We start from the raw sequence: 57,671 nt of genomic DNA on the forward strand, positions 1-57,671 counted from the left end.
CAAGATGGGGTATTTTGGGATTACAAAAGGGTGCGATCTGACGGATGCCCCTTCTGATCTGACGGATGGGCGTTTTGATCTGACGGATTTTTTGGGAAGGATAGAATTTAGACGTGAGAAGTGAGATTTTAGAAGTCGGAAGTCGGAAGTCGGAAGTCGGAAGTCGGAAGTCGGAATTCGGAAGTGACCTGTTTTGGGTTGCGAGTTCAGCGTGAGGATGTCAGTTAGAGTGTTTTTTGGCGGTTTTTGAAAAAAAGAGACAAAAAATGTATCGAGAACCTATTTCGGTGAGGAACCAAGAACCAAGAGTCAAGACTCAGTAGAGAAAAGACCATAGAAAATAGACGGGAATTGGAGGGTAGTTGGAAGACCGAAGACCGAAGACCGAAGACGAAAGACAGGAGTTAAGATGTCATTTCGAACCGAAGTGAGAAATCTATTGGGAGTCCGAAGACCGAAGTTGGGAGTTATGAGTTATGGGTTACGTGTTTGGTGTTGCAAGTTGCGAGTTGGGAGTCAATGGGGCAGTTGACACGAATTTCATGAATGAGCACGAATAGGGTTCTTTGTCATTTCGAGCGCAGTCGAGAAATCTTTGATGGACGTCGGAAGTCCGAAGTCTAGCGTTGCGTGTTTCGTGTTGCGAGTTGTGAGTGGGCAGTTTCCAGTTGAGCCATCAAAAAATAGCCATGCCGATTCGGCTAGCCGAAAGTTTCCAAAAAATTACTTTTCAACCTTCAACCTTCAACCTTTAACCTTTAACCTTTAACCTTTAACCTTTAACCTTTAACCCTTAACCCTTAACCCTTAACCCTTGGATCTTGAACTTGCCCATTGAGTTTGAACTTGAATTTGAACTTGAGTTTTTCAAAGAGATTTCTCAATCGATGCATTGCATCTCATATCGAAATGACTTATTGCCTTCATGCTGAACTGGTTTCAGCATCCCACAAAAATGGATTCCGCATCAGGTATAGAATGCAAAAACCACCGGAAACCCGAAAGTCGCCGGTGGCTCTTTATGTCCTTAATCAGAAATGTACAAAATCGTTATTAGATAGGTTTTAAGGACATTCAATCGATGATTCAACATTAATGATCCATCCATTAAAATTCTCCAAAACAACTTTTGAAAGGTAACCTTCACCACATGCTTCAAGGGATGCCATTCCTAACATAATATCTTTAGGACCATCGTTATTGCTAACAAACTCTTCCCATCCAACTAAAGTGGCATTTACATTTTCTGTACTTAAATTAGTGTTATCCAACATATTTTCCATTTTAGTGACACTACCTATTTCCCACGTACCTAAATTTTGGTCAAAAGCAGCTGCATCCGTGAACATATTTGACATATCGGTGACCATACTAGTACCCCAATTGCTAATGTCTTGATTAAAAGAACTGGCCCCATAAAACATTGCTTGCATATTGGTCACCTTATTGGTAATCCACCCTCCAATATCTTGGTTGAATGAAGTTGCATTGCGGAACATGCTAAACATACTTGTCACGTTACTAGTGACCCATTCGCTAATATCCTGATTAAAGGAAGTAGCACTGTTAAACATACCTCCCATATCCGTTACATTTCCGGTATCCCACCTTCCAATGTCTTGGTTAAAGGAAGCAGCACCTATGAACACTCCGAACATATTTGTTACATTACTAGTATCCCAGTTGCTCACATCTCCATTGAATTTGGCAGCATCTCTAAACATATTTGCCATTGAGGTTGTTTCAGAAAGATTCGGAGGCGTGGTAGCAGAAAAAGCAATCAAATTTGAACAACCAAAGAACGCCATTTCCATACTCTGCCATTTTTGTGCACCCCACTGTACCACATCAACCAAGGCATCTCTGCTGTCTTGAAGGCCATCTTGAGCATCTTGATACATCTTTAATGCTGGAAAGTCACCCTTGATAGCCACCAAATAAATATCTCCATTAAGATATTCGTGCGTTGGATTTTGGAGCGTAAGCGTTTCTTCATCAGAACCATCGCCCCAATCTATGGTGTAGTCGTATTCAAACTCAGGATTTGTTCCAATAGTCAAAGCTTGTCCAGCGGTAACCTCAAACTTTAGAATAAATGATTCAGGATCCTCAAAAAGGTCCTCTATCACGTTTACCACCTTAATATTAACCGTGAATTCAACAGGTTCGTTGACACCGTCGCTTACATGGAGTGTGAGACTATAACCAACAGTGGTCTCAAAGTCTAGACTTTTGCCTTCGGCCAAGGTAATCTCACCATTTTCTGCGACCTGGAAAAGTTCGCTGGCATCTTCTACCAAGCTGTAGGTAAGGGGATTTTCCTCAAGATCTTCAGCTTCTACTACACCAATTACGTCGCCTGCGACCGCATCTTCGGCCACCTCAAACTTTTGTGCTTGGGCTGTAGGGGGTTGATTGGAATTGCCACTATCCGTATTGTCTGGATTTTTAACAGGATTTTCGTTGTTTAGTGGTGAAGGGGTCGGCTCGTCATCTTTGCTACATGATGTCGTATATATCAACGCAAATGTCGCGAGCATTAAGACTGAAATTTTTGAAATTCTTTTCATTGTAAAACTGTTTAAAAATTTAATAGGCGGCCAAATTACATTGTATAAGCTCACGCCAAGGCTACGATCTGACGGATGCAGGCTACGATCTGACGGATGCCCTGTTTGATCTGACGGATTTTTTTGAGAAGATGGATTTTAGGGGTGGAAAATGGGATTTTGGACAGTCGAGAGCTATGAGTTCGGAGTTAAGATTTCATTTCGAACTGTCACCCTGAGCGAAGGTCATTGAGCGAAGTCGAAATGAGTCGAGGAGCAGTCGAGAAATCTTTGATGGAAACAAGAGTCAAGAATCAAGACTCAGGAGAGAAAAAACCATAGAAAATAGACTTAGTTTGATGGGCTGTCGGAAGACCGAAGTTTAGGGTTACGTGTTTCGAGTTAGGATGTCATTTCGAGCGCAGTCGAGAAATCTTTACTGGAACCAAGAGCCAAGAATCAAGAATCAAGAGAGAAAAGAAGATGGAAAATAGACTTGATTTGATGGACAGTGAGCAGTTTGCATTAGGCAGTGGGCAGCATGTACAGGGTCGCTGAGCGGAGTCGAAGCGACAGTAAGGACTAATATAGGGAAACAGTTGGTAGTCGAGCCCTCCAAAAATGGCCATGCCGATTCGGCTTGCCGAAAATCACCAAAAAATCACTTTTTTACCTTAACCCTTAACCCCTGAACTTGCCCATTGAGTTTGAACTTGAGTTTTTTAAACAGATTTCTCCATCGATGCTCCGCATCTCATGTCGAAATGACGTTAGAAAATGGACCAGTATTGGTCGGCAGTGGGAAGAGCAGTAAACATCAAACCCCAAAACACCAAACTCTAAACCTTAAAACCACATAACCATACAAAATCCAATCACCCGTCAATCCAACATCCATTGTCACAAATCCCAAAAAAATCACTTCTTTTGTGGATATGGATTTCAACGACCTGTTCCACTTTCTGGAAGAACTGCAACAAAACAATAACAAGGAATGGATGGATGCCAACCGAAAATGGTACAGATCCCTCCGGAATGATTTCATTACTTGGTTGGATGATCTGGACATGACCGTGGGGCAGCTCCATGATGACTACTACCCAACTCCTGGCAAAAAAGGCATCAACAGAATCAACAATAATTTGATGTTCCATCCAAACAAGCCCATTTATAAAGACCATTTTGGGGCTGGACTGGACAAAGCGCCCAATTCTGCCGACTTTTATATCGAAATCGGCCTAAAACAATGTTTGTTGGCTGGCGGTCGTTGGCGACCGGACTCCAAAACCCTTCGGAGTATCCGTGATGCCATCGATTACAATGGAGAGGAATTGCAAAAGATTTTGGACAAACCTTCTTTTAAAAAAATGTTCCGTGGACTTTACGAAGATGAAAAATTAGTGTCGTCGCCCAAGGGATTTTCCAATGATCACCCACATATTGAATTGTTGCGCAACAAAACCTTCGCTGTGGAGTACAAACTAACCAAGGACCAGGTACTTAGCCTTGATTTTAAGGAAAGAATCATAGCTGTTTACAAAGAAATGCTTCCGTTCCGTCAATATTTGAACCAAGCGGTTACCGTTTAATCCAACTCGTCGGAAGCTTCTATCAAACGAGCGGATAAGTCTGGCCGTTCCATATCCTCATCATAAGGAAACATGGGCCTAATGATTCTTTTGTGACCCAATCGTTGAAGGTCTTGGTCCACGCCACCCGGGGTTAGGGCCATAACCCAATCTCCCCTCATATCATAAAGTTCGGGCACCAAATACCCGATTTTGACCACGACGATGTCAGTTTCACTTGGATTCAGTCCCAAGTTGGTAAAGTCAGACTTTCTATGATAGGGTTTCCTTTTTTTGGTGACGATAATATGGGCATTGTCCACTTTTACCACCACCTCGGTTTCGGCATGCACATCTCCCTGGCGAATAGCGGTTACTTCACCAGTTAATAACAGTGGTGGGGCATATCGGTCATCGATTTCGGCACCGATCGGTGAACTTACTTTTCTGCCGATTCCCACTTTAAGGGCCTCATCCACAAGTTTTGGGCCGGGAATGGAAGCGTAGATCAAAGATTTGCCATTGGGTGCATGGAATTCCTCCCGTTTTAAGAGTTCCGTCAAGGTCCAAGTGACATCACCAGCACCGCCTGCAGTGGGGTTGTCACCCATATCGCTTAGGATAAACGGTTTTTTGTCGCTGGCCATGGCCTGCTCCAACGCCTCTTCGTAGGGCTTTGTAGGAGCAACGAATTCAAACTCCTTGCGGACATCCCAAAAACTATTGGCCAGTTTTTCCGCTCCTTGGGTTACTTGCTCCTTGTCGTCTCCAGTTACCATCACTACAGCATGGTTTCGCGGTTCATCCGCCCATGCGTAGCCAATCCAAATGGCAGCATCTATAACACCTTCTTTTTCTTCCACTTCGGGCACTTGGGCATACAGGCTTTTTCCGGGTTCCACTCGGGTACTTGTTTTTTCACCGGGCAATAAAATAGGAACTGGAACCCACGCCTTGTATTTAGGTTTGCCTTTTCCATTTTCCAGTCGGGACACCAAATTTTCCACAGCACGTTTCTTGGATTCGATGGCGTCCTCGTGTGGGGCCATCCGATAACATGTAATTAAATCGGTATGCTGTGCCAACCGTTTGGACACATTTCCATGCAAATCCATGGAGGTGGAAATCAATACATCAGTCCCGACCACTTCACGAATTCGTTGGATGAGGTCGCCCTCCGGGTCGTCCAGTCCAACAACGCTCATGGCACCATGAATATCAAAGAAAAGCCCATCGTATGGCATGTTTTGTTCCAATAGGGTCAGGGTTTTACCTACCAAGGATTCATAAGCTTCTCGGGTCACCGTACCTCCGGGCAGTGATTTTCCCACTAAAGTGGGAACCCATTCGGCCTGTTGCCTCAAGGTGGAATCGGCATCCATGAATGGATAGCGACCAAAAATGGAGTCCCCTATTTTGGCATGGAAGGCTTCCTCGTGGGTGAGCGCGGGTGAAAAGGTGCTGGACTCAATGCCCAGTCCGGCAATGGCTATTCGGGGCAATTGTGGTTCCGTTTTCTTCTCACAGCCCATCAGTAAGGCAAAAAATAACAATAAAAGTAAAGGGTTGCGCATTTTATTAGGTTTGGTTGGTTTTTGAATCATTGAAGCATAAATATCGGTATAACCTTTATATTTAGAAAAACTTATTCATTTTGGCTAGCGACAGAATTAGAAACATAGAACGGGAACTGCTTTCGGACAACTGGTACTCCCTTGAAAAAATCACTTTTGAATATTTACGCGACGATGGCGTGTGGGAAAAGCAAATCCGGGAGGCGTATGATCGTGGCAACGGAGCGGTCATATTACTGTACAACGTGGAAAAAGGAACGGTGGTTCTCACCAAGCAGTTTCGGATGCCTACCTATGTGAACGGCAACTCTGATGGAATGATGATTGAAGCCTGCGCTGGAATATTGGAAAAGGGCAATGCCGAAGAAACCATTAAAATGGAAGTGGAGGAGGAGACGGGCTATAAGATCGAGAAAGTTAAAAAGGTCTTTGAGTCCTATATGTCGCCTGGCTCGGTTACCGAAATCCTGTATTTTTTTATTGGTGCCTATAAAGATGAAATGAAAATCAGCGAAGGTGGCGGAGCAGATGATGAAACGGAAAATATTGAAGTCTTGGAGCTCGATTTCAAAAAAGCACTTGCTATGATGAAATCTGGGGAAATAAAGGATGCGAAAACCATTATGTTGTTGCAATACGCCCAAATTGAGGGCATTTTCAATCAATAATGTAAGTAGATATACTTTAGGGTAGTATACATTTGTTCCCTGATGACTTGTGAAGGTACCCTAAAATGATTGTTCATAAAACTGAAGATGAGCAATTTACCGGATTTTGTTTTGATGTAGCCGCTCAAATTATAATTATTGCCTACGGAACCGGATTTTGCAAAAAGAAATGGTTCCGTCGTAGGGTCTTCCCATTTTTCCACCGTATGATCGGGTCCCCACATGGGGAAAATAGCGAATAGGCGCTCCTCTGGAAGTTCATTGTGCAATTTTTGAAGGATGTGGACAAACGACCGTGGGGTAAACAGGTTGTAACGCGAAAGCCCTGAACCGTCCACCCAACGTGGCCGCTGCACCAAATCTTTCAAATGGTTATCCAACATGTAATTAATCGCTTTTTGGGTGCTTAGCGTGTCGGAAACCATAGCGGAAGCAGCCAATAGCAATTGTTCGGCCAAAAAGTTATCACTGGCAAACAACATTCGTTTGTAAATAGAGTCGGTTTCTGTTCCATAAATAACCTGTTTCTTCCCTTCGGGAAAATGATCCGATAGGATGATTTTCCTGCCCAAATCTGATTCCAACAATTCCTTGGTTAAGGTATCGCTGGTCATGAAGGGAATCTCCAATGTATCCTGTTCGGTTGGGGATATGTAAAATCGATTATGAAACTCTTCGCGATGTATCGTCGTATCCTTCAGGATGATCTGACTTTTGAAATTTGCTGGGGAAACCTCCAACCCCTCGTTGTGGAAAACCGTGACCACGTTCCCATAAAGCGGCAAAGTCGATTTTTCCGGGGAAAAGTAGGTGTCGTAGTCCTCCCAGGCCCAACCTGGACCATATCGATCCTCTTGATGGTTTTTCGTAAATAGGGCCAGATTTCCTTGTTTTTGGAGCCAATGGATGGCTGTGCTGTCCTTAAAAAAGGGATGCAACCAAGTAGGGTCGCCCGACCCCTCGAAAAAAACGGTGTCGTTCGCTACCACATATCGTAAGGAAGGGATGTTTTTGGGCAATAATTGCAGCCCAGTGTAAAAGGTCGCAATCTTGGTATTGCTGGCGGGAGTGAAGTAGATATCACCGTTCACCGCATAAATTTCCTCACCAGTGTTGGCATCGACGACCACAAGTCCGTGCAGGGAATGCTGAAAGGAGGCGTGGTCCATTTGTTGGTTCAAAGTTCTTTTTAGGGAAGAACAGCCCGTAACCAAGAAAGCTAAGGTCAACGCTTTGAAAATCAAAAAAATGAGTGATTTTTGGTTGGGTTTACGCATAGGAGGCCTTCATCGATTTTAACAACAAGATATTTATTTTTTAACTGGAAGTTAAGTTTTTTAAACGGCTTTTTTGCTAATTTAGAACACAACCTATTGACCCAATTTAATCAAATTATTATGCCTAGAGCTATGTTGGAATACACCAAAACTGTCCTGCAAAAGGTGAGTTTTGATGCTAAACTTTTTGCTAGGGAACTTCAAAAGGCAATTACGAGACTATTGCCCAATGAAGTGGAAGAGCTAAAAATCTGGTTGCAATTTTATATTGTGGACAAACCAGAATTGCGATCAACGTTATTACTATTGAAAACTTAAACACGAACTGAAGAGCCGCTGAAAAGCGGCTCTTTTAATTTTTGGCCAAAGGGCTGATGATCTTCACATCCTGAAAGGCAATGGCGCCCCGAACAATGCTCGAAATGACTTCCCGGAGTGCATCCGTAATCTGTATTTTAAGCTCGCTCTTGTGGTAGATCATACTTATTTCCCTAGCGGGTACCGGATTTTTGAAGGTTTTTAAGTTCACCCTTTTTTCCTTGTCCAAATGCAGCGTGTTCAGATAGGGAAGCAGGGTCATGCCCATGCCCTCATCGGCTAAGCTTACCAAAGTTTCAAAACTGCCGCTTTCTATCTTAAAATGTTCGCCACGTAGGTTCTGGGATGCCTTACAAAGGTTAATCACCCCTTCACGAAAACAATGGCCATCTTGAAGTAAAAGCACATCGCTTACGTCCAAGTGCTCGGTGGTCAACAACTCTTCGGAAGCCAAACGGTGGTTTTTGGGCACATAGCCCACAAAAGGCTCATAATAAAGGGGACGTTCCTTAATAAATTCAATTTCTAGGGGGGTAGCCGCAATCCCTGCATCCAAATGGCCGTCCAAGATGTTTTTGATCATGGTTTGGGTAGATTGCTCCTTGATAATAAGGTTGACCTTTGGATATTTTTTGATGAAAGCGTTCAAAAACATGGGGAGCAGGGTGGGCATTACCGTTGGAATGATGCCCAGGGTGTAGTCCCCACCGATGTAACCTTTGTCTTGATCTACGATGTCTTTGATGCGTTCTGCTTCTGCAACAATATTTTTGGCCTGTGCCACGATTTTTTTTCCGACTTCCGTAATGGTGATGGGCTTTTTGCTTCGGTCAAAAATGAGAACATCGAGTTCGTCCTCCAACTTTTGAACCTGCATGCTCAAGGTAGGCTGCGTCACAAAACTTTTCTCTGCGGCCAAGGTGAAATTCTTGTGCTCCGCTACGGCCAAGACATATTGTAGCTGGGTAATGGTCATCCAATAATAAGTTTAGGACATAAAAGTATGAAAAACCATCAGTCTAATCTATAGAAAATCTGGAATCGTGAATGACAGTGGCCCTAAAACAAAAGCCTGCACTATGGCAGGCCTTCGATTAATGTTTGGTTACTTTTATTAGAACCGGATATTGAGATCCAAATTCTCATTAGCGACCTGGAATTGGGCGCTGTTGAAGTTCGGCGGACCCATCGTCATGTCGTTACCGGACATTCCATAGCTTTCTTTGGGCATTCCGTTTGGCTCATAATCCATGCGCTTGTTTCCGTTGGCATCGTGTAGAGCCATTATGGCATATGTACCAGGAGCAACATTGGTAAAGGTCATGGTCACTTTTCCATCTTCAATGTCGCTTTGCAGATTTTGTATTCCCGGACCTTTCATAAAAGTTTCGGCGGTGTGCAGTCCCAAAAGTACTTGACCTTCATTGCTCTGTACATTGTCGATGGTTACGGTAATATCCACACCATTGTTGTCTTGCGCAATGGCGATCATACTTACCAAGAAAAAACTTAAAGCTAGTGTTACAGTTTTCATACGATTTGTTTTTGATGATTTGTATGCCCCAAAATTGCTACATGTGCTTGCCACATCAAATTCAAGTTGACTGAAATGTGGAATTTTTGGAGTGAACTGCAACGGAAAAATGGCATGTCAATTCAGTTGTAAAAAACGACAACTGGGTATTTGGTTTTGGTTTGGCTGAAAACACCGAGGCATTTTTGTCCCATCAAACAAAACGAACAGTCATGAAAAATACCATTTATATCATCCTTATCCTATTTAGTTCTGGAACGGTGCTCGCGCAGCATACTATTTCAGGAAGGGTAACGGATACCAAGAACAATCCTATCGAGGGAGCCAACATTTATTTGGAGGGTACCTATGATGGTGCCTCCTCCGACGCCCAAGGGAAATTCACCTTTGAAACCGCCGAAGAAGGAATGCAAACCTTGGTGGTTTCCATGTTATCCTACGAAACGCATTATGAGGCTGGAGATATCTCCTTTTTCACCGATATGGAAGTTAAGTTGTTGGAGTCCTTTAATTCGTTGGATGGGGTCACCTTGACCGCTGGAACCTTTGAAGCTGGGGACAATTCCAAGGCGTCGGTATTGAAGCCTTTGGACATTGTGACCACGGCCGGTGCTGCTGGGGACTTTGTGGCAGCATTGCAGACCTTGCCAGGAACCACAACGGTGAACGAGGACGGCCGCTTGTTCGTTCGAGGAGGTACCGCCGATGAAACCCAAGTCTTTATCGATGGGCTCCGTGTTTTTCAACCCTTTAATGCCACTGCCAACAACACCCCGACCCGGGGTAGGTTTTCACCTTTTTTGTTCAAGGGTATCTCTTTTAGTACAGGGGGGTATTCCGCTGAGTATGGTCAGGCCCTGTCCAGTGTACTATTATTGAATACCACGGATGTTCCGGTTCAGGAGCAGACGGATATTTCCATTATGAGCGTAGGAGGTGGTATCGGACATACCAAAATATGGAACGAAGAACAATCGCTGAGCCTTAACATTAATTATATAAACCTTTCTCCTTATGAAGAATTGATTCCCTCCACCCAAGGTGTGCGCTGGATAAGTCCGTATGAATCCATTTCCGGTGAGACTGTGTTTAGGAGCAAGGGCGAAAAAAGTATGTTCAAGCTTTATACTGGTTTTAACCATGCCAACTTGGATATAGAGCAAGAGGACATCAATTTTGATGACTTTGTGCGGTTCCAGTTAAAGAACAACAATTTGTACTTCAATGCGTCGTACAAGTACTATTTTGAGAATGATTGGAGCCTTATCTCCGGAGCTTCCATTGCTTGGGACACCAACGATATCGGCATTATGGAAAATCAGGTCGATACCAAGGAAGCCTCCTCTCACCTGAAGTTGAAAGCTAGAAAAAACTTTAGCAATCGGTTCGATTTGAGTTTTGGGGCGGAGTATTTCCATACCGATTACGACGAAACCTTCGAGGATGCATCCAACAATCGGTTTGAAAATGGTTTTGTGGACGGTCTTTGGGCCGCTTTTGCGGAGTCCGACATCTTTTTGTCCCATCAATTTGCGATGAAGTTGGGTGTTCGGGCCGAGCAGACGAGCCTATTGGATGAGTTTCAGTTATCCCCGAGGGCATCATTGGCCTACAAACCATGGGAAAATGGGCAGTTTTCCTTGGCTTACGGTGATTTCTACCAGCGACCGCTCACCGAGGTGGTGAAGTTTGATGCGGAAGTGGGCATGGAGAGGGCGACCCATTATATCTTGAACTATCAATATATCAACAATGGTAAAACTTTTAGGGCCGAAGCTTATTATAAGGATTATGATGGGTTGGTTCAATTCAATACTGAAATGCCACAGTTCAATTCCGTCTATACCAATGCAGGGGGTGGCTATGCGCAAGGAATCGATGTGTTTTGGAGAGATAGTAAGAGCATCAAAAACTTGGATTATTGGGCATCGTATTCCTATTTGGATACGGAAAGACAGTATAGGAACTTTCCGGAACAGGCCACTCCCAATTTTGCCCCCAAACACAACTTTTCGTTGGTTACCAAATATTGGGTAAACGATTTGAGGTCACAAATTGGTTTTTCATACGCCTATGCTACCGGTAGGCCTTATGACAACCCCAATACCGCTGATTTTATGGGGGAACGTACAAGGCCATTCAACAATTTGAGCTTCAACTGGGCCTATTTGATCGACCAACAAAAAATACTCTACTTTTCGGTGAACAATGTATTGGGTACCAATAATATCAGTAACTATCAGTACGCGAATACACCTAATTCTGATGGGGTTTTTGATAGGAGGGCCATTACTCCGCCAGCGGACAGTTTTTTCTTCGTTGGGTTTTTCTGGACCATCAGTACCGATGGAAAAAGCAATCAACTGGATAATTTATAGGTCACTGCTGCATTTTCAAGTAATAGTCTACCGAATGTTTTCCCGAACCGTACACCGCAAAAAAGAGCGTGGTCAGCAGTACAATAATGGCCAGCATAAGGTTATTGGTGTCCATCTGGCCCAAAAAATTGGTGAGGATGGCCCCCAATAGGATAGGCAATTGTGCAATGGCCGCCCAACGCGTAAGCAATCCCACAACAATCAGTAATCCCCCTACAAAGTGGGCCGGAATTAAATAATGTAGAAAAATCATACCGCCCGGCCACTCCTGAAAAGGACTTGCGAGCCGTTCCATCTCTTGGTAATTGTTCATGAATTCGATGCCTTTTACGAAAAAGACAACGCCCAGCAAGACCCGAACAAGGTCGAGTAGGAGATAGGTATGGGCATTTGCCCATTTATTGAGCTTTTTAATGAGACCCATGGCGAAAAGTTTAAAGTGTCTTTATAAGGTACTCATTTTTAGTGATATATGACAGGAAAAACGATTAAACCTTTCTTTTGGCGGGGATTTGTACAACTTCCCCTGCTAAATGGGTAGGGTTCAGTTGATGTTAAGCTCCATTTGAATATCACTCCTACTATAAGGCGAAGCAATTTGGGCCATTTCGCGAAAGCCCAGCTTTTTGTAAAGGGATAGGGCAGGGCCCAGTTTTCGGTTGCTTTCCAAAAACAGTTTTTTAGCTCCCAATTCCTTTGCTTTGGCGATGATATGTTCCCCTAACAGCTTTCCAATGCCCTTTCCCTGTGCTTTTGGGGATACTCCCATTTTGGAGAGCTCAAAATCGTAACCTTCATGGGGGCAGGGAATCAGGGCACAGACGCCAACGGCCACGCCCTCCCATAGTGCTACGGCAATATAACCTCCTTTGTCCAGAATATATTCTTTGGGATGGTTCAGTGCTCGCTTATCCATCTCTTCCAACTCAAAATATTTTACGATCCATTCCTCGTTGAGTTGTCTAAATGCGTCTTGATAGGCATCCGAATAGGGGGTTATGCTGACAATTGTGTTCATTTTGGGAGATTTCCAGAGGTTTTGTGCTCAAAAATAGATCTAATTAAAATCGCATTGATCCATTGAAACCTTATTTCTATGGATCCAAACACCTTATCCGTCAATTAGGCATGCCGTTCAACGAAAAAATTACCGGTTGGTCGAGAAAATATTTAGTTTTACATTATAATTTAGTGGTAAATTTCTTACAGGGTCCCAAATCTTGCAAATGAAAAACTTAAAAATAGATGCGCCTGTTCCCATCAGGCACCTTAACCTACAAATTCCAATCGGCTATGGAGATAAAACTACCCCAGTTTCCCCAAACTGCATTCCCGTCCCAAGTTGAACGCTACCTTTATGCGTTCTTGATCGTTCTTTTTCTTGGCCTTCCCATTCAGGCACAGGAAGAAAACAACCCCTATGTAAGTTACGATGTCCCGTTTCAAAACCTGTTGAAGTTTAATAGGTTTTTGATCAATCCTACGTTTTCATCGATTCGGGAGGATAAATCGTACATCAATTTTTTTCATCGAAGCCAGGGTGCTGATTTCGATAACAACCGCCAGAATTACTTTTTGAGTTATAGCGGTAGATTGAGCGATAGGGTTGGCCTAGGCTTTAGCCTTTATAACCAGAGAGAAGGTGTCATTTCCAATCTAGGTTTGATGGCCAACTATTCCCACGGTATCCGATTGGGAGAAGAGAGTAGCCTAACGTTTGGAGTCAACATTCCCTATTATGTCAGTAGCTTTGACCCCAGCAGGGCCGTTGCCTTGGAGGACGACCCCGTACTCAATGAGGCAAGCGAAAGTTCCATTCTGTCCTTTCAGCCCGGACTAAATTTGAGCATAGGAAGTTTTGATTTTGGCGTCTTTGCCCAAAATCTGGTGGATTTCAATTTAAGGTCAGGTGAATCTTTGACCAACTTCAACCAGAAAACCTTTTCGGGTCATATTCAATACGTAAAGGAACTGGAAAATGGCAACGGGATTTTTGAAGATGCCCGTTTAATGCCTTTGGCACGTGTTCGGTTTGAGGGCGGTGAGGACGCGATTTTTGGAGGGGGTGTCATTTTTGACCTCCCCAAATTGGGTTGGATTCAGGGTGGATACGATCAATTCTATGGCGCTTCTGCCGGAACAGGCTTCAATTTGAACCAAAGATTGTCCTTTGGCTATAATTTTGAGAAGAGCCTAAACAACAGTATTGCCAATTTAGGGGTCACGCATGAAATTTCGATTGCCTATTCCTTTGTGCCCAATTTGTCCAAGAACACCTTTATGGTTTCCAACGAAGATGAGGAGAAAAAGTTGGAAAATACTACCGTGGCCGATGCTGGTGAAGAAACGAAGAAAACCGAAACGAACAGTAAGCTGGATGCAAAGACTACCTTGAGACCTACAAACCAAGAAGATAGAGCCTATTGGGAGGAGCGTATAGCCCAACTACAGCAAGAGCAAGAGGATAGCTATGCCGTAATCGACGACTTACTCTACAAAATGGATTCCATGAAGCAGAGTAGGGAACAGGATATGGAAAAACGCTTTGAAATGGTGATGCGATTGGTAAAACGCCACAACGGCGATGACATTCCCGATATCAAAGCCAAGGCACAAAAGTTATATACGGTGGATAGCCAGCAATTGGACTCGGTGTACAATTCCATTGAAAACTCCATGAATACCGCTTTGGCCCAGAACACCAAAAAGGCTGGTACTGCCACTACACCGAAAGAAGAAGGGACTTTCCATGGAGGTGCCTTTAAACCAATTGAAAAATACATCAGTTTGGAAGGTGTGGGACAAGGACACTACATTGTGGCCAATGTCTTCAAGAACGAGACCTACCTTAAAAACTTTATGGAAGAATTAAAGCGCCAAGGGTTGGAGGCGCAATATTTCAAGAACCCCGAAAACGGGCTCAACTACGTGTATTTGGCCAAATTTGAAGAGAATGAACTGGCTTATCAGGCCTATCAATCCAAAATGAAAGGAAAATACCAAGATGAAATATGGATCATGCACGTGGAAAATTCAAGGTATGCCAATTGGGCAGACGCCATTTTCCAAGATATTGAATGAACCTTTACTCTTTGTTGTTTTGCATCAAAGACGCAACGCCCTGGCTCCCCGAGTCGGGGCGTTCCTTTAGCTCCGATATGATGGTTGCATGGTCCGCTGCGCGGGTCTGTGAAAGTTTGTAAGTGGCCTGAATGTCGGATATGCGTATCTCGAAACCGACCACACCTTTTACTTGGCGAAGCGTTTGTGGAGACATATCATCCAAGGAGATGGGATTTTTGGAGTTTTTCTCGTATTTGTCCACCAATCGATACATCGAGGTCATGGTTTCTTCCTGGGTCAATACCCTTAGCGTACCATACACATGCACGGCAACGTAATTCCAAGTGGGCACCTCTTCTTCCTTGTACCACGAGGAGGACACATAGGCATGTGGACCGTTGAAAATACAAAGGACTTCACTTTCGTCCTTAAAATACTTCCATTGCGGGTTGGCTTTGGCTATATGCCCGACCAAAACATCGTTTCCATGCTCATCCTGCTCCAGTTCCAAGGGAATATGGGTGCCCCAAGGTTTGTTTTCCATGACATTGATGAGAATACCAAAACTATTTTGTTTGATAAATTCCTTGACTTCTTCGCTATTGTGATTTTGGTAATGTGGTGGAATGTACATAGGGATGGATTCAATAATTGATGATAAGGCTAAATTATACATTAAACATGGTATGGATTACGGTTCATCCTTGAATCTTTACAGTTCGGTAAAACTTCTTTTGGTAGGCACACGGGTGAATTCATCTTTGTAGCATCAAAAAAGAACAGTCATGAAAAAACTATTGTTGGCCACAGTATTTTTGGCCGTATCCTTCGCAAATGCCCAAGACCGATATTCCAAAGGCATGGAAAAGGCCTTTGCCTTGTGGGAAGACCAAAAAATGATGGAAGCCTCGCATCTTTTTGAGCGCATCGCAACCGCGGAGCCTGATAAATGGTTGCCCTATTATTATGTGTCGCAAATCAACACCTTGATTTCTTTTGGGGAAACGGACGAAGCCAAACTGAGCAGTCAATTGGAAAAGGCCAAGGAATTTTTAGATGTCGCCAAGGCCATATCGCCAAACAATCCGGAACTGTTGATTCAGGAAGCGCTTATTAATACCGCTTGGATCGCTTTTGATGGTGCAACCTATGGTATGACCCTTTCCCCAAAAAATGCCCAGTTGTACCAAAAAGCTTTGGAGATCGCCCCAAAAAACCCAAGGGTCATTCTTTCCAAAGCGGAATGGGACATGGGTTCGGCCCGTTATTTTGGCAAGGATACCGCTCCCTATTGCAAGGATGTGGAAAGGGCCTTGGAACTTTTTGCTACCTTTAATTCCGAAACACCGTTTTACCCTACATGGGGAGAGGAAAGGGCCAAAGAAGTCCTGGAGAACTGTGGTAAATAGAAACGTATGAAACTCTTTGTCAGAGAACTTTTAAAAGCATTTTTAGTGGGGATCGCTATTTTTATAGTGTTCCTCATTATTTTCTTTATCAAGGGTTGGGAGCTCACCTACCAAGAGCTATGGGTGGAGTTTTGGGAAAGCATGATCTTTTCCACGATCATTTACATGCTGAATGCGGCTTCTTTTATTCTTTTGATGCGCAAGTACGATAAGGAGCTGTTTACCAAAAAGTATATCGCCTACGGGATTTTGGGTAACATAGTTGCCTCCATTGTGGGTATTGTGCTATCGAGGTTTGTGCTCATCGTACTGATCAATCAACGATCTTTTGCACAGTTCTTGGCAGAGGAACGATCTGAGTTCTATGTGAGTTCCTTTATTATTTCTATGGCCGTGGCACTAATGTTCTATGCAGCCTATTATTACAAATATTACAAGGAACGACAGGTAAAGGAGCAGAAGATTATTGCCGGTTCGGCATCGGCCCGATTTGATGCCCTTAAAAATCAATTAGATCCCCATTTTTTGTTCAATAGCCTGAACGTACTGACCAGTTTAATTGACGAAGACCCGCATCAGGCCCAGAATTTCACTACTTCACTTTCCAAGGTGTATCGCTATGTACTGGAGCAGAAGAACAAGGATTTGGTTACGGTGGATGAAGAGCTCAAGTTTGCCCGTACTTATGTGCGCCTGCTGAAAATGCGATTTGAGGACAGTATCATTTTTGACATTCCCGACCAATGCTCTGTGCCCGAGGCCAAAATTGTGCCGCTCTCCTTGCAATTATTGTTGGAAAATGCGGTGAAGCACAATGTAGTGACCTCGTCCAGACCATTACATATCAAGGTGTATGAGGACAAGGGTATGTTGGTGGTCAGTAATAATCTTCAGGAAAAGCAGGTAGTCAAGAAAAGCAGTGGAGTGGGATTGCAGAACATCAAGCAGCGCTACCGTATTTTAACGGACCGTGAAATGGTCATCAACAAAACCACCAAGGATTTTAGCGTATCGCTGCCCATACTCACCCAAAAATACACGGTGATGGAAACGCAGGAGAACTATATTGAGGAAAAACGGTATGCAAAGGCCAGGGAGCGTGTTCAGGCCATTAAAGACTTTTATGGGAACCTTATGGCCTATTGCATTGTGATTCCTTTTCTGTGGTGGCTCAATTTGCGGACCACTGAGTTTCTTTGGGCCTTTTTCCCCACGATTGGATGGGGATTTGGGTTAACCGCCCATGGGATGGCCGCTTTTGGCTACAACCCTCTTTGGGGCAAGCGCTGGGAGGAGCGCAAGATCAAGGAATTAATGGATAAGGACGATTTCTAATATTGGAGACTGGAATCGAGCACCCCCTGATTTAGATTGAAATCCCGGTCTTCACCCTTCACCCTTGACCCTTGACCCTTGACCCTTGACCCTTGACCCTTGACCCTTGACCCTTAACCCTTAACCCTTAACCCTTAACCCTTCACCCTTCACCCTTCACCCTTCACCTTCTTACCTACAACTCATCCCTATAAAATAACAGTTCAGAAACTCGTTTTTCTTTTTGCGCTTGGGTATGCCGAATTTTGGGATGTAATCAAATAAAAACGAACAGTCATGGAAAATTCAACAGAACTTAGATATGCCAAAGCCAAAGAAAGGGTGGAGTGTATCAAATCCTTTTATTACAATCTGACCGCTTACCTAATCGTGATCCCGTTGTTGGGGTATCTCAATTACAGGACTACCACTTTCCCTTGGATCATTTTTCCTGCCGTAGGGTGGGGACTTGGACTGTTAGGTCACGGCATGTCCGCTTACGGATTCAATCCCCTTTTTGGCAAGGAATGGGAAGAGCTTAAGATTCAGGAGTTTATGAACGACAAAGAATTTTAAGAATGAGTACTTTTAACTATAACATCACCCCTAATAGCAACACCATGGATACAACGAATAAAGAGAACAAATATATCAGGGCCCGGGAGCGCGTGGACGAGCTAAAAAGTTTCTATGGGAACTTGACTTCCTATGTTCTGGTCATATCCGGTTTGGCACTTATCAATTATTTTACCAACGGATTTGGCTATATGTGGTTTTTATGGGCCGCTTTTGGCTGGGGGATAGGTGTTCTTTTTCACGCCATAAAAACATTCGACCTGAACCCATTTTTTGGAAAACAATGGGAGAAGCGCAAGATCGAGGAGATTATGCGCAATGAAGAACAGAACGATAAATGGAAATAATCATGGAAAACTTTAACACTGAAAAATACAATAGGGCCAAAAAAAGGGTCGACGAACTCAAGGGATTTTACATCCACTTGGCCATTTATATCGTGATAAACACATTTATCTTGATCAACATCTTTCTAAGAACGGATGATTTTTGGAGATGGGAACATTTTATCACCTTGTTTGCGTGGGGCATTGGGTTGTTCTTCCATGCTTCCAAAACCTTTGAATTCAATCCCCTTTTGGGAAAAAACTGGGAAGAACGACAGATCAAAAAGTATATGGAAGAGGACAAGGAAGAAATGAAGAAATTTAAGTAAGGCCATGACAGATAGGAATTTTGCTCGGGAAGCTGCGGAGAAACGTGTCAAGGAACTAAAGGGCTACTATCGCCATATCGCCATTTTTGTGGTCGTTAATGGTATATTGGTATTGCTTAAATGGGGAGTGCTCAACTCGTTTTTACCAGAAGCCTTCCCAAAAGAAGCCTACTTTTATGATTGGATCAATGCAAATATTTTGATTTGGGGAGCGATCTTGCTTGTACACACCATTATTGTGCTTCGTCACAAATTCTCATTTTTCAAAAAGTGGGAAGAGCGTCAGATACAAAAATATATCGATGAGGATAGGGACCATGTTGATAAGTACAAATAAGAATTTAACCATGGGAAGCTGACCTTTCCTATTTTTAGATGAACCTGATTAACCATAAAAGCAACTACAAATAACCACCATGAATGTCCTGATCATTGAAGACGAAAAACCAGCGGCACGACGATTGTCCAGATTGCTTTCGGAGCTCGAAATTGAGGTGTCCACCATGCTGCATTCGGTTGAGGAATCCATTGCTTGGTTCCAAGACAACCCACATCCCGATCTCATCTTTTTGGACATTCAATTATCGGATGGACTTTCCTTTGAAATTTTTGATGAAATAGAGGTGAAAAGTGCCATCATTTTTACCACGGCTTATGACGAATATGCACTGCAAGCATTCAAGCTGAACAGCATCGATTATTTGCTAAAACCGATTGATGAGGAAGAGCTGGAAAGTGCCGTAAAAAAGTACCGGAATTTTAAGCCCGAAAATCAAAAGATCCCCATCGATTTTAATGACATCAAAAACCTTTTGGTAAACCCCTTGGAACGGGAATACAAAAAACGATTTACAGCTCGGGTGGGGCAGCATTTAAAAATTATAAACGCCGATGATGTGGAATGTTTTTATAGTGAAAATAAGGGTACTTACGCCGCCACTTCGGACGGAAGAAATTATTTGCTCGACACTACATTGGAACAGTTGGAGGAGGAGTTGGAGCCCCAAACATTTTTCAGGGTGAGCCGTAAGTTTTATGTGAACATCAATCACATAGGCGACATCATTTCATACACCAATTCAAGGCTCCAGATTAAAATGAAACGCTTTGATGAACACGAAATCATCGTTAGTAGGGAACGGGTAAAGGATTTTAAGTTATGGTTGGAATAATCCAAATTAAGATTTTGGATTACAATTGTTTAATAAAAATTAAAAAGTCACTATAAATTTTTCTTATAGTGGCTTTTTTGGTTAAAAAGGGCTAGTTGTCCTCCACGCGGTTGTCATCAAATGCGGAAGGGAGCAGTTTCGGAATCAATTTAATAAAAATGGGCAAAAGAATGGCTCCCCCGGGCAACATAAAAATGGCCAATGAGGGTATGCTCTTAAAAATATCCAATAACTGGTTCTGTACTTTTTTCTTTTCTTCGGCATTCAAATCCTTTACGGTGGATTTGGATAAAAGGGACACAAGTTCACGACTTTGGGCCAATTCTTTTTTGAGTCTTTTACTGTTTCTCAAAATCAGTTTGCTCACATTTTTGGACATGCCATCATAGAATTGAACGGCCAAATTTTTGTTGCTCAAATACGCAACTTTTTCCTTGTTCTGTTCAAAGAAATTTTCCACAAACCGAAGCTCAAAATCGACCTCTTTTTTCGACTTGCCAAGGTCCCTTCCCAAACCAAAAATGTAATCCGTTTCGGTATAGTCCAAAGCCTTATCTTCCCATATGGTCAAACAGGCCATATCCAAAAAATAATCCTTCTCGTTTTTGCTGAAATTTTGGTTCAATAGATCAGCATATTCCCCCTCAAATTTTGCTTTGTCCAGGTCCACATAAGTTAATGACGAACCCAACACCTGGATCAATCGCGCATCCGATTCGTGGGTCTGTTTGGAATTGAGTGCGTGGTACACAATATTGATGGTGACGTACTCCAAAAGTTGGGCATGTTCCATCATATCCTTTTCGCCTTTCAGGTAGACAATAAAGATTAGGATATCGACATAGAGCAACGAATTGGTCAAACTATTTCCCAGGGCCCTGCTAAAAGTATTGTCGCTCAAATAGATCCGGGAGTCAATCAGTTTTTCCAATTGTGATTCGGTCTTGGAACCGGTCAAAATTTTGTTCAAAAAGGAAATCCGACTAACGTTCAGGGATTGGTAATATTCAAAAACCTTGTTTACAAAGGCTTCAAAATCCGTTTTTCCTACCTCAAAAGTGTAGGTGAAATACAAAGCGGTCAACAAGTTGATCTTGGCAATCTCATCCTCACTTAGGGTATGCTCCACAGGAATAAAGGACGGAATGTTTAAGTGTACGCCATAGATAAAACCATTTGCCTTGAGTTCCCGATACAGGCTTTCAAAGTCGTCAAAGTAGGAAGACTCTTGATCTACGAGGTGACCAAACTTGTTGATCCATCCTGAGGCAGAAGGGTTCATGTAACTGAATTAAGAGGTCAAAGTAAAACAATTTCTACGACTTTGGTTTATGGTAAAGGAATGTCATTGCTAAAATTCAGTTAAGACAATTTTAACATTTCAAAACCAAACCACCCTTTACAAGGTTCCGTAGGTAGGGGTGAACGAAACTTAAAAAAACAAGTAACATGAAAAAAACAACGAAATACCTATTAGGATTTGGTGTATTGGTCATCGCAGCAACCATTTTGGTGTCTGCAGACCATATTGACGCACCTTCATCGGCAGGAACCAGTGCGGATATTGCCGATTTTTATGCTTTTGAACCCAGCGAAGGTTCTGACAACACCGTGTTTGTGGTGGACTTGCAATCCAATGTATTACCCGACTTGGCTTACGGCACATTCGATGAGGATGTACTGACTGAAATCAATATTGATTTGGATGGGGACCTTGTGGAAGATCAGGTCATTCAGGCCATTGCACGTGATGGCAGAATGTATTTTTTCGGTCCCACGGCACCCTCTCAAACCGGATTGAACAGTGAAGTGTATACCGATGCCGCATTGGGAGACGTGGAAATTTCTTCGAACACTGCGATTGTAGAAACTACCTCAGATGGGGTTTCCCTTTTTGCAGGACCGAGACAAGACCCTTTCTTTTTCGACTTTTTCCAATTCAACGCAGTTATTTCTCCAGAATTGGATTCGGCTCCAGGTGGATTTTTACCCCCGGAAGAAGCCGCCGACACCTTCGACGGTGCCAATACCATGTCCATTGTAGTGGAAATCCCCAATAGTATGCTAGGGACGCCAACGGCAACCAATGCACTGGGACTTTCCGTGTACAAAACATGGGTGACCACAAATAGAAAACAATAAGAAACTTTAAAACTGTATTATGAAACTAAGACAATCTTTATATGTAACGGCACTTTTGCTGAGCTTTGGCCTAGTTATCGGCTGTAATAACGATGACAATGGAACCTACATGGACGACGACATGATGATGGATGATGATATGATGATGGACGATGATGATATGATGGGCGTTGATTTTACCGGAACATTTGCGCAGGTGGACCACATTGGCCGTCCAGGAATCAATACCACCTTAAGTTTTGATATGGAAGGCGAACCAAGCGTAAAGGATGCCCACAACACTACGGTCCCTTCTGAGATGACCGCAGCCTTCCAAGCTGGGTTTCAGGCGAGATTGGAGCAATACCACGATGTGTATGCCCTAAAATTAGGATTGGATCCCGCCGATGTGGACTACGAAAACAATATTTTGGGATTGGACGCGGCAACGTTGACCACCGTTTTATCAGCAGATGTTTTGGAGGTTGCTCCAGATTTGCCCACGACCTATTTTAATCCCGGAACAGACCTTGACAATGATGGCAACGTGTTGGTGCCGGACGGAGACGAGGTAGCCCTTACCGGTAGACATCCCAACGACGACATTATTGACGTTTCCTTGATCTTATTCTTTGGAGGAATGCAAGGCGACCGCTTTAGTGGACAAGATTTGGATGATGACGGTATGGCCGATTTGCCAAGACTGACATCGGACGGTGTTGGCCTAACAGCTAGTATATCGACTACATTCCCCTATTTGGGAGCACCTGAATAATTGCTATGAAAAGGAAGGGGAGGGGAAAGTTCTTTCCTCTCCCTTTTTTAATAAAACAACAACAAGATGAAAGCAACAAAATTTTATACCATTTTTATGTTGATGCTACTGTTCTTGGTATCGTGTCAGCAAAAGGAAACTGAATTTAAAACCGACAGCCAGGATTATAATCAATTTTTGGCCGCCCAACCGGTTAAAGCCACTTCAAAGTATTTTCAGCTTTGGGACAACAAAATCAAATCGGATAGCTTGCAATTGCTCAGTTTGGGGAATGTGGCAGGTGAATACAACCGATTTTTTAGTGGAACCGGTAATATTCAGTATTTAAAGGATGCTGAACAATCCTTAAAAAAGGCAGTGGAAATTGCCGCCATTGGCAAAGCTGGATATCTAAGGGCCTTGGCCAGAAACTATATCTCACAGCACCGGTTTAGGGAAGCTTTGGATTTAGCCGAGAAGGCCCGGAAGTTTGGCAGTGGGGTAAAGGAGACCCAGAGCTTGCTATTTGACCTTCATATGGAATTGGGAAATTATGACCTTGCCAACCAATATTTGGATAGCATCCAGAACATGTCCGATTTTGGTTACCTGATCAGAGTGGCCAAATGGAACGACCACAAAGGAGATCTGGATACCGCTATCAACTTTATGGAAAAGGCCATGGCTAAAGCAGAGTCTTCTAAAAACAAAGGATTACGGTTGTGGTCTTATACCAATTTGGCCGACTTCTACGGTCACGCTGGCAGAATTGAGGAGTCCTACAACCTTTATCTTCGCGCGTTGAATATCGATCCCCAAAATGCGTACGCAAAAAAAGGCATAGCATGGATTGTTTACTCACATGAAAGAAATGGTAAAGAAGCCCTTCGGATTTTAGATTCCATCATGCAAAAGAACCAATCCCCTGAATACTATTTACTGAAAGCTGAGATTGCCGACTTTATGGGGAACGACATGCTGCGGGTACAAGCGTTGGACGATTATTACAAGATAGTGGGAAACAATCCTCAATATGGCGATATGTACAATGCCTACAATGTAGATTTTTTGTTGGAGATGGATGTGGAGCAAAAAGCCTATAAACTTGCTCAGGAAGAGGTGAACAACAGGCCTACGCCAGAATCGTACGGATGGTTGGCCTACAGTTTGTTGCATCTTGGAGAAAACAAAAAAGCTCTGGAACTTATTGAAAAGCATGTAATGGGTGCCACTTTTGAGCCTGCTATCCTTCATCAAGCTGCTGAAATCTACAAAGCAAATGGTAAGATGGAAAAAGTAAGAGAACTAAAACAGGAATTGATGGAAGCGGCATACGAGCTCGGTCCCATAAAAGAAGCCCAGATAGCCAGTCTTTAGTTTTCCCCTGTTAAGAGCAAGGTTGCAGATCGATACGATCTCGGCTTGGTTGTTGTTTTTAGGTGCGCCACGGCATTTTGCCGTGGCGTTTTTTATTCTTCAGGAACTGGTTGCTTGGGTTCAGCCACATCTTCATGCAGGATTTCGATGCCTTTTTGAATGACCAAGTTGGTAGGAATAGTGATTTGTTTTCCATCATCCGTCCGCATAAAAAGGTAAAACCCGCTAATATCCTCCACCTTTCCAGTCCAATCAAAATCCTTGTCCATAACGCGGATTCGGTCCCCTAACCGAAGTGGATGGTTAAAGAAAAGGATCACACTTGCCGTTAAATTGGATAGGATGGACCACTGGGCCACAAAACCAACGCCCAAAATGGCCAATACAGAAGAGATAAACACCGAAAAATCTTTCATGTTGACACCCCAAATCAACGAAATACCGATGAAGGCAAGTAGGTAGAAGAGCAAATTGCTCAGGTAAAATATGATTTTCCTGCTGTTCATATCAATCGAACTAGATCTGCCAAACCTTCTAATGGCTCTTTTGCTCAAGGAATTGAGCAAAATCAGTATACTCAAAAGAATAATGGTGAACAAAATCTCCGTTTTGTAGGGCATCGCTTCAATCATGATGGTTCTTAGTAAATTTGGTTTAACTTATAGAGCTAAACTACAAATAAACCCATCATATCATAACTACCATGAACACAGATTTTGAAGAAAATTCATGGGTGATCAATTACTCACCGGACAATTACTATAACCGAAAGTTCTCCCTACTAGAGGATATGCAGCTTTCCAAGGGCGATAAATCCATTACTTGGGTGAACACCTATGGTTTGGAGTATATGGATGAATTCAGGCAGATGGTCAACGAAAATGGGCTGGATGATTTCCTGTTGCGCTTATTGCTGAACCAAAAGATGGGAAACAAGGTCATCGTTCTCGAAGACCAATTGTTTATTGCCGCCCGAATCCTGAAAACGGAACACGATAGCATGGAGTCCGAACAGATGTATTTTGTGGTTTCCAAAGACTTTAATTGGTGCATCCAAGAAATGTGGGGCGACCATTTTGATTGGATACGTCAGCGAATCTTTGAGAACAAGGGCATCATTCGAAAAAAGAAGGCCGATTACCTTTTGTTCTTTATTTTGGAAACCCTGATTACCAATTACAAGGAAAAATATGAAGATACGGTAGTTATGGAGAATGCCTTGGAAGCCCTTGTAAAGCGGGAGCCCACTCCGGAGTTTATGTTTGAAGTGGAACAGAAAAAAGCATTGATCCAAGAGTTTAAAAAAGCTTCCCATGGTCTGCGGGATATCATCATCCGATTGGAAAGAGTGGAAATTAAAGGATTCCAAACCAAATACTTTAGTGAATTGCGGGAGCAAATCAATGGTTTGATCACCGATATTGATTCCGACATTATGGAACTGGAAAGCCAGATCAACCTATTTTTTAGCGTTCAGGGCCATCGACTGAACGAGGTGATGAAAACCCTGACCATATTTTCCGTGGTGTTTATTCCCTTAACTTTTTTGGCGGGCATTTATGGGATGAACTTTGAGTATATGCCCGAACTGCAATGGAAAAATGGTTATTTTATTCTTTTGGGCCTCATGTTTGTGGTCACCATCATTTCCATCATCATTTTCAAAAGAAAAAAATGGTTTTAATGTGTTGATTTCCAATATGCTTATCGCATATTTCCATTAGGTTGTATATTTTCGGATGTTTTCCAATGATAAACATCATATTCTCCGAAAAGTCCGCACGGTAGTTTTGTTCCATCAATATAAAATAACACACGATGAGAAAAAAATTACTTGTAGCGGTAGTGGCCCTCTTGGGACTCTCCAATTTCGCAATGGCTCAAGATGCTCCAGCAGATAATGGTGGCACATGGCAGTTCAGGTTGAGGGGAATTGTAATTTCTCCAGATGAGAGTGCCGATATTGAAGCCATTGGTGGCGATGTTGATATTTCCACTGCCGTGGTTCCCGAGTTGGACATTACTTATTTTTTTAATGAAAACTGGTCCATGGAATTGATTTTGGGTACGGCCAAACACGATGTTAAAGCCGTGGAAACCGCTGCCGGGGAAATTGATTTGGGAAGTGTATGGTTATTGCCACCTACGCTAACCGGTCAATACCACTTTACCGGAGGCAATTTTGTCCCTTACGTTGGAGCAGGGGTCAACCTCACCCTTTTTTATGGAGTTGATGAAGGACCTGTTGTGGACGACATTGAATACGATACGGCTGTTGGCTTTGCATTACAAAGCGGGTTTGATTATATGCTCAACGATAAATGGTTTTTGAATTTTGATGTTAAAAAGCTGTTCTTGAATACCACAGCAACCGTAAACGCAACCACCGCTTTGGGTGCCACCGTAGACGCAGATGTGGACATCAACCCATGGATCTTCGGATTTGGCGTGGGTATTAAACTTTAATATTCGATTGTTTTTTTTAGGTAATCTAAGTTTTGAAGGTGGTTCAGGTAAAACTGGGCTGCCTTCTTTTTTTGTTTACGCACCAACGGCACCTAAGGTGTACAATTGTTCCAAGGTTGGTGTTTCGCTTCCTCCCTCTGGTTCCAAGGTGATACCAAAGGCTTCGGATTCGTTGGCATTTTCTAAGGTGAAGAGTTTATTGTCCTGTGATGCAAAATCATCCAACAACCCTAGACTGGTGGGGGTAAGTGGGTCCAATTTTAAGGACCAAACTTGGTAGGTGAATCCCTCAGGAGGTTCGGGAAGCCCTTGGGCATCGATAATAACTTTCTGTTCTTCCTTGTTCCAATAAGCTTTTGCATAGGAAGAAGGAGAGATGGTTTGCCCACCAAGGGCGATTACGGAAACATCTTTATCCCTGATTTCCTGCAGCAGCATTTCCTTTAAAGTGATTTCCGCTTGGGTATCGGATAAGATATCTTCCAAGCTTTGCTTTTCTTGGTTGGTAAGCTCTATTTGGTTCTTGAGCTTGTTGTTTTCCGTGTATAACCAGAACAGACCTATGGCCAATAATACCGATGCTGCCCAGCCCAAATAGCTGCCCCAAGGAGTTCCGCTACTTTCGGAAGCTTCTGGGGTAAATGGAATAACATCGTTTATTTCTGCTTTTATCTTGGCAAAACCGTTCTCGGGCATTTTGGGCGAAGCGGCTTCCGTTAGCTCTAGAATAGCATTTTCGATTGCCTCGATTTCTTTTTGTATTTCGGGATATTGAAGGGCATAGTGCTGCACCTCAAGATTCTCTTCAGGTGACAAGGCTCCAGCTACGTAGAGTTCCAAAATTCCAGATGCTATGTATTCTTTCACATCCATGCTCATGCCATATTTTTTCTAATGCTCGAAATACAGCTTCTTATTCTTGTTTTTATCGTGCCAATTGGCGTATTCAGCTCTTTGGCGGCTTCTTTTTGGGTGTAGCCCTTAAAATAAAGCATATCGATCAGCAAAATACACTTTTCCTTCAATCCTTTTAGGAGAGACTGAAGTCCGATAGTGTCCATTTTACTGTTCAGATCTTCGCTGTTTTCAAAAATACCTACGAGAGAATCAACAGGAAGGTTCTTTTTTTGGTTTTTATGGCTTTTTGAACGCACTTCGTCGATGGCGGCATTCCTTGCGATGTTCAATATCCAGGTAAAAAACCGTCCCTTGGAAGCATCGTACTGGTCCGATTTTTCCCAGACCTTCACAAAAACATCCTGGCAGAGCTCTTGGGAGCGCTCCGCATCCTTCACGATCACATTAATTACACCACAGATATTTTCCGCATACATATGGTACAAGGTTTCAAAGGCAGCACTATCCTTTTTTTGAAATTGTTGTATGAGGTTGTCCAAGTTCATTGAAGTGGCTAAATATATAAAAAAAGAGCTGCGATTGGCAGCTCTTTCCATAAATCTTTGTCCTATTGGAAATACTTATTGTTGGGTCAGCCATACCGAAGCATTAATGGCAACTTCGTCCCAGGTTTTGCTTACACCGTCGGCACCGGTATGCAATATTTTACAAGCTTCATTGAGTGAGGCCAATGCATTGAGCGCATCCCATTGTTTTAGGTCCATAACCCCAGTAAAATTGACATGGTTGTCTTCTGTGATTTCATATTCCATGGGTAGTTCGGCTGATACCCCGTTCATGCTCAGGGTAACCGAACAGTTGTTGGCATCATTTAGCGAGAATTTACCCGTTATGTTTTGGGTCTCCACCATTTTGTTAAAAAAAAACTCGATGATTTTGGGATCCCTTATGTTGGTAGGATCATTGGTGAAAAGGCTGCTCACCGGAATGGTGAATTCAAGTCCATCGATGGTTTCCTTTGGGGTTTCTCCTGCGGTATAGGTGACCTCCACTTGTTGGAAGGTACCGCCAACGGGAACCTTGTCGGTTGTCTTGTAGGCCGTAAAACGTACGTCGGTGGAATCCTGCACGAGGCTATAGGTTGCTGTAGACGCCTTGACTTCTGTTTTTTCCTCCTCTTTTTGGGCTTTTTTGCAGCTAAAGGCTGTTATGAGCAGTAGGGCCAAGGCTGCAAGTTGTAGTTTTTTCATTTTGAGTACATTTTTAATAAGCACTAAGTTAGCTCATAATTGAATTTGGGTCAATAAAAAAAGCCATCCAACGGACGGCTTTTTTCTTGTTTATGTATGCTCAGCTTACTGGATAATTCCTGTGCAAGCAATTCTTGCGCCAGCGGCACCAGAGGGCTGTGAAGTGTAGTCGTCCACGCCTTGGTGAACAATTACCGCTTTGCCTAAAATATCCTTGGTATCATCACCGCAACCAATGCACCATTCGTCGGTCATGAATTCAACGGTGCCATTACCATCGGCGTCGGCGGTAAAGTTGCCAATATCGCCTTTATGGTAACCATCTTCCGAGCCCCACTTGCCATGTTGCTCGTAGGTTGGGTTCCAATGTCCTCCAGTTGATGTTCCATCTGCGGATGAACAGTCTGCCTTTTCGTGCAAGTGGATGGCGTGCTCGCCTTCGTCCAACCCAAGAAAGGTGGCCCGCATAATCACTTGTCCTTCATCTTGCGTAAAAACCACTTCGCCACTTACGTTGCTGTCGCTTTTAGGCTCCATGGAGAAGGTGATGACCTCAGGATCCATTTTCTCCGCTACTTGTTCTACAGTTTCTTCTACTTCTTCGGTAGTCTCCTCCGCTTCTTTTTTTGCTTGTTTACAGCCAAATGCTGTTATTAATAGCAGCGCTAAGGCTGTTGTTTGTAATTTTTTCATTTAAAAATGATGTTTTTAAGATTAGCTAATAAGGTAGGCATTATTTACGCCTGTGTCAAGGATTACCTTCGGTATTTCTAAGGTTGCTTCTTTTTAAAAAGTCCTCTGAGGTCGGGATTGTAGAACACGGCAAACTGTAATCTGTCGAACACCGCATTGGCAAACTGATTTCTCAGGTATCCCAACTGTATGTTGCTATTTTCTGTGATATTCACTCCAAAAGCTGCGTATAGCCTGTTTTGGTCAAATAGATTATCCTGTAGGTTAATAAACAGTTCATCGTAAAAGTTGAGGAAAAACGTATCCGTTAGCGGAAGGGCAACCTGTATCCGATAGCGTGCCCTATGCTGGGTATCCGTAACATCCCCAAAGTCAAAAAAGCGCTGTTCCAAACGGTAACGATGTTCAAAGAGGAACTCCCACACTTTGTCCCTTAATATAAATTGCTGGAAAATCCGGTTTTCCCTGCTGTCCACTTCACCCATGATGTCCTCAAAAGAGGTGTCCGTTTGAATAAAGGCATAGCCGATGGTGGCCATGGCATCTGGATTGATGTGATAATTGAGACCAGTTCGTAACAGCATTTGATTAAAATTATCCGTGGTTTCATAGTACCGAAATTGTGCTTCGGAATGTATACTGAAACGTTCTGCAATTTGATTGGTCCCAAAATACATGAACCAAGCTCCCAGTTCTTCTTCACCGGGAGTTTGGGCATGTAGGTTTGCACTCAATGCTCCGGTCAGGAACACCAAGGTCAAAAGTCTTTTGATCATAAATTCTCTTCTTTAATAGGAGTACTCTTTTCTTCTTTTAAGTACTCATCCAAAAATTCCAAAATTTTGCTGTACGCTTTAATTTGGTTTTCTTTTTTCACAAATCCGTGTCCTTCATCCTCAAAGAGCACGTATTCCACAGGCACGCCGTTTTGGCGGACGCCAGCTACAATTTCATCCGATTCCGCTTGAAGCACCCTGGGATCCTGTGAACCTTGGAGTACGATTAGCGGTTTGGTGACCTTGCTGGTGTGGAATAGGGGAGAAATCTGCTTTAATCGCACGGAATCAGCACTGTAAGGATCTCCCAATTCCTTGTAAAGGGCATCCTTGAAAGATTCCCACCATGGTGGAATGCTTTTGAGGGTACGAATCCAGTTGGTAACACCGAATAAGTTTACTCCCACATCAAATTCCTCGGGAGTATAGGTAAGGGCCGCCATCGTCATGTAACCTCCGTAGGAACCTCCAATGATTCCGATTTTCTCACCGTCTATTTCTGGTTGTTGTGCCAACCAGTTCTTGCCTTCCACGCAATCTTTCAAATCCTTGTCACCATGATTCAGGTCATCCATTTGATAGAACGTTTTACCGTATCCCGAACTACCACGGTTGTTTACCGCCAAAATGGCGTATCCATGGTTGACCAAATATTGGATGAAAGCACTGAAGTTTTGACGGGATTGTCCGCCTGGACCCCCATGCACCCAAACCAAAGCGGGCACAGGCGTTTCAGCGCTGGCTTGGTGTGGTTTGTAGTAGATGGCTGGAATTTCCAGTCCGTCAAACGATTTATAGCGAACCACCTCTGCTTTGACCAAATCCTGTGCTTGAACCTCGGGATTCAAAACATCGGTCAATCGTTTTTGCTCCTTGGTCTCCAAATTGTACACATACAGATTGGAGGGAGTGTGCGAACCCCCGGCGTAGAATCGCATCATGCTTTCGTCATCCGAAAAACTTACGCTGGTGATCTCCATGTTTTCCACCGCAGGTAAATCAATATTCTTCCCTGTGGCCACTTCCATCACTTCGATGGTATTTTTGGCGTCCTCATTAATGTAGGTGACTTGATAGGTTCCCTGATCGGTAAAATAACTTCCGGAAATATCCCAATCCCGTTCCATGGCCTTCTCGTAGGAGGCATCGGCCAAGTTGTACTTCATCAAATAGGAAAACTCGCTTCCATCATCGGTGGTGTAATAAAATGCCATTCCATCAGGTGAAAAATCCTGTGGCGCATTTCCACTTTGGTTTTCATTGATTTGGGTCAGCTCCTTGGACTCTAGATTGTACAGGAACAAATCACTATCATTGGTATTGATGGATTTGCTCAAAGCGACATACTTTTCGTCCGGGGAGACTACGCCAACATCATAGCCATCGTTGTTTTCGTACACCAATTCTGAGGTCATACTTTCCAAATCCATTTTGTAGAGGTCCACAAAACGGTTGTCACGCTTGTTGGAACCGTAGAAAAATGCTGACTTGTCCTCGGACCACTGATAAAAGAGGGAACGCGCTCCTTCTTCCGGGGTTAGATCTTTAAAGCTTCCATCCGTATCGCGAACGAAAATATGGTAGATTTCATCCCCATTGTTGTCCATTCGGAACAGCATCCGTTCATCTTTTGGAAAGTAGGAGATGGCAAATACCGACGAACTGTCCGATTGGGTAACGGGCATCATTTCGCCACCCGAAGTTGGGATGGTGTACATGTTGTAAATACCTGAACGGTTACTGGAGACCAGTAATTTGGACTTGTCCGGTGAAAAGCTTCCACCAGCAATGGACTCGTTGTCCATCATTTGTGAAATGGTGTAGGTCTTCATCGTCTCGGCGATGGAAGGTTCCTTTTTCTCTTCTTTACATGCCCAAACACTTACAATAAGGGCAAAGGCCAATAATTTTTTCATGAATTCTTTAATTTAGGTTAAAGCGTTCTGTCTCCTTGAAGGGAGAAAGGTCCAATGATTCAATGGAAGTCCGGTACGATTTCCATTCGTCATTAAAGAAGGCATTGGTCTTGTCCAATGCAGCCTTTAGTTCTTCTTCGGCAAACCGAATCATTCTACGTTCGGTGGCCGTTATTCCAGATTTTCGGGTGCCCACATAATAGGAAGCATCGCCCAATCTGGTCATCACATTGGGTTCTGGGTCGTCGGTGATGCCTTGACGCTTGTCTTCTTTGCCCAAGTACAGCGCGACCACGGAGTCAATCTGTTTTACAATGGCCTCAGAGGCCTTGATTTGCTCCTCAAATTTATCTTCATCCAATTCCTTGAGCTCTTTTTTGAACTTGTTCGCCAAATCCTTGCTTTCCACCAATTGTTTTACAGCATCCGCAGCGGTTTGGGTATAACCTTCCAGTTTTTTGCTGGTTTCGTATACTTCATTGATGGCAGCAAGGCTTACGTCCAACCTTGGGTCGGTCCTCACCGTTACAGATGTGGAGTCGGTCGATTCGCCATACACCACTTTAACTTTGTAGGTACCGGGCTTTACTTCTACGCCTCCACGTTCCCTATCTCGCTTTCTGATGGTTCTGGATGGGCGGTCCGGGCCTTTTTCGTCCAAGTTCCAGTAAATCCTATGGAAACCGGCTTTCTCCGGAGTCTTGTATTTCAGGGTTCTGATGAGCCTATCGCCATCATAAAATTCAAAAAAGATGGAGTCTTTTGTTTTTTCTTTTGACTTTTCGTCATCAGCGCTTTCCTCATCTTTTTCCTTATCCTCTTTCCCTTCTTCTTTATCCTTCTTGCTTCCTTCTTTTAGATAATAGGTAATCATCGCCCCGTATTCACGGTTTTCGCCGTTAAAAATGGCATCCCCACCAAATCTTGAACCAGTAGGCTGTTGATAAGCAGCAAGGTAGGCATCTGGACTATCGAACAAACTGATGTCTTTTTGCAAGACCGAAGTATTGCCTGCCAACTTTCGCAATGGGCGGATATCGTCCAACACCCATGCAGCTCTACCAAAGGTCCCGATGACCAAATCCTGCTCTCTTGGTTGAATCGCCAAATCCTTGGTGGATACCGTTGGGAAACCTTTGTTCCACTTTTTCCAGTTGCTCCCGGCATCCAAGGAAATATAAAGACCATCATCGGTTCCCAAGAACATCAAATTTGGGTTTTCAGGGTCTTCGATAATGGAAAGGGTATAGCCTTTTACATCATTTTCATCAACAATACGGGTCCAGGTTTTTCCGTAATCTTTTGTTCTGTAGGCATAAGGTGTGTAGTTGAACCTTCTGTAATCGTTGGCTACCAAAAGTGCTTCTCCTTTGTTGTTTTGGGAAGCTTTTATCTGTGGAACCCAACTTCCAGTAGGCAATCCTTTGATGTTTTTGGTGACCTCGGTCCATGTTTCACCGCCATTGAGGGTGTAATGCACACGACCGTCATCGGTTCCTACCCAAAGCATATTTTGCTCTACAGGTGATGGTTCTAATACGATAATGGTACAATGGTTCTCCGCGCCTGTGGCATCCATGGTAAGGCCGCCACTTTCGCTCTGCTTCTGTTTTTCCTTGTCATTGGTTGTCAAATCGGGGGAAATTACTTCCCAGGTCAAACCTTTGTCGGTGGATTTGTGCACAAATTGACTTCCAAAGTAGACCGTGCTATTGTTGAATGGATCCTGACCAATGGCCGCATTCCAATTGAAGCGAAGTTTTGTGTCCGCATCCGGTGGGGTAGGGCGTACAATATAGCCATCACCGGTTTGCCAATCGTAACGGCTCACATACCCTTGTTGGCTCATCGCATAACCGTATCGGCTATCATCTGGGTCGGGAACCACATCAAATCCATCACCAAAAGCGATTTCCTGCCAGTAGCTGTTACGAATGCCCTGCTGTCTCCACACATAAGCAGGCCCTCTCCAAGAACCGTTGTCCTGCATACCGCCATACACATTATAAGGGTACTCGTTATCGGTACTGATATGATAGAACTGGGCGACGGGTAAATTGCCTATAAACCGCCAAGTTTTACCGCCATTTTTGGTGATATTGAGTCCTCCATCGTTACCGTCCAACATAAATTGTCCGTTTTCTGGGTGAATCCACCACGCATGATGGTCGGGGTGTACACCGTTATCAACGCCATAGGCAGGCATTAATTGGCTAAAGTTTTTACCACCATCCTCTGAAACATTGATGTAGGTGAACACAGAATAGACCCTATTTTCATTTTGTGGATCCACATAGATTTCGGAGTAATAAAACGGACGGTTACCGATATCTTCCTTATCGTTGATTTTTTCCCATTTAAAACCCCCATCGGTAGATTTGTACAGGGCATTCTTCTTGGCTTCTACCAAGGCGTAAACAATATTGGGTTTGTTGCGCGCAATGGCCACACCGATTCTTCCCAAATCGCCTTTGGGAAGACCGTCTTCGGCCGTAATTTTTTTCCAAGTTTTTCCACCATCATGTGTCATGTGCAATCCACTTCCCGCTCCTCCAGAGTTGAAGAACCATGGCTCTCGTTTGTGCTCCCACATGGCAGCGATGAGTTTATTGGGATTGGTAGGGTCCATGACCAAGTCGGCGACTCCGGTTTTATTGTTCACAAAAAGAACTTTTTCCCAGGTTTCACCACCATCAGTAGTTTTGAAAACACCGCGTTCCGGATGTTCTCCCCATGGCGACCCAATGGCTCCTACGTAAACGGTGTTGGGGTCGGTGGGGTCGATAATCACTCTGTGGATGTGCCTGGTCTTTTCCAAGCCCATCGATTTCCAACTTTTTCCGCCATCCAAGGATTTGTAGATGCCATAACCTCCGTTCAAACTGTTTCTAGGGTTACCTTCGCCTGTCCCCACCCAAATGACGGATGGATTGGATTGTTGGATGGCCACGGCACCGATGGAAGCAGTCACTTCATTATCAAAAACGGGCTCCCATTTGATACCCCCCGAGGTAGATTTCCACAAACCGCCCGAAGCGGTTCCGACAAACATGACATCTGGATTGGAATGGACCACATCGATCGCAGTTACACGTCCGCTCATTCCGGCCGGACCTATGTTTCTTGGTTTCATGTCCTGAACCAAATCCATGCTGAATTCCTGTGCTGAAATACTGGCAGAAATCAGCAGCAATACAAAGAAGATTGATTTTTTCATTAGTTGGGTTTGTAGTTTTTCTGAGTTAATATGACAGTATGTGGAATTAAATGGCTTTGCACACGTCCCACAAAATTCTGCAGCCTAAAGATACCAAAAACACTTCCCTCATTTCTTAAAGGCATGTTAATGGAACTTGTATTTTGATGTTTGGAGTATTACTCGTTTTTATAAATTGTACCGTCTTTCATCACAAATTTTACCCGTCGCATTCTGGAAATATCCTGAACAGGGTTGCCTTCTACAGCAATGATGTCCGCCAGATATCCCTCCTGAATCATTCCCAATTCCTGAAAATGAAGAATCCGTGCGTTTACAGAGGTGGCTGATTGTAATGCCTGTAAAGGCTTCATGCCATAATCTACCATGAGTTCCAGTTCCCGGTAATTTTCGCCATGGGTAAAAACACCCACATCTCCGCCAAATACGATTTCTACTCCAGACTCGAGGGCCAAAGCAAAGGATTTTTTCTTTTTGGCAATGCGTTCTGGGTCGGGCTCTTTGCCCTTCTGCCAACCTTTGTATTGTTCTATGGCATCACCGGCGGCCAAGGTTGGGCAAAGGGCTATTCCTTTTGCTTTCATCAGTTCAAAAATTTCTGCGGTGCCCCCATCTCCATGTTCTATGGTTTCCACGCCACCCATGATTGCCCTGCGCATCCCTTCGGGAGTGCTTGCGTGGGCGACCACATACCTACCTGCGGTAGTGGCTGTTGCTACCATGGCGTCGATTTCTTCTTGTAAAAAGGTAGGTTGTGAGGGCTCATCCTTCCCCCAGCGGTAATCGGCATATATTTTGATCAGATTGGCACCGTTGCCCAGTTGGGTTCGAACTTCTTCCATTGCTCTATCCTTCCCAGTCACGGGAACAGCACCCAACGGCACTTGTACTCCATCATGGAAGCCTTTTGGGCCGTAGGCTCCGGTTGCTACTATGGCAGGCCCGGCCATTAAAGTGCGTGGTCCTGGAACTAATCCTTCATCAATGCTTTTTTTGAGATAGATATCCGCATAGCCAGCGCCTTCAGAGCCTAAGTCACGCATGGCTGTCACTCCTGCCAGCAACGTTTTTTCGGCATGAACTATGCCGCGAATTGCTCTTTCTACAGGTGATTCTTCCAGCACTTGGTCATTCCAGTCCGTTTCGTTATAAGGATGCAATAGCAGATGTGAATGACCTTCTATGAGGCCCGGCATCACCGTCTTTCCTTCAAGTTTGATTGTAATGTAGCCCCGTGCCTTTTTAAGTCTCTCCAAAGGCCCTGCGTAGGTAATTTTGTTCGAATCAACAGCGACCACCCAATCGTCATGCATTTCCTTTCCATCAAATACCCTATCGGGAATCAATAAGGTTTGGGAGTGGAGTTGACTCAAACAAAAGACTAGGAAGGTAAGGATAAAATATTTTTGACGCATATTGATATTGGTTGTTAGTCTATTTTAGATGTGTTCAGTAATTCTTGAAGCTCGCTTTTTGAAAATATTTCGGAACCTTTGATTAGGGTATGTATGTTTTGGGTATGCTCGATATTTTCCAAGGGATTGGCCTCCAAAATGACCAAATCCGAAACTTTTCCTTCGGAAATACTGCCATAATCTATGGTCTGATTCAGGAACTTGGCTCCATTAACTGCTGAGGTACGAAGGGCATTCAAGGGAGAGATTCCATTGGCTACCATGGTTTGCAACTCTTGGTGAAGGGATATGCCCGGGTAGGTATAGGAATTGTAGGCGCCACTATCCGATCCTGCCAATAGCTGAACCCCGGCCGAGTCTAGGGATTTGACCAGTTTCCCGAAAAAGAGGTCCAATTCCTTTCGGTCTTCTCTTGCTTCCTCGGATGCACGAAGAGCTGATTGAATACGGCCTTCGTAGGTTTTGATGATACCCTGGCCCATGTAACTGAGGTATTCATCATTGCTGTGGTCCACTTCATCCAAATAACTCAAAGTTTTGCCAATGTGGAGTGTGGGAACAACAAAAACATCATTTTTCTTTAACCTATTGAAGGTAGCTTGAGCTGTGCTGTCGGTGTAGGCATCCATCAGTGCTGGCATGGCATCCCAAAAGCCCATGTCACCGTTTTTTAGCTTTTCCGTGACCTCCGATTCATTAGCGGCACAGCCCTTCATTATGTAATATAGATGCTCAATACCGTCCATTCCTGCTGTTACAGTTTCTTCCAAGGTAACGGTGAACGGCATGTGTCCCGATACGGTAAACCCTCTCTTTTTGGCTTCTTTTATGGCATTGAGATAGTTCTCGGGAGAAATCCTGCTGTCGTAGATTTTAACGAAATCAACGCCCAATACCTCCAAGGAGTCCAAGGCCCGAACCACATCATCCTCGTTTTCCACCTCCAGCGAGCCCGCCCAACTGGCATTGGGTCCATCAATTTTGGGACCGGCGGTAAAAATGGTAGGTCCGTTCAGCTCTCCAGTAGCTATTTGCGTCTTCCAATTCATTACGGCATGCGTCAAATCCCCACCGGCATCACGTACCGTTGTGATTCCATTGGCGATGAAAAGTTTTAAAAAGTTCTCGTTGTTTCCAATCAAGCTATTGCCCCCGCGCAGGTGGATGTGATTGTCCCAAAATCCGGGCAATACATATTTTCCAGAGGCATCTATGGTAGTTCCGGCCTTGAATTCTTGAGTGGAATCCACCGCTTGTACGGCAGCTATTTTTCCGTCCACCAAGAAAATGTCTTGATTTTTGACCGTACCGGCCTCCAAATGAATCACTTGGGCATTGGTAATGGCCACATCATAGGTGTTGACGCTTTTTTTCTTGCAGCTGGCAAGGATCAATACTAGGGAGAAAACGAGCAGTCGGGTCATATAGGGTTGATTTATGAATCCTTAAAGATACCTGATTTTATTTCGTCGCTTTTTGTGTTTCTCGGCTTTTTTGGTGACTTTTAGCAAAAACCAAAGTTTGAAGGCGACAAAACCGAGTTGGTTCTATTTGATTTTATTGATTCTCTCGGGTGAGGCCATTTTTATCCTTCCCTTTGTGTTGCCCCGTGTGTTCAGGCCCACTGTGCTGGATGTGTTGGAGCTGGACAACGTTGAATTAGGCCTCTGTTTTTCGGTGTATGGGCTGGTAGCCATGGTTTCCTATGTTTTTGGAGGTCCGTTGGCCGACAAGTACCAACCCAGAAAGTTGATAGCAGTCGCCTTATGGATGACAGCATTGGGCGGATTTTTATTTGCCCAATATCCTGCACTATGGGTGCTTCAGGTGTTGTACGGTTGGTGGGGATTTACCACCATATTTTTGTTTTGGGCACCCATGATCAAGGCGACCCGTATTTGGGGTGGAGCCAATTCCCAAGGTAGGGCCTTTGGTTTTTTGGACGGGGGACGTGGCCTAACCGGCGCTTTGTTCAGTTTGTTGGGAGTTCTTGTCTTTTCATTTTTTTTGACGAAACCACCTGATTTGGCCGACTTGCCCGACCGCAAAGTGGCTTTCACCTATGTCCTGTACACAGTGTCCATCATCATCATTTTAGTGGGTCTTTTGGTATGGTTTTTCATGAAGGCAGGAGATGAAGAAAAGGAGATGATTCTTGAGCAGATTTCATGGAAAGATATCAAACAAGTCCTAAAACTGCCCTCGGTATGGCTGTTGATGGTCATCATCCTTTGCGGTTATGTGGGCTACAAGATTACAGATATCATATCACAGTATGCAGAAGAGGTGATGCTGTACAATCAAGTGGAAGCGGCCAAAGTGGGAACGTTATTGCAATTTTTAAGACCAGCTACGGGCGTTCTATTTGGGCTGATAGCAGATAGATTAAAGATCACATGGTTGTTGGTCGTTGGATTTTTCTTTGCGCTGATTGGTGGATTGCTGTTCGCCAGCGGTATCATAGCCCCATCCACCACTACCTTATTTTTTATCTCCGTGTTGGTGATTGCCGTTGGCGTGTATGCGATACGGGCCTTATATTTTGGGGTCATGCAAGTGGGGAAAATCCCATTGACCCTTACAGGTACTGCTGTTGGATTGATTTCTTTGATAGGGTACACCCCAGATGTTTTTGCCGGACCAGCTTATGGGATGTTGTTGGATGCCCACCCTGGTGAAGAATTGGGACATCAACATGTGTTTTGGATGTTGAGTGCGTTCGCATTTGTCGGCGGAGTGGCCGCCTTCATCTACCACCAAAAATACGGGAAGTCAAGCTAAACGGATGGTAACGAAAGGGCTCTTCAAATTCGTTACAGAATCATACAGTATCGAGTAAATCGTTTATTTTTACAATTTGAGACAATAGAGGGTAGTTTTCAGCAAAATTGTATTTATATTGCCATTCTATCGGTATTTTGCTGATAAACAAACTAAACTTTAAGATTTTACAACAATTAGTTATGCACATGAAAAATTACATCTTAGGGGCACTTTGTCTCCTTTTTGTATTGGTTGGCTGTGAAAACAAACGTCAGGGTCCGCCAAAACTATTGGTTTTTTCAAAAACGATGGGCTTTAAGCATGCCTCTATTCCTGCTGGAATCGCCGCTTTGGAAAAACTGGGACAGGAAAACAACTTTGTGATTGATACGACCACCAACGGGGACATGTTTACCGACGAAAACTTGGCACAATATTCGGCCATCGTGTTTTTGAGCACCACGGGTAACGTTTTGGATGCAGCCCAAGAGGCTTCTTTTGAAAGATATATTCAATCAGGCGGAGGTTTTGTGGGAATCCATGCCGCTACAGACACCGAATACGATTGGGGATGGTACAATAAACTGGTCGGGGCACAGTTCCTAAGCCACCCTGCTGGAACCCCGGAAGCCGATTTCATCATTAAGGACAAAAGTCATCCGGCCACATCTTTTTTTACGGATTCCATTTGGCATAGAACCGATGAACTCTACAATTTTAAAAATTTCAATGAAGACGTGAATGTTCTTGTTACCGTTGATGAATCGACTTACGAAGGTGGCGAGAATGGAGATTATCATCCCATGGCCTGGTACCACGAGTTTGATGGCGGACGTGCCTTTTACACGGCTGCCGGGCATACCGATGAAAGTTACACCGAGGAATTGTTCCTGAAGCATGTGCTGGGAGGAATAAATTATGTGATCGGGAAGAATTTGGAACTGGATTACGCCAAGGCCAAATCGCAGGTGCCACCGGAGGCCAACCGTTTCAGTAAAGTGACACTTTCCACAGGGCAATTTAATGAGCCTACGGAAATGACAGTGTTTTCAAATAACGATGTGTTGGTGGCCCAGCGTAGGGGAGAGATTATGCTTTACTCAGCGGAAACACAGGAGGTGACCCAGGTTGCCTTTTTGGATGTATACCACAAAACTCTGGAGACACCAGGGGTCAATGCAGAAGAAGGGATTATGGGACTACAAAAGGACCCAAACTACGCAGAAAATAACTGGATTTACGTATACTATGCACCTTCTGGCGATAGATGGGTGAACCGCTTATCACGATTCAAGTACAAGGACGGTAATTTTGACACTGATTCCGAGCAAGTTATCCTTGAAGTGGACAGTCAACGTGAGATTTGCTGTCACACCGGGGGGTCCATTGCCTTTGGTCCTGAAGGATTGTTGTATTTGTCAACAGGAGACAACTCGACCCCTTTTGATGACAAGGGCGCCAAATATGTGAATAGCGGATATGCGCCGTTGAACGACATACCCGGCAAAGAAAATTTTGACGCAAGAAGATCATCTGCCAATACCAACGACCTTCGGGGTAAAATTCTTCGAATCAAGGTAAACGAGGATGGTAGTTATGATATCCCTGAAGGAAACCTATTTCCTGTGGGCACTGAAAAAACCAGACCTGAAATTTATACTATGGGTCATAGAAACCCTTACAGGATTTCTGTGGATATGAAAAGAGGCTATGTCTATTGGGGCGATGTTGGACCAGATGCACGGGTAGATAGTTTGGAAACAAGAGGTCCAAGGGGGTATGACGAAATGAACCAGGCTCGCGAGGCGGGTAATTATGGCTGGCCCATGTTTATTGGTGATAATTTTGCCTATAGCAAATACAATTACGAAACGGGGGAGACCGAAAGAAAGTTTGACCCCGAGAAACCTATCAACGATTCCAAAAACAACACGGGTCTGAGGGAATTGCCACCGGCCAAACCGGCTTACGTGTACTATCATTATGGTGAAATCCAAGATTTTCCGCAGGTAGGTTCCGGTAGCCGTAATGCTATGGCTGGACCAACCTATTGGTCCGATATGTATCCCAACGGAGGAGGCTTGCCCGCTTATTACGATGGAAAAGTGATTATTTACGATTGGATGCGCGGTTGGATGATGGCCGTTCATCTGTTCGAAGATGGTACCTTCAACAAAATGGAACCGTTTGCGAAAGATATTGAGCTCCACAATCTCATCGATATGGAAATGAGCCCAGACGGACGCGTTTATTTGTTGGAATATGGAAGTGGTTGGTTCTCGGCCAATCCGGATAGTGGTTTGAGCTATATTGAATATAATGGCGGTAACCGTGCTCCGGTAATCGATAGTTTTATCGTAGACAAGGATGCTGGTTCTCTGCCCCTCACAGTTACCGCTACGGTAGATGCTTATGATCGAGAGGGAGACAGTATGACCTATGTTTGGGATTTGGGCGATGGCACTACGCAGGAAACCAATGACCCCACAGTGACCTATGCCTACAAGCAAGCTGGGTCCTATAAAATGAATGTAACCGTTAAGGATGTGGCAGGAGAGGCCGTATCCAGTTTGGATAAGACCATTATTGCAGGGAATGAGCGCCCTGTGGTCAATATTGATTTACAACAGGCCAATTCTTCTTTCTACATTCCCGGTCAGCCCATTAACTATAAAATTACCGTGACCGATGCCGATAGTGATGTAGATGAGGACAATGTGTATGTCTCTGTGGAATATCGTTCAGGAATGGATGAGGTAAACATGAACTTGGGACACCAACAGGTATCTGGGGCAGTAATGGGTAAAGCATTGACCCAGAGTTTGGATTGCAAATCGTGCCATAAGGAAAAAGAAGCATCCATAGGGCCAAGTTATTATGACGTTTCAGAAAAGTATAAGGGAAATCGTCGCATTACCAACTATTTGATGGCCAAAATCATTGCTGGTGGTTCTGGTGTTTGGGGCGAAGTGGTGATGCCCGCTCACCCCAATGTAACACAATTGGAAGCTAGACAGATAGCCCAATATATCCAGTCTTTGGCAGGTGGTGACAACAAACAACCTTCGTTGCCAATGGCAGGTAAGATAACCCCAGAAGCCAAAGAAAATGGAGAGGTATTCTTGTTGACGGCCAGCTATACCGATGAAGGAACAGGTGACGCATTGCCGTTGACAGGTTCAGAAACGATAGTATTGGCCAGTAATAGTGTGTCCTTCCCCGAAGGAACACCAACAGAAGGTATGCAGGCCATGACGTTTGGAGGTATGCAGTTACAGTTGCTAAATGCTGCCGAAGGGTGGTTGAAAATGGAGAATACCGATTTGTCGGGAGTTTCCAGAGTAATGGCCATGGTAGGATGGCAAGAGCCACCAAGCATACCCTATACCATGGAATTGAGGGCAGGAGCCCCAGATGGCAAGGTATTGGGCACGGGAAGCTTGAATCCTTCAGGACTTGGAGGACAGGGAACCGCTGTGGTCATCCCCATTGAAAAGACGGATGGCGTGCAACCCGAACTGTACCTGACCTATAAAGCTGGAGGTGAATCCTTCAGTCCATTCGCCATTACACAGCTACAGTTTAATTAAAGCGTAAATAACCAACCAACCATAAAAAGGGGCCAGCAGTTTTTGCTGGCCCTTTTTTCGTTTTATGGATGTTGTTCGGATTTTGACTTACAGTTGTTCCGTTTCGATATAAAAATTCCTGTCGATTTTGAGTTGAGTTCCGTTAATGGATTCCGTTTTCCATTGCGCTGATGGAAACAACCATTTTTCCATATCTCCTTCCCAAACCCTAATGGGCATATCAAAACCTTCCACAATGTCCACATATCGATATGTAATGGAACCGTTTTCCAATTTGTATTCCAATTTTGGAATCATTGTGGTGCGTAAGTATTGATCAAAGAAGGCAGATAAGTCTTTTTCTGTCTTGTCGCTCAAATACTGTTCTATCTGCTCCGAAGTAACGGTCTGATGGTAAAAATCCTTGTTGATATTCCTCAAAATCTGTCGCCACTTCTCATCATCCTCCACTAACTGCCGAAGGGTGTGCAGCATGTTGGCCCCTTTATAGTACATATCCCCCGAACCACTTTTGTTCACGCCATAAGGACCGATAATGGGGCGGTCGTTTTGGATATTGGCCCGAGTACCAATGACATACTCTTCTGCCGCCTTGGTGCCGAAGTGGTAATCCAAATAGAGGTTTTCCGAATAGGCCGTAAAGCCTTCGTGCACCCACATATCGGCAATGTCTTTGTATGTGATATTGTTGGCGAACCATTCGTGCCCCGCTTCGTGGATGATGATAAAATCAAACTGCAAGCCCCATCCCGTCCCTGAGAGATCACGACCCAAATAACCATTTTCATATTGATTTCCGTAGGTGACCGAGCTTTGGTGTTCCATGCCCAAATAAGGCACTTCCACCAGTTTAAAGCCATCCTCGTAAAAAGGGTAGGGTCCAAACCAATGTTCAAAGGCCTGTAGCATCATTGGGGTCTGTACAAACTGTTTCTTGGCTTTCTCCAAGTTTTCGGGCAGCACATAGTAATCCAGTGGCAAGTTGCCCTTTTCACCCTCATAAATCTCTCCAAAATGAACATAATTGCCAATGTTTACGTTGACCCCATAATTGTTGATGGGATTTTTGACCACCCAATGGTAGGTGGTAACATCGTCTTGCTCCTCAACACTTTCCAATTGCCCGTTGGATACATCCATGAGATCTTTGGGAACGGTTACACTGATGCGCATACTGTCCACTTCGTCATACATATGGTCTTTATTGGGCCACCAAACGCTGGCACCAAGACCTTGGCACGAAGTAGCTACAAAAGGGTTGCCCTGTGCATCCTGTTTCCACGAAAACCCTCCATCCCATGGAGCGCGAACAGCCTCTCTTGGATGCCCGGAATAGGTAATCTTCAATTCATTGAAATCGCCGGGAACCTGTTTTTTCTTCAGTTGGATGAAATGCGCGTTGCCGTCCGAAGTAAACTTCAGCTTTTTGCCATCCTGTGAAACCGAATTGATTTTCATGGGTTCCTGTAGGTCAATTTGAAGCGTTTGTGCTTCTTCGAGCACTTTATACCGTACCACATTGTGGCCAGAGATAAACTTCTGTGATGGCTCTACTTTCACGTTGAGGTCGTAGTGGTTCAAGTCCCACCATGCCCGTTCGGGTGTGATGCTGCCGCGAAGTGTATCCTGTTTGGTAAAGTTTTGGCCGGATAACACACCCAGCCCAAAAAAGAAAACGATAAGCGTTGTATGCTTCATATGGATTAAAATAAACTGGGTTCCTTTGAAAGGAGATTGCTTAGTTACCTAAATATCTTGTTCGGGAATACCACGGGACTTTCATGGCCATCCTTGCCCACAGCGGCAACGCCAAAGAAGAAATTATCGATGACAATCCCTTCCAGGGTGTGTTCATTTACATCGCCTACGTACTTGTAATTATCCCAAGTGGGGGAGGTGGTATCCCTCCAATAAATTTTATAACCCACAGCGTTCTCCACCTTGCTCCAACGCAATTTGGCGCTTGGTTCCACAATTCCCCCAATTTCTACAGTTTCTGGAGCCGGTGGCGCCCAAGCAATGGAGGCTAGGTTGATGGCGTTCACAGCCGTTAGTTTTTTGGCATATTCAAAATTCACATGTTCCAAAACATCACCGTAAGCAATACCATCTTCCACCCGAATATCTTGGTGCTGCTGGGTGTAGTTTTCATGGGCCTCCATAATTCGGATACCAGCATAGCCAAGATCATTAAAAGGTCTGTGGTGTCCCCCTCTACCAAATCTGTCCAGTCTATAGATCATCATAGGGTTCATTTCGGGCATGTAGGTTTTGGTGGTTTTGTAGACATATCGAGCCAATTGACGCGAAATCCCATCTACTTCTCCTCCATAAAAACGTCTTGCCCGACGCTCTTGCTCCGTTTCGGTAGGTGGAACTGGTTCCGAAAAGATTCGGAAATCCCTATTGCTAACTACGCCATCTACTCCTGAAATGTTGCCGATCATATCGTTGTTCAGGATGCCCACAATGTCCCATCCTTTTTCCTTGGCGTATTCGGCCAAGCCTTTTCCACCATAAAGTCCTTGTTCCTCACCAGAGAGCCCCACATAAATGATGCTGCTTTCGAATTGGTATTTGGACAAAACCCTAGAGGCTTCAATGGTACCGGCCATACCGCTGGCGTTATCGTTGGCTCCGGGAGAGTCTGAAGTGTAGTTGGTCGGGTCGCTTACACGGGAATCAATATCACCGCTCATGATAATAAATCGATTGGGAAACTTGGTTCCCCTCTGAATGGCAACGACGTTAACCACTTCCACATCCTTTACGATTCGGGCATTATCTCCTTTGGGGATAAGATTTTTTTGATAAAACACCTCCAAACAATCATTGCAATCGCCTGAAATCTTTTCAAATTCTGATTTGATCCATCTTCGGGCAGCTCCGATACCACGGGTTGTTGAAACAGTATCACTCAAAGTATGTCTTGTTCCAAAATTGACCAGCGTAGTCACATCACTTTCAATGCGTTCGGCCGAGACTGCATTGATGATATCGTAAATTCGGGTATCGGTTTGGGAAAAGCCGATAGACCCAATGGTCAACATAAGGAGCGTAAGTGTATTCTTCATTTTCATGAGGTTTAGTTAGTTTTATGGATTATTTCATTATTGAATAAAGGTAACTTTGACAATTTCGCCATTTTCAACTTCATAAATGGCAATCGCCTCGATAATTCTTCCGTTGACAGTTACCGATTCGTGATCGATTACTTTGTTTCCGATAACGATTCTATTCTGAATTTCACAGTGTAAATCGGGTGTGTTGTCAAAGAATGTGCTGTATTGCTGTGTTAATTTGGATTTGCCTTTCGAGTTAAGGGAGTTTGGAAAACTATAGAGTTCAATGCCTTCAGCATAGGTGTCGGCAAAAGCATCGATATCACGGTTATTGTAGGCGTCCAATTGCTCTTGAACAATGGTTTCCGCATCGGTCAGGGGCCCATCGGGAAAGACAAACGTCATCGAAGCGATACGCCCGTTCTCCACTTTGTAAATGGCCACTTGATGACCTTCCCTGCCATCGACCATGGTCTTTTCCTCATCAATTATAGTGTTTCCGAGAACGATACGATTCACGACTTCCACGCTCGATTGTTTCACGTTTTCGAAGAAGCGTTCATAGTTGTCTCGCACGTTGTCCGTGCCTTGGTACATTTTTTCGTTGGGAAAGCGCTGCACTTCCACATTTTCGGTGTAGCAGGATACAAATGCATCCAAGTTCCCGCTGTTAAAGGCCTCTACCTGTTTTTGGATAATTTTTGCTGGGGAATCCTCCGCCACAAACGCGAGCCGTTTGCCATTGGGACTTATCGCGATGCGGCTGATATTGTTGATTTCTTCCAATCCAAAGGACATTACGGTCTCCCAATCGGCATCATCAGCGTCCACATCCAATGTCAACAGTCTTTTGCCGGCCCCGGTCAGTATCGTTTCTCCGTTCAGCCAACAAATATCCTCTTGCTGTCCAAAGGTGTCCGCTATTTTTTTAGTATCACCAGTTGCGGGGTCTAGAGATCGTATTTCCCAATTGGCGTTCTTTTTACTGATAAAGCTGACTAAATCACTGCCCGGTATTCGGTGCAAGGATCGCCCCACGTTTTGAAAAACGGTCGTATGGGTGCCTTGTTCCAGGTCGATGATCACCAAATCCATTCGGTTTTGCACCAAAACCGTTGTGACCAACACTTCCTTATCAAACCAAACATGGTAACCGATTTTTAATTCCGAAAGCGGTTCGGAGGTGCTATTTTTGAGGTCATACTCATACAGCCGTTGCAGTCCGTCCACATCCAGCCGAATGGCGGAAATGGCCCTTTTTCCAGGAATACGAAGAGGAGAATATTCGCTACCCGTTGTGGTATAGGTCAACCATGAAGAGGTACTGCCTTCGCTCACATTGAATTGAAGCACATCCGTTTGACCTTCGCGTGTGGAGGCAAAAAGGACGTGGTCATCATCCCAAAAAGAGGGTTGGTTGTCATAACCCGGATTATTGGAAATGTTTTTCGGATTGCTCAAAACAGGCTTTCCGTTGCTCATATCGAGGTCAAACAAATAGACCTCTGTCTCCATTTGCGACCATCCATGGATGGAACACAGGAAGCAAAAAAGCACTAATGCTCTCATCATGGTCGTGTAAATCGTTTTAAAAGTTCCCTTACCTTTCTGGTGCTCTCCACATGGTACTTGGCCTGGGTTTTCTTCAGTCCCACTTTTACCGTAATGGCAGAATCGGGTAGTTCTTGGAACATGAATTCATCGGTCCAGTCATCCCCAATGGCAAAGACAAAGTCGTAGTCGTCCTCGCTCAACATTCGCGTGGCGGCCCGCCCTTTGTTCACATTGCTGCTTTTGATTTCCATGACCTTGTTCCCGTTCAAAACGCTAATATCGTCATTGCCGATCAAACTTCGCAATACCGTATTGAGTTCCGTTGCCCGCTTGGTCCCAAAATCAGGGTCGGTGTTTCGATAATGCCAGGCCAATGAATAGTTTTTCTCTTCAATAAAGGAGCCCGGTGTGCGGTCCACGAAGGATTCCAACACTGGACGTATTTTTTTCATCCACTCGCCCTTTACCTGTTCCAGCATTTTAAATTCTTCCCCATTTCTGGAAATCCACACCCCATGCTCCACGATCATGTTGTAGTTTTTGGGCAAAAACCAGCGGCCAAAGGTTTGCTTGTCCCTTCCGCTGATCAAAAATACCGTAGTGTTTTCCTGCTGATTCAAGGCGTCCAACAGTTCATACAGTTCATCGTCGGGGGAAGCTTGCTGTGGGTCCTTGTGAAAATCTGCGAGGGTGCCGTCGTAATCCAAGAACAGCAATCGCTTTTTTGATTTGGCGTAGGCCTCTTCTATGGATATCAATATTTCGGATGACATTTTTTCGGAAATGAAAGCTTTTCCCAAGTCGCGATTCTCTTTTAGTGCATTCATAAACTCATTGGCCCACACCTCAACATTGTAACGTTCCAATCGTTTTTGGAGAAAGGTGTTTCGGGCAATCTGCTCGTCCAAGGGCATATTGAAGGCCTGCTTTAGCGTATCTGCCTGTTGTTCAAAATTATTCGGGTTGATGAGGAGGGCTTCGTTCATTTCGTAGGCGGAGCCGGCCATTTCGCTCAAGATCAACACCCCGGATTTATCCGTTCGTGTGGCAATATATTCCTTGGCCACCAAGTTCATTCCATCCCGAAGCGGGGTAAGCCAGGCAATGTCACTAGAGGTGTACAGATCGATCAAACTTTCAAAAGGAAGGGAACGGTAAAAATACCAAATAGGTGTCCAGTTCACCGTGGAGAGTTCTCCGTTGATGCGACCTACCAGCTCATCCACCTCTCTTTTCAACAATTGATATTGTGGTACGTTGGAGCGGGACGGTACCGCCAAAATAATTAACCGGACCTTTTCTTTGTACTCCGGATACTTTTGAAGGAAATACTCAAAGGCATTGATACGCTTGGCGATTCCCTTACTATAATCCAAGCGGTCTATGGAGAGGATCAATTTGGTGTCCGGTGCCGATGCTTTGTGGTTATCCAAACGCAACTGCAGATCGCTTCGCTCTTCCATGCTTTTGGAATCGTGAAGAACAGCAGCGTCCCTAAACTTTTTGTAATCGATGCCCATGGGGAAGGAGTCCACTTTGATCACCCTGTTTTCCAGATAAATCTCATTGAAGCTCACATCCAAACCAATAAGTCTGCGAACGGAACTTAAAAAGTGCCTTTCGTAATCGTAGGTATGGAATCCAATGAGGTCGGAGCCCAATAAACCTTCCAGAATTTCTTCACGCCAAGGTAAGGTCCGGAAAATCTCAAAGGATGGGAAGGGAATGTGCAAAAAGAAGCCAATGGTGGTGTTGGGCCGTTTTTCGCGGACCATCTGCGGGACCAGCATCAATTGGTAATCGTGCACCCAAATGGTGTCGTCTTCATCCGAATTTTCGATAATGGCGTCGGCGAATTTTTGGTTTACGGCCTTGTAGGTATCCCAAAAGTTGAGTTCAAACTCCGAATACTTCAAAAAATAATGGAACAACGGCCAAATGGTCCGATTGCTGAATCCATAGTAAAACCCATCTATTTCATCTGAGTTGAGCTTTACCTTGGCGCAACCATGTTCCTTTAGGGCCTCATCAATTTCAACTTCCAGCTCTTCCGGGGTTTCCTCGTCGGTAAGGCCGGACCAACCGATCCAGAGACTTTCCCCTCCGCTGTGTACGGATTTCATTCCCGTGGCCAATCCTCCAACGCTCGGAATTGCGGTAAGGCTTCCATTGCTAATTTGTAATTGAACGGGTAGTCGATTTGAGATTATGATAGTTTTGGCCATGAATCGGTGATTTTTGACGTATTTTAATTTTTTCTTTCTTTAAAAATCGGGAAATTCGAGCGCAAAACCAATTCATTCGAACCCTTTTGAGAATTTTTGAGCTATGGACAACTTGAATTACGGAATTATAGGAAATTGCAGAAGCGCGGCATTGATTTCCAAAGAAGGCTCCATAGACTGGTGCTGTTTGCCGCAGTTTGACTCTACTTCGATATTTGCCAAGCTGTTGGATGAACAAAAAGGCGGTAGTTTTGAGGTGCATCCCAAAGGGGATTATTCCGTGGAACAGGAGTATTACCGGAACACTGCCATTCTCATTACGCGTTTTACCGAGGGTGACAATGTTTTTGAGGTGCACGACTTTATGCCGCGCCACCATAAAATGAACGGAAAATACAAGGCGCAGCCCGAGATTATCCGTTATATCAAGCATGTGTCGGGGTCTCCAAAATTTACGGTCAACTACGACCCCAAGTTGGAATACGGACTGGGAGAGACCAAGCATTATGTGAAGGAGGACTTTATCGCCAGTCTTACCCACAAATTGAAGTACGATACGCTTTTTCTATATACATCTTTTGATAAAGAAGCTGTTTTGGCCGGTGAGGAAATTGTGTTGCAGGAGGATGGTTACTTTTTGATATGCTACAACGAAAAAATCATTAAGCCTACCACCGATACCATGGGATTGGAACTGGAACGAACCAAGGTGTATTGGTTGGATTGGGCCGCAAAAACTCCCGATTATCAAAAGTTCAAGGATGAAATCATCCGTAGTGCCATTACCCTAAAAATGCTGACTTACGACAAAACGGGGGCGGTTTTGGCAGCAGCCACCACTTCCTTGCCAGAGACCATTGGTGAAGTAAGGAATTGGGACTATCGTTTTTGTTGGATTCGGGATGCTTCCATGGTCATTAAAGTGGTTTCGGAGCTGGGACACAAGAATTCTGCGAAGCGTTATCTGCAGTTTATCATTGATTTGATGCCCGACAAGGACGAAAAACTTCAGATTATGTATGGCATCAACAAGGAAAAAACCTTAACGGAACGGACACTGGCCCATTTTGATGGGTATAAAGGCTCCAAACCCGTCCGTATTGGAAATGCAGCTTATAAACAGCGTCAAAATGATATTTATGGCATTTTGATGGATGTGATCTACGAACAGTTGCGCAATTTCAGTAACGATATTGAAAATGTGGAGGAGCTTTGGAGCATTACCAAAGGTATTGTTTGGATTGTGGGCAAACACTGGGAGGAGCCGGACAAAGGTATTTGGGAATTCCGAGGTGAGGACAAACACTTCACTTTTTCCAAAGTATTGTGCTGGGTGGCGCTTGACAGGGCCATAAAGGTGGCTCAAATGTTCGGCAAGACCCGAAAATTGGAACGATGGGTAGCCCTTGAACAAAAAATCAAGAAAGACATTCACGATAACGCCTGGAACAGTGACATCAATGCTTTCGTACAAAGCTATGGTTCCCGACACTTGGATGCTTCGGTGCTTTTAATGGAGCCCTACGGGTTTATTCATGCCAAGGACCCAAAGTACGTAAACACCGTTAAGGCAATCGAAGAGGGATTGAGCAACGACGGTTTGCTGTACCGATACAAGAACGAGGATGACTTTGGATTGCCTTCGTCCTCTTTTACCATTTGTACCTTTTGGTTCATCAACGCCCTGTTCAAAATAGGGGAAGAGGAGAAGGCCTTGGAACACTTTGAACGTTTGTTGGGCTACAGTAATCATTTGGGACTCTTTAGTGAGGATATCGATTTTAAGACCAAACGTTTGTTGGGCAATTTCCCGCAAGCATATTCACACTTGGCATTGATTGAATGTGCAATCAACTTTTCCACCAAACAGAAGGACGAAAAAATATTGGAATCCATCGGGTAGGTTAGAGGAGTATTCGAACCATGCTTAGATATACCTGAACAAGGGATTTTAAAAAAGAGGCCGTCTAAAAAGCATAATATTTCAACCTCGTCAGGTTGAGCGCAGTCGAAACCCATTGATTGTCAATGGACTTTAAGTTCTCGACTGCGCTCGAACTGACAGATAATAGCTTTTTTGGACAGCCTCTTTTAGGTTGTTCAAAAGACGACTTATTTACTTTCCAAGAAATCTTCAAAAGTCATCAAGGATACAGCCTGCTTTTTAAGGTATTTATCTTTCAACTTGGCAAAATCCGTTTTAGCGGTATTGAACCGTTCTGCTATCACTTCCAAATTTTTAAGCTCCGCAGCGGAGGGCTTGTCATAGTTTGAGGCGACCTTGCTATACAGATCGGCCATTCGTTCCCGTAATTGTGGTTCCGCGGTGCCCACATAATTATCGCCAGTGGTAATGACCAAGGTTTCTTTTAGACTATTTAATTTCTCTGCCGTTTTTTTGTCACCAGCGGTATTCGCATTTTCCATGATTTCATCCAATTCATAGACCAAGTAGGCAAGCTCTTGGGTCATATCGTATAATTTCATGGTGGTTGCTTCCTTGAGTTCACGGTCTTTTTCCGTTAAGGGCGAGTTCTTGTCATACACAAGATTAAAGGTGTGCTCAAATGTTTCCTTTCCCTTGGTAATGACGGCCTTGTAGGTGCCCGCGGGTACCTTTGGTGCCGTAAACCCACCAAAACTAAAGGTTTTTCCTTTGGCGACTTTAGGTACTTTTCGAGTGTAGTTCCAATTGACCACGTTAATGCCTTTTGATTTACCCGGACCTAATTCGGCAATCTGGTTACCTTCCATGTCTTCAATCACCATGGTCATTTTCCCAAAGGTGTGCCTTTTGTTGAGATAGTATTTGATTTGGACATCGTTGGTCTTATTGTTCCCCACAAATTGGGTTTCCGTCCCAAAATTTCCACCAAAGGAACTGGTCTCGCTAATTTCGGTATCAGGGGTATCAAAAAAATGCAATGTTTTTCCCAATACTTCATTATTGATGCTTCGAAGAGGGGATATGTCATCCAAAATAATTATTCCTCTACCGTGTGTGCCCATGACCAAATCGTTGGTCTTTTTATGTAGTTCGATAAAGTGAACGGCCACTGCGGGCATGTTGTTGGTGAACTTTTTCCAATTCTTTCCACCATCCATAGTGATGTACAGCCCAAATTCAGTTCCTAGAAACAATAGGTCTGGATTTTCGTAGTCCTCCTGAATGTTTCTGGCGAAACCGACCACATCATCAGAAATTATACTCGTCCATGTTTTACCAAAGTCCGTGGTTTTAAAGGCATAGGGCGTCATATCGTTCATGGTATGACCATCGAAAACAGCATAGGCGGTACCTTTGTCAAAAACACTGGCTTCAATATGATAGCACCATGTGTTTTTCGGTAGACCGGGAATGTTGGCCACGGTATTCGTCCATGTTTTGCCACCATCTTGGGTCACTTGAACATTCCCATCATCTGTACCTACCCAGATGACGTTTTCATCCAATGTGGATTCGGCAATGGTAAAAATGGTGGTATGGTTTTCCGCCCCTGAATTATCCATGGAAAGTCCGCCAGAATCTTCTTGATTCTGCTTGGCAGGGTCGTTTGTGGTCAGGTCGGGCGAGATGATCTCCCAAGTATCTCCCATATCTTCCGATTTATGCAGGTATTGGCTGCCCATGTAAAAACGGTCTGGTTGATGTGCGCTGATTGCCATCGGTGCATTCCAATTCCAGCGTAGTTTTTGGTCCTCGCTTACGGGAAGTGGTTGAATGGTCTTGGTCAATTGCCGTTCCGTGTCGATGCGCCACACATTTTCAGCTCCCTGCATTTCTGAATAAATGATGGGTTTCGTGGGATGCTTCAACACACGGAAACCATCACCGGCACCTATGGAATTCCAATCACGTGCCTCAACACCATTTGGTGAGGAGGAAGGTCCCCACCAAGAGCCATTATCCTGTAACCCTCCATATACATTGTAAGGTTCGGCATCGTCCACACTAACTTGATAAAACTGGGAAAGTGGAAGGTTTTCCACAATTTCCATGGTCGTACCGCCATCCCAGGTGCGATAAACACCTCCATCGGTTCCTACGTACATGATATCCGAATCTTTGATATTGAACACCATATCATGAATATCGGAGTGCATATTTCCTAGGTTCTTAAATGTTTTTCCACCATCTCTGGAAATGGAACCACTTAAACCGCCTTTCACAACTACGTCCTCATTTTTTGGGTCGACGACAATCCTTGAGAAATAGAAGGGTCTTACCGTAATCCCAAAATCGTTGTTCAACTGTTCCCAAGAGGCACCGGCATCATTACTGCGGTACAGGCCTTTACGCTCGTCCTTTTCTGCTTCGATGACCGTGTAAAGCACGTTGGGGTTTGAAGGTGCCACTGCAATGGCCAATCGGCCCAATTTTCCTGCTGGGAAGCCATTGTGGATTTTGTTCCAAGTCTTTCCTCCATCCGTAGATTTGTAGAGCGCACTTTTGTCGCCACCGGACTCAAAAGACCAGCCTGTTCTTCGGAATTCCCACATAGAAGCGTATAGGATGTCGGGATTTGTAGGGTCCATGGCCAAATCGGCACATCCTGTTTTTGGATCAACGTACAAAAGCTGTTCCCAGGTTGCTCCTCCATCGGAGGACTTGTACACGCCACGTTCTTCACTATCGCCCCAAAGCGCTCCCAAAACCCCAACATAAATTTCTTGGGAGTTGTTTGGGTTTACAATGATATTGGCAATCCGTTCCGATTTTTCAAATCCTATTTTGTTCCAGTTGGCGCCACCATCCGTGCTTTTATAAAGTCCATCGCCAATGGATACACTATTTCTGGTCCATGTTTCCCCAGTACCTACATAGATGATATTGTCTGGGTCGTTGGGGTCCAGTGCCACTGCTCCGATCGATTGGCAGTAATCGTCAAAAATGGGATTAAAGGTTGCTCCGCCATCACTGGATTTCCATACCCCGCCGCCAGCGGTCCCGGCATATACAATGCGGCTATTGGTCGGGTGGGTTTCCATGTCGTTGATACGCCCGCTCATCAGTGCAGGCCCTATATGTCGTGCTGTCAAATCACCAAAAAGCGCTTTGCCGTCAATTTCTTCCAAGGTTTGGGAGTATCCCGCAGCCATAGATAGGACCGAAAGAACGGTCCAAACATATTGTAGTTTTTTCATTCCATATCAGTTTAAAAAAAAGACCCTAAAAAGATAGGGCCTTGGTATCGGATTTTATTTTTTTTCAGTCTCGCCCACTTCATCTGGGAAAGCAAATTCAGTATCTGCAATGGCAGGGTTGAGTTCGATGCTGTCAATGGTGATAGGCTGCGCTTGACCATCCTTTACGCCCTGTGTCATGGAAAACGGAAAGTACATGCCATTTACTTCTTGATAATCGCTCATGGTTACCTCGCTAACCTGTCCTTTGGCTGGTCCTGATTTAATTTCGGACTGCATTGCGATGGGTACAAAATTATCCTTGTCAAAAAAGTAATACGAAACATCATCCTGTTGCGTACCATCAATGGTAATGGGTTCTTTGACCAGTTTTATCTTGAAGGTCTCGGTTCCATCGATAGTTTCGGTGCCAAGAAGCTCAACGGTGTACCCTTTTTCTTTGTAGTCAATAAAGGAATCAGGAAAGTCGTTGGTGTTCAGTTTAAAATTGGAGGTTTCCTCGGCATCCGATTTTTCCGCTTTCATGGTCATAAAATTATGGCTCCAGAGCGTTTCTCCATCAAATACTCCTTGTTTGATTTCCTTACCCTGAAAGGTAATTTTCGTCATTTGGCGACCATCTTTTAGATTATAGATTTCCAAAGGAATTTCCATACCGCCTTGGTTCACTTTGGCGGTCATTTTGATGCCCTCTAAATTTTTCCAATTGTCGAGTCCACCCGTGTTCTCAAAATAATTTTCAATGATTTCATCCGCAGTTTGCGCCTGAAGCGGCATGGCCAGGGCAACAGCGATAAGTGTAATGGTTAATTTTAACGCTTTCATTTTTAAGTTTTTATGTTGTAATGATTAGTATTAAAAATAATGAAATTGTTACATCATTTTAGAAAAGATTTGATAGAAAATACAAGAGAGCACAAACATTTTTTCAGTTTGCGTTTCCGGAGACCGAAATACTGTTTTCAACGCACAAAGCACATGTCGAAATAGATATCTGGAATTAAGTTGCTGTAACCCCTGATGCATTGGAAAATGAAGGGCAATTTATTCAGCGGTGTTCACAAAAAAAAACGCCCCGGTCGGGGCGTTTTCAAATCTTGGAGGGTGTATTCCCCATGATTATTGGGATTAGTCAAAGGTATACCCATTGTCAGCGGCCACTTTGTCCGCAATCTGCGTTCTAAGTTTTACCACATTGGGCTGGTTAGCGTACTTTGTGAATCTTTTAAGTCCCATTAACATCATACGTTGTTCATCACCTTCGGCAAAGGATACGATGGCTTCCTTGGCCTTTTGTTGGATGATGTCCACCGCCCTGTACAAATACAGCTTGGACATGGCGATTTGGGTAGCTTGTGCCTCTTCACCGAAGCGTTTTGCATTTTTCTCGGTTCTAAGGAGGGCTGATTCTGCCATATAGATTTGAATCAGGATATCCGAAGCGGCCATCAACAACATTTGGTGTTTTTCCAAATCGGGTCCAAACTTTTGAACGGCACTACCGGCGACCATCAGGAATACTTTCTTCAATCGAGCTATCAAGTCCTTTTCTTCGGACAACAATTCTGAAAAATCAGGAGTGTCAAAAGATGGAATTCCCATCAACTCTTCACCCACGGCAGTGGCTGGCCCTAAAAGGTCCACATGGCCCTTCATGGCTTTTTTTACCAACATGCCTACGGAAAGCATACGGTTGATTTCGTTCGTACCTTCATAAATTCTAGAGATTCGAGCGTCTCTCCATGCCGATTCCATTGGAGTATCAGCGCTAAAGCCCATACCTCCAAAAACTTGAATCCCCTCATCCGTAGTATGTTGCACGTGCTCGGAAACGGCTACTTTCAAAATAGAGCATTCGATAGCGTATTCCTCTACACCTTTCAGTTCCGCTTCTTGATGGGAGTTACCGCTGGCTTCGCGAATGGCGATTCTATCCTCGATATTTTTGGCGGCACGGTAGCATGCAGCCTCATCCACATAAGCATTGGTGGCCATGTCGGCAATTTTTGCTTTTATAGCTCCAAAATTGATGATAGGTGTTTTGAACTGAACACGCTCATTGGCATATTTCGTGGCCTCGTTGATCACACGGCGTTGTGCCTCCAAACAAGCGGCAGCTAATTTGATACGACCTACATTTAAGGCGTTCATGGCGATTTTGAATCCATTGCCTCTCTCGGAAAGCATATTTTCTACGGGTACTTTGGTCTCGTTGAAGAATACTTGTCGGGTAGAGGAGGAGTGGATACCTAATTTCTTTTCCTCATCGCCCAAGCTGATGCCATTGCTTGGATCGTTTTCAACAATAAAGCCCGTGATGTTCTTGTCATCTTCAATACGCGCAAATACAATGAACAGATTGCAGAACCCTGCATTGGAAATCCACATTTTTTGTCCTGTAATGTTGTAATACTTCCCATCTTCTGAAAGAACA

At 44.1% G+C, this 57,671-nt stretch carries 46 protein-coding genes (1 of these 46 cut by a window edge); 20 read left to right on the forward strand and 26 right to left on the reverse strand.

Annotated features, from left to right (window positions below; all coding sequences use genetic code 11):
• Nucleotides 1-1,064: 1,064 nt before the first annotated feature.
• A complete protein-coding gene (locus RBB12_RS06220) occupies nt 1,065-2,570 on the reverse strand; it encodes a BspA family leucine-rich repeat surface protein (RefSeq protein ID WP_306013234.1) in 1,506 nt (501 codons plus the stop codon).
• Between the two features lie 914 nt (nt 2,571-3,484).
• Here RBB12_RS06220 and RBB12_RS06225 point away from each other — a divergent pair.
• Nucleotides 3,485-4,138 carry a DUF2461 domain-containing protein gene (locus RBB12_RS06225; protein WP_306013469.1) on the forward strand — a complete coding sequence of 218 codons (654 nt, stop codon included), beginning with the start codon at nt 3,485-3,487 and terminating at the stop codon, nt 4,136-4,138.
• Here RBB12_RS06225 and RBB12_RS06230 read toward each other — a convergent pair.
• Nucleotides 4,135-5,691, reverse strand: a complete 1,557-nt coding sequence (locus RBB12_RS06230; protein WP_306013233.1) for a M81 family metallopeptidase — start codon at nt 5,689-5,691, stop codon at nt 4,135-4,137. The two genes, RBB12_RS06225 and RBB12_RS06230, sit on opposite strands and share 4 nt — an antisense overlap.
• Nucleotides 5,692-5,771: 80 nt before the next feature.
• On the opposite strand from RBB12_RS06230, the gene RBB12_RS06235 reads away from it, so the two are divergent.
• Nucleotides 5,772-6,359, forward strand: coding sequence for an NUDIX domain-containing protein (locus tag RBB12_RS06235; RefSeq protein WP_306013232.1), 588 nt, complete (start codon nt 5,772-5,774; stop codon nt 6,357-6,359).
• On the opposite strand, the gene RBB12_RS06240 is transcribed toward RBB12_RS06235, so the two are convergent.
• Entirely contained in the window at nt 6,353-7,636 is a 1,284-nt protein-coding gene (locus RBB12_RS06240; protein WP_306013231.1) for a D-alanyl-D-alanine carboxypeptidase, read from the reverse strand. The two genes, RBB12_RS06235 and RBB12_RS06240, sit on opposite strands and share 7 nt — an antisense overlap.
• 120 nt (nt 7,637-7,756) lie before the next feature.
• Here RBB12_RS06240 and RBB12_RS06245 point away from each other — a divergent pair, with 120 nt between their 5' ends.
• Nucleotides 7,757-7,954, forward strand: coding sequence for a hypothetical protein (locus tag RBB12_RS06245; RefSeq protein WP_179384070.1), 198 nt, complete (start codon nt 7,757-7,759; stop codon nt 7,952-7,954).
• A 34-nt stretch (nt 7,955-7,988) separates the two neighbouring features.
• Here the strand turns inward: RBB12_RS06245 and RBB12_RS06250 are convergent, their stop codons facing one another.
• A complete protein-coding gene (locus tag RBB12_RS06250; protein ID WP_179384069.1) occupies nt 7,989-8,930 on the reverse strand; it encodes a LysR substrate-binding domain-containing protein in 942 nt (313 codons plus the stop codon).
• A gap of 138 nt (nt 8,931-9,068) precedes the next feature.
• Nucleotides 9,069-9,488, reverse strand: a complete 420-nt coding sequence (locus RBB12_RS06255) for a DUF2141 domain-containing protein (protein ID WP_306013230.1) — start codon at nt 9,486-9,488, stop codon at nt 9,069-9,071.
• A gap of 212 nt (nt 9,489-9,700) precedes the next feature.
• Here RBB12_RS06255 and RBB12_RS06260 point away from each other — a divergent pair, with 212 nt between their 5' ends.
• Complete coding sequence (locus RBB12_RS06260) at nt 9,701-11,866, forward strand: TonB-dependent receptor (protein WP_306013229.1); 2,166 nt, start codon at nt 9,701-9,703, stop codon at nt 11,864-11,866.
• 1 nt (nt 11,867) lies between these two features.
• Here the strand turns inward: RBB12_RS06260 and RBB12_RS06265 are convergent, their stop codons facing one another.
• Together RBB12_RS06265 and RBB12_RS06270 are read right to left on the reverse strand one after the other, a co-directional pair.
• Nucleotides 11,868-12,290, reverse strand: a complete 423-nt coding sequence (locus tag RBB12_RS06265; RefSeq protein WP_179384066.1) for a DoxX family protein — start codon at nt 12,288-12,290, stop codon at nt 11,868-11,870.
• Nucleotides 12,291-12,410: 120 nt separating this feature from the next.
• A complete protein-coding gene (locus RBB12_RS06270) occupies nt 12,411-12,884 on the reverse strand; it encodes a GNAT family N-acetyltransferase (RefSeq protein ID WP_306013228.1) in 474 nt (157 codons plus the stop codon).
• Between the two features lie 275 nt (nt 12,885-13,159).
• Here RBB12_RS06270 and RBB12_RS06275 point away from each other — a divergent pair, with 275 nt between their 5' ends.
• A complete protein-coding gene (locus tag RBB12_RS06275) occupies nt 13,160-14,947 on the forward strand; it encodes a PorP/SprF family type IX secretion system membrane protein (protein ID WP_306013227.1) in 1,788 nt (595 codons plus the stop codon).
• A gap of 4 nt (nt 14,948-14,951) precedes the next feature.
• Here the strand turns inward: RBB12_RS06275 and RBB12_RS06280 are convergent, their stop codons facing one another.
• Complete coding sequence (locus RBB12_RS06280) at nt 14,952-15,563, reverse strand: FMN-binding negative transcriptional regulator (RefSeq protein WP_306013226.1); 612 nt, start codon at nt 15,561-15,563, stop codon at nt 14,952-14,954.
• Nucleotides 15,564-15,714: 151 nt separating this feature from the next.
• Between RBB12_RS06280 and RBB12_RS06285 the strand changes: the two genes are divergently transcribed.
• The 7 genes from RBB12_RS06285 to RBB12_RS06315 all read left to right on the forward strand — a co-directional run bounded on the left by RBB12_RS06285 (nt 15,715) and on the right by RBB12_RS06315 (nt 20,055).
• Nucleotides 15,715-16,338, forward strand: coding sequence for a hypothetical protein (locus RBB12_RS06285; RefSeq protein ID WP_306013225.1), 624 nt, complete (start codon nt 15,715-15,717; stop codon nt 16,336-16,338).
• Nucleotides 16,339-16,344: 6 nt separating this feature from the next.
• The gene (locus RBB12_RS06290) at nt 16,345-17,673 is read left to right on the forward strand and encodes a 2TM domain-containing protein (protein WP_306013224.1); all 1,329 of its coding nucleotides are present in this window, start codon (nt 16,345-16,347) and stop codon (nt 17,671-17,673) included.
• A gap of 276 nt (nt 17,674-17,949) precedes the next feature.
• Nucleotides 17,950-18,228, forward strand: a complete 279-nt coding sequence (locus RBB12_RS06295) for a 2TM domain-containing protein (RefSeq protein WP_306013223.1) — start codon at nt 17,950-17,952, stop codon at nt 18,226-18,228.
• A 44-nt stretch (nt 18,229-18,272) separates the two neighbouring features.
• Nucleotides 18,273-18,575, forward strand: coding sequence for a 2TM domain-containing protein (locus tag RBB12_RS06300; protein WP_257023967.1), 303 nt, complete (start codon nt 18,273-18,275; stop codon nt 18,573-18,575).
• A 2-nt stretch (nt 18,576-18,577) separates the two neighbouring features.
• Nucleotides 18,578-18,883, forward strand: a complete 306-nt coding sequence (locus tag RBB12_RS06305; protein ID WP_306013222.1) for a 2TM domain-containing protein — start codon at nt 18,578-18,580, stop codon at nt 18,881-18,883.
• 4 nt (nt 18,884-18,887) lie between these two features.
• On the forward strand, nt 18,888-19,220 hold the full coding sequence (locus tag RBB12_RS06310; protein ID WP_293282122.1) for a 2TM domain-containing protein: 333 nt from the start codon (nt 18,888-18,890) through the stop codon (nt 19,218-19,220).
• Between the two features lie 79 nt (nt 19,221-19,299).
• Nucleotides 19,300-20,055 (forward strand): LytR/AlgR family response regulator transcription factor, encoded by a 756-nt coding sequence (locus RBB12_RS06315; protein ID WP_306013221.1) that lies wholly within the window; start codon nt 19,300-19,302, stop codon nt 20,053-20,055.
• A gap of 91 nt (nt 20,056-20,146) precedes the next feature.
• On the opposite strand, the gene RBB12_RS06320 is transcribed toward RBB12_RS06315, so the two are convergent.
• Nucleotides 20,147-21,337, reverse strand: a complete 1,191-nt coding sequence (locus tag RBB12_RS06320) for an LETM1-related biofilm-associated protein (protein ID WP_306013220.1) — start codon at nt 21,335-21,337, stop codon at nt 20,147-20,149.
• Between the two features lie 167 nt (nt 21,338-21,504).
• Here RBB12_RS06320 and RBB12_RS06325 point away from each other — a divergent pair, with 167 nt between their 5' ends.
• The 3 genes from RBB12_RS06325 to RBB12_RS06335 all read left to right on the forward strand — a co-directional run bounded on the left by RBB12_RS06325 (nt 21,505) and on the right by RBB12_RS06335 (nt 24,307).
• Nucleotides 21,505-22,197 (forward strand): DUF4331 family protein, encoded by a 693-nt coding sequence (locus RBB12_RS06325; protein ID WP_179384054.1) that lies wholly within the window; start codon nt 21,505-21,507, stop codon nt 22,195-22,197.
• 19 nt (nt 22,198-22,216) lie between these two features.
• Entirely contained in the window at nt 22,217-22,951 is a 735-nt protein-coding gene (locus tag RBB12_RS06330) for a DUF4331 family protein (RefSeq protein WP_306013219.1), read from the forward strand.
• A 66-nt stretch (nt 22,952-23,017) separates the two neighbouring features.
• A complete protein-coding gene (locus RBB12_RS06335) occupies nt 23,018-24,307 on the forward strand; it encodes a tetratricopeptide repeat protein (RefSeq protein ID WP_306013218.1) in 1,290 nt (429 codons plus the stop codon).
• 92 nt (nt 24,308-24,399) lie between these two features.
• On the opposite strand, the gene RBB12_RS06340 is transcribed toward RBB12_RS06335, so the two are convergent.
• Nucleotides 24,400-24,939, reverse strand: a complete 540-nt coding sequence (locus RBB12_RS06340) for a mechanosensitive ion channel family protein (RefSeq protein ID WP_179384051.1) — start codon at nt 24,937-24,939, stop codon at nt 24,400-24,402.
• A 71-nt stretch (nt 24,940-25,010) separates the two neighbouring features.
• On the opposite strand from RBB12_RS06340, the gene RBB12_RS06345 reads away from it, so the two are divergent.
• Nucleotides 25,011-25,991, forward strand: a complete 981-nt coding sequence (locus RBB12_RS06345) for a CorA family divalent cation transporter (RefSeq protein WP_306013217.1) — start codon at nt 25,011-25,013, stop codon at nt 25,989-25,991.
• A gap of 134 nt (nt 25,992-26,125) precedes the next feature.
• On the forward strand, nt 26,126-26,773 hold the full coding sequence (locus tag RBB12_RS06350; RefSeq protein WP_179384049.1) for an OmpW/AlkL family protein: 648 nt from the start codon (nt 26,126-26,128) through the stop codon (nt 26,771-26,773).
• 75 nt (nt 26,774-26,848) lie between these two features.
• On the opposite strand, the gene RBB12_RS06355 is transcribed toward RBB12_RS06350, so the two are convergent.
• The 9 genes from RBB12_RS06355 to RBB12_RS06395 all read right to left on the reverse strand — a co-directional run bounded on the left by RBB12_RS06355 (nt 26,849) and on the right by RBB12_RS06395 (nt 38,322).
• Nucleotides 26,849-27,646 carry an anti-sigma factor gene (locus RBB12_RS06355; protein WP_306013468.1) on the reverse strand — a complete coding sequence of 266 codons (798 nt, stop codon included), beginning with the start codon at nt 27,644-27,646 and terminating at the stop codon, nt 26,849-26,851.
• Nucleotides 27,647-27,648: 2 nt separating this feature from the next.
• Nucleotides 27,649-28,176, reverse strand: a complete 528-nt coding sequence (locus RBB12_RS06360) for an RNA polymerase sigma factor (protein WP_179384048.1) — start codon at nt 28,174-28,176, stop codon at nt 27,649-27,651.
• Between the two features lie 75 nt (nt 28,177-28,251).
• Nucleotides 28,252-28,881 (reverse strand): hypothetical protein, encoded by a 630-nt coding sequence (locus tag RBB12_RS06365; protein ID WP_306013216.1) that lies wholly within the window; start codon nt 28,879-28,881, stop codon nt 28,252-28,254.
• Between the two features lie 105 nt (nt 28,882-28,986).
• A complete protein-coding gene (locus tag RBB12_RS06370) occupies nt 28,987-29,574 on the reverse strand; it encodes a superoxide dismutase family protein (RefSeq protein ID WP_179384046.1) in 588 nt (195 codons plus the stop codon).
• Between the two features lie 77 nt (nt 29,575-29,651).
• A complete protein-coding gene (locus tag RBB12_RS06375; protein ID WP_306013215.1) occupies nt 29,652-30,350 on the reverse strand; it encodes a DUF2490 domain-containing protein in 699 nt (232 codons plus the stop codon).
• The gene (locus RBB12_RS06380; protein WP_306013214.1) at nt 30,347-32,266 is read right to left on the reverse strand and encodes a S9 family peptidase; all 1,920 of its coding nucleotides are present in this window, start codon (nt 32,264-32,266) and stop codon (nt 30,347-30,349) included. The genes RBB12_RS06375 and RBB12_RS06380 overlap by 4 nt, the downstream gene beginning before the upstream one ends.
• A 7-nt stretch (nt 32,267-32,273) precedes the next feature.
• Entirely contained in the window at nt 32,274-35,483 is a 3,210-nt protein-coding gene (locus tag RBB12_RS06385; RefSeq protein ID WP_306013213.1) for a WD40/YVTN/BNR-like repeat-containing protein, read from the reverse strand.
• Nucleotides 35,484-35,641: 158 nt separating this feature from the next.
• Nucleotides 35,642-36,856, reverse strand: coding sequence for an amidohydrolase family protein (locus tag RBB12_RS06390; protein ID WP_306013212.1), 1,215 nt, complete (start codon nt 36,854-36,856; stop codon nt 35,642-35,644).
• Nucleotides 36,857-36,912: 56 nt separating this feature from the next.
• Entirely contained in the window at nt 36,913-38,322 is a 1,410-nt protein-coding gene (locus RBB12_RS06395) for an amidohydrolase family protein (RefSeq protein ID WP_306013211.1), read from the reverse strand.
• Between the two features lie 97 nt (nt 38,323-38,419).
• Here RBB12_RS06395 and RBB12_RS06400 point away from each other — a divergent pair, with 97 nt between their 5' ends.
• Nucleotides 38,420-39,679, forward strand: a complete 1,260-nt coding sequence (locus tag RBB12_RS06400) for an MFS transporter (protein ID WP_306013210.1) — start codon at nt 38,420-38,422, stop codon at nt 39,677-39,679.
• A 188-nt stretch (nt 39,680-39,867) separates the two neighbouring features.
• Complete coding sequence (locus RBB12_RS06405) at nt 39,868-43,251, forward strand: ThuA domain-containing protein (RefSeq protein WP_306013209.1); 3,384 nt, start codon at nt 39,868-39,870, stop codon at nt 43,249-43,251.
• An 87-nt stretch (nt 43,252-43,338) separates the two neighbouring features.
• Here RBB12_RS06405 and RBB12_RS06410 read toward each other — a convergent pair whose 3' ends face one another.
• The 4 genes from RBB12_RS06410 to RBB12_RS06425 are packed head-to-tail and all read right to left on the reverse strand — an operon-like array spanning nt 43,339 to nt 50,092.
• A complete protein-coding gene (locus tag RBB12_RS06410) occupies nt 43,339-44,949 on the reverse strand; it encodes a M1 family metallopeptidase (RefSeq protein ID WP_306013208.1) in 1,611 nt (536 codons plus the stop codon).
• Nucleotides 44,950-44,993: 44 nt separating this feature from the next.
• Nucleotides 44,994-46,325, reverse strand: coding sequence for a M28 family metallopeptidase (locus RBB12_RS06415; protein ID WP_306013207.1), 1,332 nt, complete (start codon nt 46,323-46,325; stop codon nt 44,994-44,996).
• 36 nt (nt 46,326-46,361) lie between these two features.
• The gene (locus RBB12_RS06420; protein WP_306013206.1) at nt 46,362-47,885 is read right to left on the reverse strand and encodes a nuclear transport factor 2 family protein; all 1,524 of its coding nucleotides are present in this window, start codon (nt 47,883-47,885) and stop codon (nt 46,362-46,364) included.
• Nucleotides 47,882-50,092 (reverse strand): bifunctional alpha,alpha-trehalose-phosphate synthase (UDP-forming)/trehalose-phosphatase, encoded by a 2,211-nt coding sequence (locus RBB12_RS06425; protein WP_306013205.1) that lies wholly within the window; start codon nt 50,090-50,092, stop codon nt 47,882-47,884. Before RBB12_RS06425 ends, RBB12_RS06420 begins: the two co-directional genes overlap by 4 nt.
• A gap of 103 nt (nt 50,093-50,195) precedes the next feature.
• On the opposite strand from RBB12_RS06425, the gene RBB12_RS06430 reads away from it, so the two are divergent.
• Nucleotides 50,196-51,995 carry a glycoside hydrolase family 15 protein gene (locus tag RBB12_RS06430; RefSeq protein WP_306013204.1) on the forward strand — a complete coding sequence of 600 codons (1,800 nt, stop codon included), beginning with the start codon at nt 50,196-50,198 and terminating at the stop codon, nt 51,993-51,995.
• 209 nt (nt 51,996-52,204) lie between these two features.
• Here RBB12_RS06430 and RBB12_RS06435 read toward each other — a convergent pair whose 3' ends face one another.
• From RBB12_RS06435 to RBB12_RS06445, 3 genes are all read right to left on the reverse strand, one after another.
• Complete coding sequence (locus RBB12_RS06435) at nt 52,205-55,237, reverse strand: VPS10 domain-containing protein (protein WP_306013203.1); 3,033 nt, start codon at nt 55,235-55,237, stop codon at nt 52,205-52,207.
• 54 nt (nt 55,238-55,291) lie between these two features.
• Nucleotides 55,292-56,062 carry an outer membrane lipoprotein-sorting protein gene (locus tag RBB12_RS06440; RefSeq protein ID WP_179384032.1) on the reverse strand — a complete coding sequence of 257 codons (771 nt, stop codon included), beginning with the start codon at nt 56,060-56,062 and terminating at the stop codon, nt 55,292-55,294.
• Between the two features lie 303 nt (nt 56,063-56,365).
• Nucleotides 56,366-57,671, reverse strand: the 3' portion of a protein-coding gene (locus RBB12_RS06445) for an acyl-CoA dehydrogenase family protein (RefSeq protein ID WP_306013202.1). Its footprint extends 506 nt past the window's final position; 1,306 of the gene's 1,812 nt are visible here — the last part of the coding sequence; its start codon lies beyond the right edge, outside the window — the gene reads right to left on this strand; it ends in the stop codon at nt 56,366-56,368.

It is taken from the genome of Allomuricauda sp. MMSF_3307 (genome assembly GCF_030733585.1).
Lineage (GTDB): Bacteria > Bacteroidota > Bacteroidia > Flavobacteriales > Flavobacteriaceae > Flagellimonas.

Bases quoted from the DNA above. Each gene is read 5' to 3' on its own strand.
- RBB12_RS06220 (WP_306013234.1), bottom strand. From the start codon at position 2,570: ATGAAAAGAATTTCAAAAATTTCAGTCTTAATGCTCGCGACATTTGCG.
- RBB12_RS06225 (WP_306013469.1), top strand. From the start codon at position 3,485: ATGGATTTCAACGACCTGTTCCACTTTCTGGAAGAACTGCAACAAAAC.
- RBB12_RS06230 (WP_306013233.1), bottom strand. From the start codon at position 5,691: ATGCGCAACCCTTTACTTTTATTGTTATTTTTTGCCTTACTGATGGGC.
- RBB12_RS06240 (WP_306013231.1), bottom strand. From the start codon at position 7,636: ATGCGTAAACCCAACCAAAAATCACTCATTTTTTTGATTTTCAAAGCG.
- RBB12_RS06245 (WP_179384070.1), top strand. From the start codon at position 7,757: ATGCCTAGAGCTATGTTGGAATACACCAAAACTGTCCTGCAAAAGGTG.
- RBB12_RS06250 (WP_179384069.1), bottom strand. From the start codon at position 8,930: ATGACCATTACCCAGCTACAATATGTCTTGGCCGTAGCGGAGCACAAG.
- RBB12_RS06255 (WP_306013230.1), bottom strand. From the start codon at position 9,488: ATGAAAACTGTAACACTAGCTTTAAGTTTTTTCTTGGTAAGTATGATC.
- RBB12_RS06260 (WP_306013229.1), top strand. From the start codon at position 9,701: ATGAAAAATACCATTTATATCATCCTTATCCTATTTAGTTCTGGAACG.
- RBB12_RS06265 (WP_179384066.1), bottom strand. From the start codon at position 12,290: ATGGGTCTCATTAAAAAGCTCAATAAATGGGCAAATGCCCATACCTAT.
- RBB12_RS06270 (WP_306013228.1), bottom strand. From the start codon at position 12,884: ATGAACACAATTGTCAGCATAACCCCCTATTCGGATGCCTATCAAGAC.
- RBB12_RS06275 (WP_306013227.1), top strand. From the start codon at position 13,160: ATGGAGATAAAACTACCCCAGTTTCCCCAAACTGCATTCCCGTCCCAA.
- RBB12_RS06280 (WP_306013226.1), bottom strand. From the start codon at position 15,563: ATGTACATTCCACCACATTACCAAAATCACAATAGCGAAGAAGTCAAG.
- RBB12_RS06285 (WP_306013225.1), top strand. From the start codon at position 15,715: ATGAAAAAACTATTGTTGGCCACAGTATTTTTGGCCGTATCCTTCGCA.
- RBB12_RS06290 (WP_306013224.1), top strand. From the start codon at position 16,345: ATGAAACTCTTTGTCAGAGAACTTTTAAAAGCATTTTTAGTGGGGATC.
- RBB12_RS06295 (WP_306013223.1), top strand. From the start codon at position 17,950: ATGGAAAATTCAACAGAACTTAGATATGCCAAAGCCAAAGAAAGGGTG.
- RBB12_RS06300 (WP_257023967.1), top strand. From the start codon at position 18,273: ATGGATACAACGAATAAAGAGAACAAATATATCAGGGCCCGGGAGCGC.
- RBB12_RS06305 (WP_306013222.1), top strand. From the start codon at position 18,578: ATGGAAAACTTTAACACTGAAAAATACAATAGGGCCAAAAAAAGGGTC.
- RBB12_RS06310 (WP_293282122.1), top strand. From the start codon at position 18,888: ATGACAGATAGGAATTTTGCTCGGGAAGCTGCGGAGAAACGTGTCAAG.
- RBB12_RS06315 (WP_306013221.1), top strand. From the start codon at position 19,300: ATGAATGTCCTGATCATTGAAGACGAAAAACCAGCGGCACGACGATTG.
- RBB12_RS06320 (WP_306013220.1), bottom strand. From the start codon at position 21,337: ATGAACCCTTCTGCCTCAGGATGGATCAACAAGTTTGGTCACCTCGTA.
- RBB12_RS06325 (WP_179384054.1), top strand. From the start codon at position 21,505: ATGAAAAAAACAACGAAATACCTATTAGGATTTGGTGTATTGGTCATC.
- RBB12_RS06330 (WP_306013219.1), top strand. From the start codon at position 22,217: ATGAAACTAAGACAATCTTTATATGTAACGGCACTTTTGCTGAGCTTT.
- RBB12_RS06335 (WP_306013218.1), top strand. From the start codon at position 23,018: ATGAAAGCAACAAAATTTTATACCATTTTTATGTTGATGCTACTGTTC.
- RBB12_RS06340 (WP_179384051.1), bottom strand. From the start codon at position 24,939: ATGATTGAAGCGATGCCCTACAAAACGGAGATTTTGTTCACCATTATT.
- RBB12_RS06345 (WP_306013217.1), top strand. From the start codon at position 25,011: ATGAACACAGATTTTGAAGAAAATTCATGGGTGATCAATTACTCACCG.
- RBB12_RS06350 (WP_179384049.1), top strand. From the start codon at position 26,126: ATGAGAAAAAAATTACTTGTAGCGGTAGTGGCCCTCTTGGGACTCTCC.
- RBB12_RS06355 (WP_306013468.1), bottom strand. From the start codon at position 27,646: ATGGATGTGAAAGAATACATAGCATCTGGAATTTTGGAACTCTACGTA.
- RBB12_RS06360 (WP_179384048.1), bottom strand. From the start codon at position 28,176: ATGAACTTGGACAACCTCATACAACAATTTCAAAAAAAGGATAGTGCT.
- RBB12_RS06365 (WP_306013216.1), bottom strand. From the start codon at position 28,881: ATGAAAAAACTACAACTTGCAGCCTTGGCCCTACTGCTCATAACAGCC.
- RBB12_RS06370 (WP_179384046.1), bottom strand. From the start codon at position 29,574: ATGAAAAAATTACAAACAACAGCCTTAGCGCTGCTATTAATAACAGCA.
- RBB12_RS06375 (WP_306013215.1), bottom strand. From the start codon at position 30,350: ATGATCAAAAGACTTTTGACCTTGGTGTTCCTGACCGGAGCATTGAGT.
- RBB12_RS06380 (WP_306013214.1), bottom strand. From the start codon at position 32,266: ATGAAAAAATTATTGGCCTTTGCCCTTATTGTAAGTGTTTGGGCATGT.
- RBB12_RS06385 (WP_306013213.1), bottom strand. From the start codon at position 35,483: ATGAAAAAATCAATCTTCTTTGTATTGCTGCTGATTTCTGCCAGTATT.
- RBB12_RS06395 (WP_306013211.1), bottom strand. From the start codon at position 38,322: ATGACCCGACTGCTCGTTTTCTCCCTAGTATTGATCCTTGCCAGCTGC.
- RBB12_RS06405 (WP_306013209.1), top strand. From the start codon at position 39,868: ATGAAAAATTACATCTTAGGGGCACTTTGTCTCCTTTTTGTATTGGTT.
- RBB12_RS06410 (WP_306013208.1), bottom strand. From the start codon at position 44,949: ATGAAGCATACAACGCTTATCGTTTTCTTTTTTGGGCTGGGTGTGTTA.
- RBB12_RS06415 (WP_306013207.1), bottom strand. From the start codon at position 46,325: ATGAAGAATACACTTACGCTCCTTATGTTGACCATTGGGTCTATCGGC.
- RBB12_RS06420 (WP_306013206.1), bottom strand. From the start codon at position 47,885: ATGATGAGAGCATTAGTGCTTTTTTGCTTCCTGTGTTCCATCCATGGA.
- RBB12_RS06425 (WP_306013205.1), bottom strand. From the start codon at position 50,092: ATGGCCAAAACTATCATAATCTCAAATCGACTACCCGTTCAATTACAA.
- RBB12_RS06430 (WP_306013204.1), top strand. From the start codon at position 50,196: ATGGACAACTTGAATTACGGAATTATAGGAAATTGCAGAAGCGCGGCA.
- RBB12_RS06435 (WP_306013203.1), bottom strand. From the start codon at position 55,237: ATGAAAAAACTACAATATGTTTGGACCGTTCTTTCGGTCCTATCTATG.
- RBB12_RS06440 (WP_179384032.1), bottom strand. From the start codon at position 56,062: ATGAAAGCGTTAAAATTAACCATTACACTTATCGCTGTTGCCCTGGCC.